Source organism: Bacillus sp. PK3_68 (assembly GCF_003600835.1).
Lineage (GTDB): Bacteria > Bacillota > Bacilli > Bacillales > Domibacillaceae > Pseudobacillus.
In genome coordinates this window covers 3257672-3315342 of record NZ_NQYC01000001.1, presented here as the reverse complement: position 1 = coordinate 3315342, position 57671 = coordinate 3257672, and the positions used below count along the sequence as shown (strand labels likewise).

51 protein-coding genes, 3 pseudogenes and 2 riboswitches (2 of these 56 running past the window's edge) are annotated in these 57671 nt (G+C 41.5%); of the genes and pseudogenes, 13 read left to right on the top strand and 41 right to left on the bottom strand.

The annotated features are described in order from the left end of the window. A protein-coding gene (locus tag CJ483_RS16730) for a NupC/NupG family nucleoside CNT transporter (protein WP_259455698.1) crosses the window boundary here: on the top strand, window positions 1–199 show its 3' portion. The gene continues 791 nt to the left of window position 1, outside the view; only the last 199 of its 990 coding nucleotides appear in the window; the start codon falls outside the window, past its left edge; it ends in the stop codon at window positions 197–199. A 40-nt stretch (window positions 200–239) separates the two neighbouring features. After that, the gene (locus tag CJ483_RS16725; protein ID WP_120036255.1) at window positions 240–752 is read left to right on the top strand and encodes a cupin domain-containing protein; all 513 of its coding nucleotides are present in this window, start codon (window positions 240–242) and stop codon (window positions 750–752) included. 71 nt (window positions 753–823) lie between these two features. Here the strand turns inward: CJ483_RS16725 and CJ483_RS16720 are convergent, their stop codons facing one another. Further along, on the bottom strand, window positions 824–1090 hold the full coding sequence (locus CJ483_RS16720; RefSeq protein ID WP_259455697.1) for a hypothetical protein: 267 nt from the start codon (window positions 1088–1090) through the stop codon (window positions 824–826). 195 nt (window positions 1091–1285) lie between these two features. Between CJ483_RS16720 and CJ483_RS16715 the strand changes: the two genes are divergently transcribed. Beyond that, a complete protein-coding gene (locus tag CJ483_RS16715) occupies window positions 1286–2605 on the top strand; it encodes an Nramp family divalent metal transporter (RefSeq protein ID WP_120036254.1) in 1320 nt (439 codons plus the stop codon). A gap of 47 nt (window positions 2606–2652) precedes the next feature. Here CJ483_RS16715 and CJ483_RS16710 read toward each other — a convergent pair whose 3' ends face one another. Then, the gene (locus CJ483_RS16710) at window positions 2653–2994 is read right to left on the bottom strand and encodes a YusW family protein (RefSeq protein ID WP_120036253.1); all 342 of its coding nucleotides are present in this window, start codon (window positions 2992–2994) and stop codon (window positions 2653–2655) included. Window positions 2995–3069: 75 nt separating this feature from the next. Then, complete coding sequence (locus CJ483_RS16705) at window positions 3070–5013, bottom strand: GTP-binding protein (RefSeq protein WP_120036252.1); 1944 nt, start codon at window positions 5011–5013, stop codon at window positions 3070–3072. Window positions 5014–5200: 187 nt separating this feature from the next. On the opposite strand from CJ483_RS16705, the gene CJ483_RS16700 reads away from it, so the two are divergent. Both CJ483_RS16700 and CJ483_RS16695 read left to right on the top strand, forming a co-directional pair. After that, window positions 5201–6454, top strand: coding sequence for an erythromycin esterase family protein (locus CJ483_RS16700; RefSeq protein ID WP_120036251.1), 1254 nt, complete (start codon window positions 5201–5203; stop codon window positions 6452–6454). A 764-nt stretch (window positions 6455–7218) separates the two neighbouring features. After that, a complete protein-coding gene (locus CJ483_RS16695; protein ID WP_120036250.1) occupies window positions 7219–8157 on the top strand; it encodes an SDR family oxidoreductase in 939 nt (312 codons plus the stop codon). 31 nt (window positions 8158–8188) lie between these two features. Here CJ483_RS16695 and glsA read toward each other — a convergent pair whose 3' ends face one another. The 11 genes from glsA to CJ483_RS16640 form a co-directional block, all read right to left on the bottom strand. Further along, window positions 8189–9118, bottom strand: coding sequence for a glutaminase A (gene glsA / locus CJ483_RS16690; RefSeq protein WP_120036249.1), 930 nt, complete (start codon window positions 9116–9118; stop codon window positions 8189–8191). Between the two features lie 308 nt (window positions 9119–9426). Beyond that, a complete protein-coding gene (gene mtnA / locus CJ483_RS16685) occupies window positions 9427–10494 on the bottom strand; it encodes an S-methyl-5-thioribose-1-phosphate isomerase (protein WP_120036248.1) in 1068 nt (355 codons plus the stop codon). Further along, window positions 10451–11734, bottom strand: a complete 1284-nt coding sequence (gene mtnK, locus CJ483_RS16680) for an S-methyl-5-thioribose kinase (RefSeq protein WP_120036247.1) — start codon at window positions 11732–11734, stop codon at window positions 10451–10453. The genes mtnA and mtnK overlap by 44 nt, the downstream gene beginning before the upstream one ends. A gap of 14 nt (window positions 11735–11748) precedes the next feature. Then, window positions 11749–12753, bottom strand: coding sequence for an ABC transporter permease (locus CJ483_RS16675; RefSeq protein ID WP_120036246.1), 1005 nt, complete (start codon window positions 12751–12753; stop codon window positions 11749–11751). After that, window positions 12754–14250: a sugar ABC transporter ATP-binding protein gene (locus CJ483_RS16670; protein WP_259455696.1), complete on the bottom strand. Its 1497-nt coding sequence runs from the start codon at window positions 14248–14250 to the stop codon at window positions 12754–12756. Window positions 14251–14333: 83 nt separating this feature from the next. After that, on the bottom strand, window positions 14334–15440 hold the full coding sequence (locus tag CJ483_RS16665; RefSeq protein WP_120036245.1) for a sugar ABC transporter substrate-binding protein: 1107 nt from the start codon (window positions 15438–15440) through the stop codon (window positions 14334–14336). Window positions 15441–15469: 29 nt separating this feature from the next. After that, complete coding sequence (locus CJ483_RS16660) at window positions 15470–15853, bottom strand: VOC family protein (protein WP_259455695.1); 384 nt, start codon at window positions 15851–15853, stop codon at window positions 15470–15472. A 25-nt stretch (window positions 15854–15878) separates the two neighbouring features. Continuing rightward, the gene (locus CJ483_RS16655; RefSeq protein WP_120036243.1) at window positions 15879–16511 is read right to left on the bottom strand and encodes a methylthioribulose 1-phosphate dehydratase; all 633 of its coding nucleotides are present in this window, start codon (window positions 16509–16511) and stop codon (window positions 15879–15881) included. A 66-nt stretch (window positions 16512–16577) separates the two neighbouring features. Then, a riboswitch (SAM riboswitch) is annotated at window positions 16578–16680 on the bottom strand. 106 nt (window positions 16681–16786) lie between these two features. Then, window positions 16787–17980, bottom strand: a complete 1194-nt coding sequence (locus CJ483_RS16650; protein ID WP_120036242.1) for a 2,3-diketo-5-methylthiopentyl-1-phosphate enolase — start codon at window positions 17978–17980, stop codon at window positions 16787–16789. Window positions 17981–18024: 44 nt separating this feature from the next. Then, entirely contained in the window at window positions 18025–18537 is a 513-nt protein-coding gene (locus tag CJ483_RS16645; RefSeq protein ID WP_120036241.1) for a 1,2-dihydroxy-3-keto-5-methylthiopentene dioxygenase, read from the bottom strand. A gap of 67 nt (window positions 18538–18604) precedes the next feature. Next, a complete protein-coding gene (locus CJ483_RS16640) occupies window positions 18605–19270 on the bottom strand; it encodes a 2-hydroxy-3-keto-5-methylthiopentenyl-1-phosphate phosphatase (protein ID WP_120036240.1) in 666 nt (221 codons plus the stop codon). A 105-nt stretch (window positions 19271–19375) separates the two neighbouring features. After that, window positions 19376–19479, bottom strand: a riboswitch (SAM riboswitch). Window positions 19480–19755: 276 nt separating this feature from the next. Between CJ483_RS16640 and CJ483_RS16635 the strand changes: the two genes are divergently transcribed. After that, entirely contained in the window at window positions 19756–21801 is a 2046-nt protein-coding gene (locus CJ483_RS16635) for a molybdopterin oxidoreductase family protein (protein WP_120036239.1), read from the top strand. Between the two features lie 76 nt (window positions 21802–21877). Here CJ483_RS16635 and CJ483_RS16630 read toward each other — a convergent pair whose 3' ends face one another. Both CJ483_RS16630 and CJ483_RS16625 read right to left on the bottom strand, forming a co-directional pair. Further along, on the bottom strand, window positions 21878–22585 hold the full coding sequence (locus tag CJ483_RS16630) for an MOSC domain-containing protein (RefSeq protein ID WP_120036238.1): 708 nt from the start codon (window positions 22583–22585) through the stop codon (window positions 21878–21880). A 242-nt stretch (window positions 22586–22827) separates the two neighbouring features. Next, on the bottom strand, window positions 22828–23049 hold the full coding sequence (locus CJ483_RS16625; RefSeq protein WP_142927238.1) for a hypothetical protein: 222 nt from the start codon (window positions 23047–23049) through the stop codon (window positions 22828–22830). Between the two features lie 355 nt (window positions 23050–23404). Between CJ483_RS16625 and CJ483_RS16620 the strand changes: the two genes are divergently transcribed. Then, window positions 23405–24586, top strand: a complete 1182-nt coding sequence (locus tag CJ483_RS16620; RefSeq protein ID WP_120038107.1) for a YeeE/YedE family protein — start codon at window positions 23405–23407, stop codon at window positions 24584–24586. Window positions 24587–24627: 41 nt separating this feature from the next. Here the strand turns inward: CJ483_RS16620 and CJ483_RS16615 are convergent, their stop codons facing one another. From CJ483_RS16615 to CJ483_RS16585, 7 genes are all read right to left on the bottom strand, one after another. Beyond that, a complete protein-coding gene (locus CJ483_RS16615) occupies window positions 24628–26196 on the bottom strand; it encodes an NAD(P)H-hydrate dehydratase (RefSeq protein WP_120036236.1) in 1569 nt (522 codons plus the stop codon). A 75-nt stretch (window positions 26197–26271) separates the two neighbouring features. Then, window positions 26272–27126: an STAS domain-containing protein gene (locus tag CJ483_RS16610; RefSeq protein ID WP_120036235.1), complete on the bottom strand. Its 855-nt coding sequence runs from the start codon at window positions 27124–27126 to the stop codon at window positions 26272–26274. A 265-nt stretch (window positions 27127–27391) separates the two neighbouring features. After that, entirely contained in the window at window positions 27392–27892 is a 501-nt protein-coding gene (locus CJ483_RS16605) for a PTS sugar transporter subunit IIA (protein WP_259455693.1), read from the bottom strand. Between the two features lie 72 nt (window positions 27893–27964). Further along, on the bottom strand, window positions 27965–29368 hold the full coding sequence (locus tag CJ483_RS16600; RefSeq protein WP_342754281.1) for a glycoside hydrolase family 32 protein: 1404 nt from the start codon (window positions 29366–29368) through the stop codon (window positions 27965–27967). Continuing rightward, window positions 29368–30327 carry an aminoimidazole riboside kinase gene (locus tag CJ483_RS16595; RefSeq protein WP_120036234.1) on the bottom strand — a complete coding sequence of 320 codons (960 nt, stop codon included), beginning with the start codon at window positions 30325–30327 and terminating at the stop codon, window positions 29368–29370. Before CJ483_RS16595 ends, CJ483_RS16600 begins: the two co-directional genes overlap by 1 nt. A gap of 34 nt (window positions 30328–30361) precedes the next feature. Beyond that, window positions 30362–31762 (bottom strand): sucrose-specific PTS transporter subunit IIBC, encoded by a 1401-nt coding sequence (locus tag CJ483_RS16590; protein WP_120036233.1) that lies wholly within the window; start codon window positions 31760–31762, stop codon window positions 30362–30364. Window positions 31763–32022: 260 nt separating this feature from the next. Continuing rightward, a complete protein-coding gene (locus tag CJ483_RS16585; protein WP_120036232.1) occupies window positions 32023–33018 on the bottom strand; it encodes a LacI family DNA-binding transcriptional regulator in 996 nt (331 codons plus the stop codon). Between the two features lie 315 nt (window positions 33019–33333). On the opposite strand from CJ483_RS16585, the gene CJ483_RS16580 reads away from it, so the two are divergent. Then, window positions 33334–34923, top strand: a complete 1590-nt coding sequence (locus tag CJ483_RS16580; protein WP_120036231.1) for a histidine kinase N-terminal 7TM domain-containing diguanylate cyclase — start codon at window positions 33334–33336, stop codon at window positions 34921–34923. A 36-nt stretch (window positions 34924–34959) separates the two neighbouring features. Here CJ483_RS16580 and CJ483_RS16575 read toward each other — a convergent pair whose 3' ends face one another. The 7 genes and pseudogenes from CJ483_RS16575 to CJ483_RS16550 all read right to left on the bottom strand — a co-directional run bounded on the left by CJ483_RS16575 (window position 34960) and on the right by CJ483_RS16550 (window position 40344). Beyond that, on the bottom strand, window positions 34960–35250 hold the full coding sequence (locus CJ483_RS16575; protein WP_120036230.1) for a YxcD family protein: 291 nt from the start codon (window positions 35248–35250) through the stop codon (window positions 34960–34962). Next, window positions 35238–35684, bottom strand: coding sequence for a hypothetical protein (locus CJ483_RS16570; protein ID WP_120036229.1), 447 nt, complete (start codon window positions 35682–35684; stop codon window positions 35238–35240). Before CJ483_RS16570 ends, CJ483_RS16575 begins: the two co-directional genes overlap by 13 nt. A 38-nt stretch (window positions 35685–35722) precedes the next feature. Continuing rightward, a complete protein-coding gene (locus CJ483_RS25150; RefSeq protein ID WP_259455692.1) occupies window positions 35723–35851 on the bottom strand; it encodes a hypothetical protein in 129 nt (42 codons plus the stop codon). A 325-nt stretch (window positions 35852–36176) separates the two neighbouring features. Further along, window positions 36177–37148, bottom strand: coding sequence for a cation diffusion facilitator family transporter (locus tag CJ483_RS16565; protein ID WP_120036228.1), 972 nt, complete (start codon window positions 37146–37148; stop codon window positions 36177–36179). A gap of 159 nt (window positions 37149–37307) precedes the next feature. Next, window positions 37308–38123, bottom strand: coding sequence for a cytochrome c oxidase assembly protein (locus tag CJ483_RS16560; RefSeq protein ID WP_120036227.1), 816 nt, complete (start codon window positions 38121–38123; stop codon window positions 37308–37310). Further along, window positions 38116–38619 carry a DUF2243 domain-containing protein gene (locus CJ483_RS16555; protein WP_120036226.1) on the bottom strand — a complete coding sequence of 168 codons (504 nt, stop codon included), beginning with the start codon at window positions 38617–38619 and terminating at the stop codon, window positions 38116–38118. The genes CJ483_RS16560 and CJ483_RS16555 overlap by 8 nt, the downstream gene beginning before the upstream one ends. A gap of 196 nt (window positions 38620–38815) precedes the next feature. Beyond that, a pseudogene (locus CJ483_RS16550) lies at window positions 38816–40344 on the bottom strand (DHA2 family efflux MFS transporter permease subunit). 192 nt (window positions 40345–40536) lie between these two features. On the opposite strand from CJ483_RS16550, the gene CJ483_RS16545 reads away from it, so the two are divergent. Continuing rightward, window positions 40537–41421: a TetR/AcrR family transcriptional regulator gene (locus CJ483_RS16545; protein WP_120036225.1), complete on the top strand. Its 885-nt coding sequence runs from the start codon at window positions 40537–40539 to the stop codon at window positions 41419–41421. Window positions 41422–41569: 148 nt separating this feature from the next. Here CJ483_RS16545 and CJ483_RS16540 read toward each other — a convergent pair whose 3' ends face one another. From CJ483_RS16540 to CJ483_RS16515, 6 genes and pseudogenes are all read right to left on the bottom strand, one after another. After that, entirely contained in the window at window positions 41570–42583 is a 1014-nt protein-coding gene (locus CJ483_RS16540) for a DUF1646 family protein (protein WP_120036224.1), read from the bottom strand. A gap of 275 nt (window positions 42584–42858) precedes the next feature. Further along, window positions 42859–43566 carry an ABC transporter permease gene (locus CJ483_RS16535; RefSeq protein ID WP_120036223.1) on the bottom strand — a complete coding sequence of 236 codons (708 nt, stop codon included), beginning with the start codon at window positions 43564–43566 and terminating at the stop codon, window positions 42859–42861. Next, window positions 43566–44411 (bottom strand): annotated as a pseudogene (locus tag CJ483_RS16530) (ABC transporter ATP-binding protein). The gene CJ483_RS16535 and the pseudogene CJ483_RS16530 overlap by 1 nt, the downstream one beginning before the upstream one ends. A 173-nt stretch (window positions 44412–44584) precedes the next feature. Further along, complete coding sequence (locus CJ483_RS16525; RefSeq protein WP_120036222.1) at window positions 44585–45700, bottom strand: LytTR family transcriptional regulator DNA-binding domain-containing protein; 1116 nt, start codon at window positions 45698–45700, stop codon at window positions 44585–44587. A gap of 324 nt (window positions 45701–46024) precedes the next feature. Continuing rightward, window positions 46025–47380: a right-handed parallel beta-helix repeat-containing protein gene (locus CJ483_RS16520; RefSeq protein ID WP_120036221.1), complete on the bottom strand. Its 1356-nt coding sequence runs from the start codon at window positions 47378–47380 to the stop codon at window positions 46025–46027. 452 nt (window positions 47381–47832) lie between these two features. Then, on the bottom strand, window positions 47833–48894 hold the full coding sequence (locus CJ483_RS16515; RefSeq protein ID WP_120036220.1) for a permease: 1062 nt from the start codon (window positions 48892–48894) through the stop codon (window positions 47833–47835). 669 nt (window positions 48895–49563) lie between these two features. Between CJ483_RS16515 and CJ483_RS16510 the strand changes: the two genes are divergently transcribed. Continuing rightward, complete coding sequence (locus CJ483_RS16510; RefSeq protein ID WP_120036219.1) at window positions 49564–49836, top strand: hypothetical protein; 273 nt, start codon at window positions 49564–49566, stop codon at window positions 49834–49836. A gap of 355 nt (window positions 49837–50191) precedes the next feature. Beyond that, a pseudogene (hpaB, locus tag CJ483_RS16505) lies at window positions 50192–51636 on the top strand (4-hydroxyphenylacetate 3-monooxygenase, oxygenase component). Between the two features lie 49 nt (window positions 51637–51685). Here the strand turns inward: hpaB and CJ483_RS24615 are convergent. The 4 genes from CJ483_RS24615 to CJ483_RS16490 form a co-directional block, all read right to left on the bottom strand. Beyond that, entirely contained in the window at window positions 51686–51853 is a 168-nt protein-coding gene (locus tag CJ483_RS24615) for a hypothetical protein (RefSeq protein WP_182917087.1), read from the bottom strand. 48 nt (window positions 51854–51901) lie between these two features. Beyond that, window positions 51902–52849, bottom strand: coding sequence for an alpha/beta hydrolase family protein (locus CJ483_RS16500; RefSeq protein ID WP_120036218.1), 948 nt, complete (start codon window positions 52847–52849; stop codon window positions 51902–51904). Further along, window positions 52846–53373, bottom strand: coding sequence for a helix-turn-helix domain-containing protein (locus CJ483_RS16495; RefSeq protein WP_120038103.1), 528 nt, complete (start codon window positions 53371–53373; stop codon window positions 52846–52848). Before CJ483_RS16495 ends, CJ483_RS16500 begins: the two co-directional genes overlap by 4 nt. A gap of 182 nt (window positions 53374–53555) precedes the next feature. Beyond that, complete coding sequence (locus CJ483_RS16490; RefSeq protein ID WP_120036217.1) at window positions 53556–54788, bottom strand: MFS transporter; 1233 nt, start codon at window positions 54786–54788, stop codon at window positions 53556–53558. Window positions 54789–55316: 528 nt separating this feature from the next. On the opposite strand from CJ483_RS16490, the gene CJ483_RS16480 reads away from it, so the two are divergent. Beyond that, the gene (locus tag CJ483_RS16480) at window positions 55317–55766 is read left to right on the top strand and encodes a GNAT family N-acetyltransferase (RefSeq protein ID WP_182917086.1); all 450 of its coding nucleotides are present in this window, start codon (window positions 55317–55319) and stop codon (window positions 55764–55766) included. Between the two features lie 370 nt (window positions 55767–56136). Further along, window positions 56137–56670 (top strand): ECF transporter S component, encoded by a 534-nt coding sequence (locus tag CJ483_RS16475; RefSeq protein WP_120036214.1) that lies wholly within the window; start codon window positions 56137–56139, stop codon window positions 56668–56670. Between the two features lie 335 nt (window positions 56671–57005). On the opposite strand, the gene mqo is transcribed toward CJ483_RS16475, so the two are convergent. After that, a protein-coding gene (mqo, locus tag CJ483_RS16470) for a malate dehydrogenase (quinone) (RefSeq protein WP_120036213.1) crosses the window boundary here: on the bottom strand, window positions 57006–57671 show its 3' end. It continues 861 nt past the right edge of the window; only the last 666 of its 1527 coding nucleotides appear in the window; its start codon lies off the right edge, out of view; the stop codon is at window positions 57006–57008.

Here is a 57671-nt window from a genome sequence, read left to right as displayed (position 1 = left end):
CCATACAAAAGCGGTTATCTCCGCCTTTCTTATTTCCTTCTGCAATTTCCCGACCATCGGGATTATTCTCGGAAGCATTCGCTCTTTATTTGGGCAGGAAAGATCCGCTTTTATTGCCGACCATACATGGAGATTGCTATTTAGCGGTATTCTTGTCTCCAGTCTGACAGCTATGATTGTAGGGCTCTTTGTTTGGTAATTAAAAAGGAGTGGAATATATAAGGAGGTTTATCATTCATATGAGTACAATACAATCGTTAATTTCAAAGCTTGGGCTGTCTCCCCATCCTGAGGGAGGGTATTACAAAAGGACATTTGCATCCGAAGAGCAAATATCCGCTAAAGAGCTCCAAGCAGCATTTAGAGGTCAGCGAAAGCTTTATACAAGCATTTATTTTTTATTAACGTCCAATGCCGTTTCCCATTTTCACCGTCTTAAATCGGATGAATTATGGTATTTTCACGCTGGGAGCCCTTTGACGATTCATGTCATTCATGAAGATGGAGAATATGAAGAAATTCAATTAGGCATTGATCTAGAAAAGGGAGAAATCCCCCAGGCACTCGTTCCAAAAAATTCAATTTTTGGCTCTTCTGTTAATCAGAAAGATGCTTTTTCTTTAGTCGGCTGCATGGTTTCTCCGGGTTTCGAATTTGAAGACTTTGAATTATTTACCCAAAATATGCTTTTGCAAAAATATCCTCAGCACCAGGATATTATTATGAAGTTGGCCTACGAGAAAATCCCATAATAAAATATAAGGACGGTTTCCCAATAAAGGTAAAACCGTCCTTTTTATTACCGCTAGATCAGCTTTTTCTATTACTTATTAGACTCTAGCTGTTCCAGCTGCTGCTTATTCCGATTTAGCTGCTCCTGCAGCCTATGAATGGGCTCTAAATGCTCACTTTTTTCAAGAGCATTCGCTAGAGCGCTGCCTGCCTGGTCAATCGTATTGCGCGCTTGCCGGATGGCCTGCTCTGTAGGGTTTGATTGTGCCTGGCCCATTGCCGCTATGACATTGTCTATGGAATTGTGCAATTGAGAAATAACATTTTCATTTTTCCAGCTGGCTTTCGTGTGATCCATCAGAAAGGTCCCCTCCTCTATCAAATAACTGTATGCCTCTACTATGGCAAAGCGGAAGCTGTTTTATTCAGCTAATCATTTAGAAATAAAAATAATTTACATTTCTGCATTTATTGCATAAAATAGACATAATTATTTTTACTTAAGGCAACTTTATTGCTATCCACTTACAATTAGGCAGGGAGGAAAGAAAAATTGGCTTACAAAGAAAGCAATCTAAAGGTAAATAAAACGACCCAATCTGCCGAAGCTGTCCTAAGAGGTGAGGCAAAAGGAATTAATAAAATACTTCCCTTTCTCGGTCCGGCATTTATTGCTGCCGTTGCTTATATTGACCCGGGAAACTTCGCAACAAACATTACAGCAGGCTCAAAATACGGTTATCTGTTATTATGGGTCATCGCTGTTTCCAATTTGATGGCTGTTCTTATCCAATCTCTATCCGCTAAACTCGGAATCGCCACTGGAAAGAACCTGCCTGAAGTGGCACGTGACCGCTTTCCGAAAGGGGTTTCGATTTTTTTATGGATACAAAGTGAACTTGTCATCATTGCAACCGATCTCGCTGAATTCATTGGCGCTGCCTTAGGATTGTATTTGCTTTTTCATATTCCGATGGTGCCAGCCGCCATTATTACAGCGATAGGTTCCTTTGCTATATTAGAATTACAGCGCCGGGGATATCGGCCACTTGAGACAGGGATTGCTGCTATGGTCCTGATCGTTGTGCTTGCTTTTGCTTTTCAGACCTTTTTAGCTAAGCCGGATATCAGTGAAGTGTTGGGCGGCATGCTTATCCCTAAATTTGAAGGAGTAGACTCGATTGTATTGGCTGCTGGCATTCTTGGCGCCACCGTGATGCCACATGCGATTTATCTCCACTCATCACTTACACAAAATCGGGTTGTCGGCAGAGATGAAGCAGAAAAACGCAAAATATTTAAGTTTGAATTTGTTGATATTGTCATTGCTATGATTGTGGCAGGAGCCATTAACATGTGTATGCTAATTGTGGCTGCAGCTTTGTTTTCTAAAAAAGGAATGGTTGTAGAAGACTTAGATGTAGCATTCCAGGGATTCCATGATTATATCGGTCCAGCAGCTGGTATTTCTTTTGGTCTTGGTTTGTTAATTGCCGGCTTGTCCAGCTCGGCAGTTGGCACAATGACTGGAGATGTAGTTATGCAAGGGTTTATCCGCAAGCATATCAATCTCTATTTGCGAAGAATGATTACAATCATTCCCCCGCTTGTCATTATTATCTCAGGCGTAAATCCTACAGGGGCCCTCGTCATGAGCCAGGTTATCCTTTCATTTGGAATTGCGTTTGCCCTCATTCCGCTCATTTTGTTTACCAGTAACCGAAACATCATGGGAGGGCTTGTTAACCATAAGATTACAACTATTGTTGCTTGGGGAATTGCTACACTCGTTATTATTCTCAACCTCTTCTTGTTAGTGGAAACGCTAGGGGATCCTAAGAAACAAAAAGCCCTTTCGGGTGGCAGCAGATAGCCGCGCGAAAGGGCTTTTCATATAGGACTGATGGCAAATAAGCTATTTTATCTCTCATCTTCTATTTCTAATTTGCTCCCATCTTTAAACACAATCTCAATTTCAAATTTTTTATAGCCGGCAGGCAAGCCGAAAGCGCCAAGTGCTTTTCTAATTGCTTGCCGTTTAGGTGTTCTATGCTTAATCTCCAGCTTCTTTAAACATGGATAGAGAAGTCTAAACGCCTCTTCCCCCTCTACCTCCACACCATTTAATTCATCTTCAATTTTCACTTCAAATGTGTGACTCTTTTTATCTTGTTCAATTTCTGCTTCATACTCTTTATTTTTTCCATAGGATACTTCCAATTCAAATTCTTTGTAGCCTAGATCCGCCATTTTTCCTTTCATGCTTTCACTCCTGCTATTGTTTACTTTTTCCCTAACACTCTTTCCTTTTTTTCTTTTTTTAAACGGCAGAATATATTAGAGACCATGCATTTTTGCTTCTGCCTCATCCCAAGCAACCGTGTAACCCTGCCCTTTTGAACAAAAGATGGAGGACGAACTATATTCAGGATCAGCATTCTTATTATACCCGATTCGTTTAATGACCTCTTCTTCGTTATGACAACGGTAATAGCCTCCAACTATCATATTCATCACGCCCTTTCCTTGTGTAAAAGCAGCAAGCTCTGTACTGTAATTCATAAAGGTTGCTACCGGTGCTTTGCCGGTCAAAAGCGCTTTATTCCCCTCTGTTTGTGGCGGATCAAAACTGCCGTGGGCCGTCTGAATATCAGCAAGCACTTTGCCCATCTGATCCATTTCCACTTTAATTTTAAAATGGTAATACGGCTCCAATAGAATGTTTTCTGCCTTTTCTAATCCTTGTCTCAGCGCCCGGTAAGTTGCTTCTCTAAAGTCGCCCCCCGAAGTGTGCTTGTTATGGGCACGTCCGGTAAGAAGGGTAACTTTCATATCCGTTAGCGTAGAGCCCGTTAACAGACCTCTATGTTCTTTCTCAAAAATGTGATGGCGGACTAAGTTCTGGTGTCCTACTGCCAGATCATTCATATGACAAGCATTTTCAAATGCAATCCCGCTATTTCTTTCGGCAGGCTCAAGTTTTAAATGAACCTCTGCATAGTGTCCTAATGGTTCAAAATGGCCATATCCGTTGACGGTCGAATCAATTGTTTCCTTATAAATGATTTCCGGGTCTCCGAAAGCCACGTCCAGTTGAAAACGTTCCTTTACTACTTGCTTTAAAATTTCGAGTTGAATAGCGCCCATTACGTGAATATGGATTTCCTGAACATTCTCCTCCCACGTAACGTTCAAAGCGGGATCCTCAATATCCAGCATGTGAAAGCAACGCAGAGCTTCTTTTACATGAATAGAAGGATCAATGACCACTTTGGACTTTAAAGTCGGGACCATCTCATACACAGCTTTTTCTTGTAAGACACCCATTCCATCGCCGGCACGCGCCTCTGACAATCCAGTAACAGCAAACAGCTCCCCTGCCCCGGCCTGGTCAGCTGTATGAAACTTGCTTCCATTGTATTTTCTTATTTGAGTTACTTTTTCAATTATTCCATTTCCGTAATGTACTTCGTCACGGACATGCAATGTACCACTTAGCAATTTCATGAAAGTAATTCTTGTTCCATTATGATCATGCTTTACTTTATAAACACGGCCGGCAAAAGCCTGATCATTTGAATAATGGGTGACAGTTAGCTCGTCCAGCTTTTCCAAAAAGGAGGATATACCAATGTCTTGAAGTGCTGAGCCGCTGGCGCATGGAAATATTTCTCTTTTCTTAATCAATTTAATCATAGTATGAAGCCATACATCTTTTTCGTAGCTGCCGTTTATATATTGCTCCAACAAAGCTTCATCCCGCTCAGCGATAAATTCAATCATGGCCTCGCTCATTTCACCTTTGTTAAACCCCTCTGTCAGATTAACAATGTCCTTTGACAGCTCCGCTCGAATTTCATCTAACACTCTTTCAACATCGGCTCCGATACGATCTATTTTATTGATAAAGAAAAATACAGGAATGCTATGTTTTTTCAGCAGCTGCCAGATTGTTTCCGTATGACCTTCCACTCCTTCGACAGCACTGATGATAATAATGGCATAGTCCAACACTTGAATCGACCGTTCCATTTCTGGAGAAAAATCGACGTGGCCCGGGTTATCAATCAAATAATAAGTAGAATCGCGATAATCCATAACCCCTTGATCCGCAAACACTGTAATGCCTCGCTGTTTCTCAATTTCATGATTATCCAAAAAAGTATCCTTATGGTCTACTCTCCCTCTTTGTTTAATGCTATTTGTATGGTAAAGAAGCTGTTCAGAAAAGGTCGTCTTGCCAGCATCCACATGTGCAAATATACCGATTGTTTTATTCATCCTAGCACCTCTGTTACATTTCTTCGAAACATACAAAGCATTATATCAAAAATCTTTCCTTCTAACTGTCTTCCTCTGTAATTTTGTAGAACTTGTTCGCTTTCTTTGCATAGTGGGTATTGTCCCTGTAAAGGTGCATAATAAATAGAACATGTCCATCAATTTCTCATGAAAAGGAGCTTTTCTGATGAATCAACCTCTTGTCAGTGCGGTAAAAAAATATGCCTTCCCCTTTGAAACGAATGAAGATTTAACTAGGCTTATTGAGGAAATTGGGGATGCCAAGATTGTTCTTTTAGGAGAGGCGAGCCATGGAACTTCTGAGTTTTATTCCGTGCGGGCTGCTCTGTCAAAACAGCTTATTGAGGAAAAGGGATTTTCAGTGATCACGGTGGAGGGAGACTGGCCATCAGCCCAGCAAGTGAATCGTTATATTAAAGGCTATGAGAAGGAGAAGAAAGAAGCCAAAGAGGTGTTGCACGCCTTTGACCGTTGGCCAACCTGGATGTGGGCAAATCAAGAAATCGTCTCTCTCATCGAATGGCTGCGTGCCCATAATGAACCAAGGCCGACAGAGAAGAAAGTAGGTTTCTACGGGATTGATGTCTATAGCTTATGGGAGTCCATGGAGGAAGTGCTGAGTTATTTATCACGGACAGAAACTGCCGGTGTAGATTTGACGCTGGCAAGAAAAGCTTTTTCTTGCTTTGAGCCTTTCAATCGCCAGCCGGAAAACTACGCAATCTCCACTTTAAATATTTCTGATGTATGTGTAGAGGAAGTATCAAGGCTGCTGGCATCTATACGGACACATGAAAAGCATTATAAGGGGAAAGAAGAAGCAGACCTCAACTTAAAAGTGAATGCACTAGTTGCCAAAAATGCCGAAGAATATTACCGTGCCATGGTACGAGATGATTCTCTTTCCTGGAATATTCGTGATGAACATATGGTAGAAGCGATTAATGAATTACGAAGTTACTACGGAGAAAATACAAAAATTATTGTCTGGGAACATAATACCCATATCGGAGATGCTTCTGCTACAGACATGAAGAATGAAGGAATGATTAACGTCGGTCAGCTCATTCGTGAACAAAATGAACCGGAAGATGTCTACGCCATTGGATTTGGCACTCATCATGGCACTGTGATCGCTGCAGAAGAATGGGGGTTTCCATTTCAAAGGATGGAAGTGCCGCCCGCTCAAAGAAACTCTTGGGAAGATGTCCTTCATCAAGCAGGAGCTTACAATAAATGTTTAATTTTTAATGAGCAAAACCGTCATCTGTTTGACAGCTGGATTGGCCATAGGGCGATCGGTGTTGTCTATCATCCTGAATACGAAGCCTATGGCAATTACGTTCCTTCTAAAATTAGCGACCGTTATAATGCCTTTGTATACATTGATCAAACCCGGGCGCTTGTACCGCTGAAATAGAGAAAATTATCACAAAAAGAACGATCCCCGTAAGACCGTGCAAATAAAAAGGGGGCAAAAAGTTTCTTCCTTGGAGCCCCCTCTCCCCGACTATGAACCGGGAAAAATTGCCCCATTTAACTCTTTTATAAAAAGACTGATATGTGACCTTGTTCTAGAATTGAATGACGATTTTTTGACAATGGCTTTACCTATCCAATGTAACTTCGCTTGTTCCGTCTTGTGAAAAACAACTTTCCCCTATTTAGGCCGCAGTATACTCAGTTGTTGATTGCCTCTGCCGGCGGACGCTTTTCCCTTCGGAGTCACCGCCTATCGCTCCAATCGACTATTAAAAAACAACCTTTCTCTTTAACAGAGCCTTTGTTTAAAAAATAACTATACATGCGAATGGAATCTGCTGTATCTCCTTCCACTGTTTCGAAATGGGAAATCTAATTATAGAACCGGATAATAGGCCTGATATTTCGGATGACAATAATAAGGAGGACGAGGTCCTATCATAGGCATTTGCCAAGCATGTGGATTCGATGCATAGAGGACTTGCACTTTTTCTTGCGATTGGTTCACTAATAATAATCTTACTTGGGGACTAACATAATATCTCATGGTGCCACCTCCTCAGACTGTCTTATCTTCTTTAAATTATTCAACTCCCTTTAAAATAGAACCGTCTTTAGCTGCTGAAAAAACCCTATTAAAGTCATTGAATTGTCCTTTTTAACATAATGTAATTTGATATTATTTGAAGAGGAGGCTTGATCATGACCCATTCAGCTGATGACAAAAAGAAAAGGCAAGCTTCACAGCGATATCCAATGCATCCTAACTATGGAAAAATAACACGTTACGAAGAAATCGCTGTTACCGTTCCAGAACAACGCCAGTTTCACCAGCCTGGCGTAGAAAAATTCATGGTGCCGAGACCTATTATCGAAAATCCTAATTACAAAGGAAGCGGAAAATTAACAGGAAAGGCGGCGCTTATCACAGGCGGTGACAGCGGGATTGGAGCTGCTGTGGCTATTGCTTTCGCTAAAGAAGGCGCCAATGTAGCTATTTCTTACCTAGATGAACATGAGGATGCCAATCGGACGAAACTAAGAGTGGAGGAGCTTGGCAGACGCTGTTTATTGTTGCCTGGAGATGTAAGAAAAAAACAACACTGTGTTAGTATCGTAGAAAAAACGGTTCAAGCCTTTGGAAAAATGGATATTCTCTGTAACCATGTCGGTATTCAGTTTCAACAACTCAGCCTGCTTGACATCACTGATGAACAGTTCGATGATACGTTTAAAGTAAACATCTATTCTCATTTTTACACGACACGAGCGGCGCTGCCCCATCTAAAAGCAGGCAGTTCTATCATTAATACAGCTTCTGTAGTAGCCTATGATGGCAACAAGCAATTGATTGATTATACAGCGACTAAAGCAGCAATCGTTGGTTTCACCCGGGCCTTAGCAAACAGCTTAGTCGAAGAAGGCATACGTGTAAATGCAGTCGCCCCTGGCCGGATATGGACCCCTCTTATTCCATCCAGCTTCTCTGCCGATCAAGTCTCATTAGCGGGTAATCCGATGGACCGCCAAGGCCAGCCGTTTGAACTTGCCCCCACTTACGTGTACCTGGCTTCAGATGACTCCCGCTTTGTAACAGGCCAAACTCTTCATGTGAACGGAGGGCAATGGATGTCTTCTTAAAAAAGAATGAAAAGCTTTGTCGCCTTTTACATTAAAATATACTTAAAGAATACTGTTCAGAAAGCATTTCCAACAATTTCAGTCCCGCTATGCTATTTCCTTTTTCATCAAGGGCGGGACCAAATATCCCAATGCCAAATCGATTAGGCACCGCTCCCATAATTCCACCGGAAACGCCGCTCTTAGCCGGAATGCCGATTCTGACAGCAAATTCTCCAGCCGCATTATACATTCCGCAGGTAACCATAAATGTTTTACATATCCGGACGATGTCTTTAGGGATTAACTGCTCTTTTGTAAGAGGGTCCACCCCGTTCATGGCAAAAATGAGTCCTATTCTCGCGAGGTCCAGGCAGGTCATTTCAATTGCACACTGCTTCGTATAAAGCTCTAAAAGTCCCTCTACTTCTTCCTCAATAATTTGGTGCTCTCTCATAAAGTAGCATAACGCCCGGTTAAGATCCGCCGTATCGAATTCCGACTGTGCCACTTCTTTGGAGTAGCTCATTTCCTGGTCCCCGGTTAATTTTTGAACAAAACTAAGAATACGGGCAAGACGAGCTTCAATCGAGGGCCCCTTGATCATGCTTGTCACAGCTAATGCTCCAGCATTGATCATCGGATTGAGCGGTTTTGAAGGGTTATACAGCTCTAATTTTACTATAGAATTGAATGGGTCCCCTGTGGGCTCATAGCCTACCTTTTCAAACACACGCTCTTCTCCGCAATCCATCAAGGCAAGCGCAAGTGTCAGTACTTTAGAAATGCTTTGCAACGTGATTTTTTGGTCCACATCCCCGGCAGAAATGCACCTTCCGTCGGGATGAAAGATAGCTGCCGACAAATCATTGGGATTTTCTTTCTTTAGTGCTGGGATATAATCGGCTACTTTTCCTTGTGCTGTATACTTCTTTGCTTCCATTACTAGTCCGTTTAATTTCTCGCTTGAGTAGCAAGGCATGTTAATCACCATCTTTTCTTTCGTTTCGTAAAGACAATATTAGTCTCAGCTAAATAAATTCAGTTTATCCACGCGTCTTGATACAGGTGCCTTTTCTCCCTTTACCCTCTTATCATGTCACAACAACTAAAAGCAATCGACTTTTCTGCAATAAAGTTGTTTATCGGGGATGACAAACTATTTATCCGGGATCAGTTATTGTATATTTGGAAAAATGATCTACTTATCTAAAGTAAGCGATCCTTTATTAAGAGCAACGTAAAAAAGCAGGTCTAAAGGCTGTAATTAAGCCTTTGACCTGCTGCTTATTATTCTTTCTCTATCAATTCAGCTAAACTTTTTTCAAAAGGTGCGTAAGCAATGCCTTTTTCTGTAACAATGGCAGTAATCAATTCATGATCAGTAACATCAAAAGCCGGATTGTACACTTTCACATTTTCCGGGGCCATTGGTTTTTCATACCATTGAGCACTCACTTCTTCTGCTTTTCTAAGTTCAATTGGAATATCATCGCCTGATGCACATTTTAAATCCACTGTAGACAGCGGAGCACATACATAAAACGGAATGCCATAATGCTTGGCCAGCACCGCTAATCCTGATGTGCCAATTTTGTTAGCTGCGTCCCCATTGGCAGCCACCCGGTCACAGCCGACTAACACCGCTTGCACCTTGCCCTCTTTCATAACGAGAGAAGCCATGTTATCACAAATTAACGTGACATCTACTCCAGCTTGCTGTAGTTCCCATGCAGTTAAGCGGGCCCCCTGGAGAAGCGGTCTTGTTTCATCCGCATATACGCTGAAATTGTACTCCCGTTCCTGCCCCAAATAGATAGGCGCCAAAGCCGTTCCATATTTAGCTGTTGCAATCGTGCCTGCATTACAATGAGTGAGAAGCCCCCATCCCGGTTCTAATAACGAAAGCGCATGTTCGCCGATGGCCAAGCACACCTGTTCATCTTCCTCACGGATCGTTTCGGCTTCGTCTCTCAACGCCCTCTTAATAACGGCTACATCCTTATCTGCTTCAATGTGCAAGCGGTCTTCCATCCGCTGTAAGGCCCAAAACAAGTTGACAGCTGTTGGACGGGAGGATTCCAGATACTTTTTTACTTTTTCAAATTCAGTTGCCAGCTCGGTAAAGGTTACTGCTTCTAATCGCTTTACGCCCAAATAAACACCATAAGCTGCTGCAATGCCGATAGCAGGTGCTCCTCTCACTTTTAAATGATAGATTGCATCCCAAATCTCTTCTACCTTTGAAAGCTGAAGAAAAACCTTTTCATTTGGCAGCAACGTCTGGTCAAGAAGAACAAGAGCATCGTTATCATCATCTAACCGGACTGATTGAATGGCTGCTACTGGTGTTGTCATCGCTGATTGCCCCTTTACTAAACTGATTTACACTCTGGCGCAGTACCTGCACAAAATCAGTGCCTGCCCGAATACCTGCTCGCTGAAGGATAAATGCTTTTCCGGCCGTTAAGCAAATTTTCTCTGCTGTTGCCCGGTCTTCTGCATAAGAAATCGATGTCAAATCCTTCACGTGAGCAATACCGATTACTCTCCGGCATAGTTCAAGTCCAGCAACCGCAGCGGTATCTTCAAGAATAGAATCCAAATACCACTCTTTAAAGCTTGGTAGAGTTGCTGTCTGCTCTGTCACTGTCTCATCCCACAACTGGATAAACTTCTCTGCAAACAGCTCAATCACTTGAATAATTGTTTCTTCTAAATATTGCAGGTAATCGTTTCTTTCTTCTGTTTCTTCTATTGTATAGCTCGCATGAATATAGGCAAAGATAAGGTTTGCTACTACATTCCCGATATCATAGCCAGCCGGCCCATAAAAAGCAAACTCAGGATCAATCATTTTCGTAGAATCTTCTTTAATAAAAATCGAACCGGTATGAAGGTCGCCATGAAGAAGCGATTGGGCCTTTGTCATAAAATCAAACTTTAGTTTTGCTGTCTCCAGCTTAAGCGTTTCATCATTCCAAATCACTTCACGGGCAAATTCCTTCGTTCCCTCAAATACATCGTTTTGCTCACAGTCATAAAATGGCTCTGTATAAACCAAATCTTCGCTAATTTCACAAAGTTCAGGGTTTGTAAACTGCTGTACCCTCTGCTTCTTTTCTTTATGTCCCATGACGACATCTGAGGTAAGCAGCAAGGTACGGGCAAGAAATGTCGTAATATGATCAGCGAATAACGGGAATTTTTTATGCTTTAAAAGAGCGGAACGCATGATTTCATGATCAGATAAATCATCCATCACACAGCAGTTCATAATAGGATCATAGGAATAAACTTTTGGCACAAAGCCGGGAGCCAATTCGCCTTGCAGCGCCAATATTTCACTTTCAATTCGATTGCGGTCCGGAGAAACCTTAAAGGCATCAGAAATACGAGCTACTGGTCCTGCCTGCTTAATAATGATGGACTGGCCGCTTCGACGGTCAACGACCTTAAAGACATAATTCAAATTGCCATCCCCGATTTCACGGCATTCCAAATCGGCAGCCTCAGCAAAAATATCTAATCTTTTTTGCGCATATTCTACTGCATCTGCTTCATTCATCGTAAAATAAGCTGAAGTAAAATCTTTCAAATAAGTCCCCTCCATTATCTCTGCTTATAGTAAGTCAGCCCTAATGCAAAAGCCAAAACGGCTCCCTTAACAATGTCCATCGCATAATATGGAACAGACATCATCACAAGCCCATTTTGCAAAATTCCAATCAGCACAGCTCCAATAAATGTGCCAATTGCATTCGGCTTGCCGGCCCCGAATACAGCAAATCCAATAAAAGCGGCAGCCACAGCATCCATTAAATATGGAGCACCTGCATTAATTTCCGCAGTCATCACTCGGGCTGCAAGCACCGTCCCTCCAATGGCTGCACAAACAGCGGAAAGCAAGTAAGCAATCATTTTGTACTTATTAACCGGTATCCCTGATAATCTGGCCGCCTCTTGGTTGCCGCCGATCATATACATGTATCTTCCATGCTTTGTGTAAGATAAAAAGATGTGTACAAGAACAACAGCAAGGACCATAACGATGATAATCCAAGGCACCTGCCCTGCTTTTTCAAATAACGGGCTGATCGCTCCTGCGGCGAATGTGCCATCTGGCATGACCATGTTTTGTGTAATCGTTGCCCCTTTTGTGTAGGTGAGGGCTACCCCTTGAATAATAAACATCATAGCCAAAGTCGTAAGCATATCAGGAATCTTAAATTTCACAATCAATAAAGAGTTCAATGCTCCCACGATAAGCGCAGCAGCTAGCACAGCAATCAATGCGATAAAGATGTTCTGGGAATACCAGACAAACATTGAAATTACAATGGCGTTCGCCAGAGATGCAGTCGAACCGACAGAAAGATCAAATCCATTGATCGACAGAGAGATAGTCACACCAATGGCAATGATCGTTACAATGGAGATCGACCGCAAGATATTAATAATGTTTTCCCCTTCAATAAAGGCTGGGTTGGCCCAGGTAAAGATGGCGATCAAAAGCCCGATCGTCACAATCGTGCCATACTTATATAACCAGTCAAACAATTGAAAAGACTGTTTCACGGACTGAGTTTTCACTGCGATGGTTTGTTCAGTGTCCATCTACTTTCCTCCTGTTGAATAATATAGAATTTCTGCTTCGTTTGTAGAACCTGTTTCTATTTCCTTGACCACTTCTCCGTCATAGACTACATATAACCGATCTGTCATTCCAAGAATATCCACCAGTTCACTTGAAGCGTAGATAATCCCTTTTCCTTGCTTCGCCAGCTCGGCAATCAGCCCGAAAATCTCCCGCTTCGCTCCAACATCCACACCCTTCGTGGGCTCATCGAAAATATAGACATCGGCGTCGCCCATCAGCCACTTGCCAATGACCACCTTTTGCTGGTTCCCGCCTGATAGATTTCCGATTGTTGTTTCTATAGATGGAGTGACAACACTAAGCCGTTGGACCATTTTTTCAGCTTCTCTTTTTTCTGCCTTAAAATCAATTAAGCTAAAAAGCTTGGAGAATCGCTTCATGCTAGAAACCGTTAAATTCGTTGTTACAGATTCAGAAACAACCATTCCCGCTTTTCTTCTTTCCTCCGGAACAAGAACCATTCCATGCCGGACTGCATCAGAAGGAGAAGTGATTTTCACTTTCTTTCCTTGGATGAACACATCGCCTGATGTTTGCGGAGAAGCACCAAACAACGCCTGGCAGATCTCCGTTTTGCCTGCGCCGACAAGACCGGCGATTCCAACAATTTCTCCTCTTTTTACTTGGATATTCAAGTTTTTTACCATGCCATTGTCAGACAGGCCTTTCACTTCAAGAATGGTTTCTCCTGTTGTTGGCTGATGAGGAGGATATTGCTCTTCTAATGATTTTCCAAGCATTTGTTCAATGACATGTTTAGGAGAAGTAACAGCCGTTTCCTCTTTCATCACAAGTTCACCATTTCTCATGACAGTTATTTCTTCACAGATAGCAAACAGTTCTGGCAGGCGATGAGAAATAAAAATGATCGCTACTCCGTCTTGCTTTAATAGACGGATTAAACGAAATAACTCTTCTGTCTCTGCCTGGCTTAATGGGGCTGTTGGCTCATCCAGCACCAAACATTTACATTGATCGGAAATCGCTCTGGCGATTAACACCATTTGCTTTTCAGCGAGTGTGAGTTCATCGACTCGTTGGTAGGTGGAAATGGCTACATGCAAACGGGTCAGGATAGCAGCTGCCTGCTTATGGATCGATTTCCAGTTGATGAGCTGCTTTCGGCCCATGCGATGAATCATTTGCTCCAACATGATATTCTCGCCAACCGTTAGATAAGGAATAAGAGCTGTGTCAACTTCTTGATACACCATTTGAACGCCTAATCGTTTGGCGTCTTTTGGAGAGCGAAGTGTCACTTCTTCCCCATGAAAATAAATTTCGCCCCGATAATGGTCGTAAGCTCCGGATAGGACTTTCATCAATGTGGATTTTCCCGCTCCATTGGCACCGATCAAGGCGTGGATTTTTCCTTTTTCCACATGAAAATCCACATTCTTCAAAGCCGCCACCCCTGGGAAATCAATGGAGATGTTTTTCATTTCAATCATCATGTTCGTTCCCTTCTCATGAAATGGGTATGGCAATTAAGAAAAACGGAAGCATCCGCTAAAAACTAAGCGAATGCTCTTTTTTCTTAATAATGTTCTTTCAATGTCTTCATCCACTCTTCTTCAAATTCATCCGATTTTCCCCAGTTCGGAACAACGTTCTTTAAGCTTTCCATATTCACCGGCTCTTTAGAGGAAGATAATTCTTTTTGCGAAATTAAACTGGCATCTAATGCATATTCTTGCGGTGTTTCTTCTCCTGCAAGTTTCTTCGCCAAAATTCTCATATCAATTTTTCCGATCAGCGCCGGATCTACTGCGGCTGTATACTTCCAGGAGCTTCCTTTTTCCTGCATGAGTTGTAAATCGGCATTTGAAACATCAATTCCATAAATTTTCACTTCATCGCGACCTGCTTCTTTAATTGCACGCGCGGCTCCGATGGCGAATGCATCCCATGTGGCATAAATGGCATCCAACTTTCCTTTCGGATATTTCTTCAGCATGGCTTGAACAGCATTTTGTGTTTGAACGGATGTATCGGCAGCCGCTACTCCGAATCTTTCTACCTCTTTAATGCCTGAATTTTTCTTTAAAGTTTCTTCATATACGGCATTCCGGCGAACCATTGGCGGGAAACCGTCTACCCACAGGTAAGCAATTTTTGCTTTGCCATTGAAATCCTTCACCAATTGGTCCAAGCTCAAAGTGGCCAATGCTTTATCATCTTGAGAAGTTAGTGTCACACCGTCTACGCTCTTTAAATCTTCCACAGAATCAAAGGTGACAACACTCTTGCCTTTCTCTCTTAGCTTTTTCACAGCATCTACTGTTGCTGCATCATCTCCATGAGAGATAACTACTCCGTCATAGTCCTGATTGGCAGCTTGTTCAATGGCATCGTGGAACTTCGCTGTGTCACCGTTTGCTGTGAAGACATCCACTTTGAAACCGAGATCCTCCCCCTCTTTTTTTGCGCCTGCTAAAAATTGCGCTGTATGATCATCGCCGCCAATTTTACGGATGACCTTTACCTTTACTTCTTCACCATTTGCAAATCTCTCAGGTACATTTTCAATCTTTCCTGGCTTCTTTTCGTTTGACGAAGCACCTTGTTCGCCCCCTGAACAGCCCGTCAGCAGCAATGTTAAAGTTAAGCCGGATACGGCCAGTTTCTTAAATATCTTTCTCATCCTAAACTCCCCCTGATGTTTTCTGTAAATTAATTAGTTTCGAATAATTCAAGCCACTCGCCATCCGGCCCTTCAAAGAACATATAGCGGGAGCCATTCGGCAGCGTTGTAATTTCCTCATCAATGAAACGGACACCCGCTTCCTTCAATCTTGCAATCTCTTCTTCAATCCCATCCACCTTCAAAGCAAGATGATGAACTTTTCCTTCGGCCGGCAGCGAATCATTATAACCTTCCAACAGCTCAATTTGCGTGCCATCCGTACCTTCTGTTCCAATAAAGGCAATTTTTATTCGGCCGTTTGGATGGTCAAGACGCCCCAAAAGTTGAAAGCCGATTATATCTGTATAAAATGCGATTGATTTTTCCAAATTCTTCACCATGATTCCTGCATGCTCAATTCTCTTAATCAACTTCTTTCCCCACCTTTCTTTACGGTTATTTGACCGCCTGTAGATTTGCCTTTGCTTGAAGAAGGGTGAGCTGATACTGAAATAGAAACTCGCATGCTTCAAGCACTTTCTTTGCTTCAAACCCATCTCTTCCCCAGACAGTAATCCCATGGTTCCGGATAAGCACCGCTCCCTTGTCTTCCTTTATGAATGGAGTCATGGCAGCTGCCAGCGTCGGGATATGAGCATAGTTATAAATAATAGGAATTTCCCACTCCGCGTCTTCCTCCCAGCGGCCAAATGCTTTGATCAGTTCCTGTCCTTTGAAGACGACTTTTCCTTCATCACCATAAATTTCAGAAATCACATTGTTAGCTACCGTATGAACATGAAGGCTGCATCCGGCATTCGATCTTCCATAAATTTCACAATGAAGCAGGGTCTCAGCCGATGGTTTGACATTCGTTTCACCAATCGGATTTCCTTCTTTATCAACGATTAAAAAATCTTCGGCTGTTCTTTTTCGTTTATCTTTTCCACTGGCTGTTACAAGAAATTGCAGCGGCTCATCTTGAACTTTTATTGCTAGGTTTCCGCTGGTCCCCATAAACCAATCGCGTGCCGCTAGTTCATCTTTAATATCTGCCAATTCATGAGCACGAGTGATAAATATACTCAATCTCCATCAACTTCCTCTCTGCAAAAAAACCTCTTCGATAAGAAGAGGTTTTCAAAAAAAAACAACTTCTTATCTTTCAGCATTGCTGCTGTGAGAATTAGCACCGTGCTTAGGTAAGTCGGTTGCCGGGCTTCATAGGGCTCATCCCTCCGCCTGCTCTTGATAAGATAGAATTATTAAATTAATTATTCGCATAAATTTACTAGGATTATGTCACGTTCATCAAAAACTGTCAAGATCTTTTTATAAAGTATCTCCAAAACCGGAAAGGCAACCTAGGAATTAGCTATAACTCCCCATTCTTCAATAGCACGTTTTAGAGGCGCTGATGTTTCAGCAGCTTCGAACAATGAGATATCGTTTACACTTGCATCAATTGCAGCCCGAAATGCTTGTGCACCATTTATCGGGCCATCCGGATGGCCGAATACGCCTCCCCCTGCATTAATAATTAAACTTTCTTTACCGAAATCCCCTAACAGCTGCGGCACCATTCCTGGATGAATGCCGGCTGAAGGCACAGAAAATGTTTGTTCAAAGTGGCTTCCTTCCGTAAGCGCCTTGCCAATCGCCAAGGCGTCAGCTGACGGGATCGCTACATTGCCATACGGGCTTGGAAATAAAGAGAAATCCCCGCCTGTCATACGCGTCAATTTCCCTACCAGCAAGGCATAGGAGTAGCCACCAGGCTGTCCGGCCAACACACCCGATAAAGCCGAGTGAGCCATAATTGGCAAACGAATGTTGTTGTTTTCACGCAAAGTTTGTAGCGTATCTAATCCATAAGCGTGAACGTTAAACAACAGTGCATTCGCTCCCAACTCCTGTGCCCGCTCTGCTTTTTCATGAAGTCTATTTGACCTCCCTGATAAATTCACCGCATATAAAGCACGTTGACCTGTATTCTCGGAATGACGGCCAATAATTTCTTTGGCCGTTGTTATTCTCTTTTCAAAGGGTGTAAGTTCATTGTCAAAAAGAATCTCATCGTCCTTAATCAGGTCAATGCCTCCTGCAAGCAGGTCCTCCAATTGAGAAGAGAAAAAGGACAGATCCCTTCCCATGACTCCCTTAAAAATCGCCATTAATAACGGGCGATCGTATATATTTAACTGCTCTCTCACACCTTTCACTCCAAACCGCGGACCGGGGAATTGAGAGAGCAGTTCATCATCAAATGTTAGGTCAATTAACTCATGGCCTTCAAAGAAAGAAAGCTTCCCATATACGGTAGTTAAAATAGCGGGAAGATCAGCGGAAAAATTGGCGGATGGATAATGAATCTTTACCGTATCCTTTTCCTCTCCTTTTTCTACTGATACAACTTCTCCTTTATTTTTTTGTAATTGCTGCCGCTCAAGATGTGGAATATCTGTCCAAGAACCGACCGTGAGGCCTAAAGCATATTGCTCTGCTTTTTTTTCCTGATCAGAATGTGACGGGAACAGATAAGTAGCTGTTACACCCATGCAATTGTCCTCCTCTGTCATTCTGTGACTTTGTTCATTAGGTTTTAGTAGACTGGCACCCAGCCCTCTTCTGTTACGAAAATGCGGACGGCAACTACTTTACGGTCGTCAGATAAGGTAAAGTAATGACGGACACTTTCAGGGACTGAAATAAGATCTCCTGGATTCAGATGCACTTCAAAGAACCGGCCATCCTTTCCTTGGATAACAAAAACACCGTGTCCGCTTGCAATAAACCGGACTTCATCATCTGTATGATGGTGTTCACGCTGGAAGTTTTTCAATAGCTCCTCTAGATTTGGAGTATGGTCCGCTAATGAGATCACATCCCACGCTTGGTACCCTCGTCTTTCGGAGATGTCTTTAATTTCCGTCTCAAAAGCATCTAAAATCTCCTGTTTCTCTTCATCGCTTAGAATATATTTTTCTTGTAAATGTGCAGGAAGTTTTGAAATGTCCCAATGCTCATAAATAACGTCCTGCTGCTGCAAAAAGGAGACTACCTCTTCTTGTTGTTCAATCACTTCATTTGTTCCCTGAATTTTGATAGTTGTCATGACTATCCCTCCTTATTTTTTATAAATATTCCAAATTTATCTATTAGTCTGTCAAAAGCACAGCTGCTTACTTTATGTTTACTTTTAGTTTCTCTAAAATTTCAATGCAATCATAAAATGTTTCAAATGACTGAAAAGGAATAGAAAGTTCTTTGCACTTTTCCAATAAGTAATCTCTAGCAATAACAGAATCGGCAATTTTTGCTGCTTGTAAGTCTGTCACTGAATCACCAATCACAACGCTGTACATATTCGAATTTGCAGTATGGCGAATGATGGCTGGTTTGCAGCAACCACAATTTTGATTCGGGCATTCTTGATCACAACCGTGCGGCCAGCGAATATGAATATTCTCCCCGCTGAAATCTGCTTCATTACAATACAGTCCAGCAATAGAATCGAACGGCTCAAGCATCGGTTTTACAAAAAAGTCAATGCCCCCGCTGACAATATAAAGGGGAATCCCCTGGCTTTTCGTATATTGCACAAACTCGCCGAACCCTTCTCTAATCTGCGCCGTATTTACAACATACTCAACAATGTCTTTTCGAAGGGAAGATGGGAGAAGCGCAAACATGTTTCCGACGCCTTCCTGAATGCTGACAGATTGGGAAAGCACCCCGTCTTTCCATTTCTCCCACTCAGGCGGAGCAAATTGCTTCATAATGCTAATGATGTTATCTTTTTTAGTCACTGTACCATCAAAGTCACAAAATATGACGGGTTTTCTCAAGGTGCCACCACTTCTTTCCTTTTACTGTACAACTAAAATTTATATTTATGTTTTTGTAACAAACAAAAAACCTCTTCAATAAGAAGAGGTTTTAATAAACACAACTTCTTATCTTCCAGCGTTTATGCTGTAAGAATTAGCACCGTACTTAAAATAAGCCGGTTGCCGGGCTTCATAGGGCTCATCCCTCCGCCTGCTCTTGATAAGAGTTTATTTCGTATTTTTATATTCCTATAACTTCACTAGGATTATGCCACGTTCTCCAAGACGTGTCAATGTTTTTTTAATAAGTAGACTATTCAATCTTTTATGCCGATAGAAGCCTTTACAGAAAAGAAAGCGAACGATGCCATCAAATATAGCTTATTTCAAATAGAGAATAGGAAATAAATCAAAAGAAAGCAATTAACTTTTCATAACATTCTAAATGTTCCATTACTGTGTTATAATCGGAAAAGTAATCTTTATGATGGGGGATACTGAATATGCAATCATATATCGACATAGAAAATGGTGTGGTCCCTTCAGTTTGTTCGCTTGACTGTCCGGACCAATGCGGGCTGTTTATACATAAAAAAGATGGGAAGATCGTAAAAATTGCAGGTGATCCCCAACATCCAATAACGAAGGGGAATATTTGCAATAAAGTAAGGAATATGGGCGAACGCCTCTACGATCACAAGAGAATAAAAACACCGTTAAAGCGCACTGGAAAAAAAGGAGAAGGCAAGTTTGTTCCTATCAGCTGGCAGGAAGCGATTGAAACGATTGCCTCCCAATGGAAGAAACTTATTACCGCGGAAGGCCCTGAGTCGATTCTTCCGTACAGCTTTTATGGAAATATGGGAAAGTTGAGTGCAGAAGGCATGGACCGACGCTTCTTTTATCACCTTGGTTCAAGTCAGCTTGACCGGACGATCTGCTCTATTGCCGGCTCTGTGGGATACAGCTATACAATGGGCGGAAGCTACGGAACGGACCCTGCGGAAATGGAAGAAACCAAATTATTTGTTATCTGGGGCATCAATGCCGTCAGCACAAACATGCATCAAATGGCGATTGCACAAAAAGCACGTAAAAATGGAGCAAAAATTGTTGTCATTGATGTTCACAAAAACCAGACAGGAAGGATGGCTGACTGGTTCATCCCCATCCTTCCCGGCACAGACGGCGCTCTTGCACTCGGCATTATGCATATCCTTTATAAGGAAAATTTAGTTGACCGCTCATTCCTACAAGAATATACCGTTGGATGCGCGGAACTCGAGAAGCATGTAGAACTCTACGAGCCACAGACTGTCTCCGACATCACAGGCGTTCCTGTTGATGATATATATAAACTGGCTCGCATGTATGGCACTGCTTCTCCTTCCATGATCCGTATTGGCAACGGCTTGCAGCACCATGATAATGGTGGAATGATCGTCCGTACGATCGCCTGCCTGCCTGCTTTAACAGGACAGTGGCGAGTAAAAGGTGGCGGTGCCCTTAAATCAAATTCTGGTTACCTAGCTTATAATACGAGAGCACTGCAACGCCCGGACCTTTTAAAACAACCAGCGCGGGTCATCAATATGAACCTTCTGGGAAACGCCCTGCTCGAGCTGGAGAGGCCGATTCGTTCGTTATTTGTCTATAATTCCAATCCAGCCGTTGTAGCACCAGAGGGCAATAAAGTCCGGGCCGGATTAGCACGGGACGACCTGTTCACTGTTGTGCATGATCTATTTTTAACAGAGACAGCCATGTTTGCTGACATTGTGTTGCCAGCGACATCCTCTTTTGAAACCACAGATTTGTATACATCTTATTGGCACAACTATCTTCATTTACAGGAACCGGTCATCCCTCCTTATGGAGAAAGTAAATCGAACCCTGAGGTTTTCCGTTTATTGGCAGAGGCAATGGGATTTGATGAGCAGGCCTTTAAAGACACCGATGAACAGTTAATTGAACAAGCGATAAGTAATGTAGATAATCCTTACTTCCCTGTTATTACCTATGACGAGCTTAAGAACCGGCGCTTTGTGAAGGCAAGAAATATAAGTAAACCGTTAAACAACTTAGGCACACCTAGTGGTAAAATCGAATTGTATTCTGAAAAGATGGAGGCAGATGGCCACCCGGCTCTTCCTACATACACACCGTTAGTACAGGAGCCAGATTTTCCTTTTCTCTTTGTGCCTGGACCGAATCATAACTTTTTAAATTCTACTTTTTCTAATAATGAGAAGCATATAAAACTCGAAAAAACACCTAAGTTATTTATGAACCAGCACGATGCCGACCGATTAGAAATTAAAGATGGCATGATAGTTCGCATATGGAATAATCGAGGAGAATGTGAGTTAACGGCGTCTATAGGCAACCAAGTATTGCCGGGTGTTGTGGTAAGCCAAGGGCTCTGGTCAGACATTTCTGGAAAGAAACACCTTGTCAATTCTTTGACACCGGACCGGATAGCGGATATGGGCGGCGGAGCTGTCTTCTTCTCAGGCCGAGTGAATGTGGAAGCAACAAACGTAAAGTGAACTGATTATTATGAGCAATAAAGACAGCGGGAGTTTCTCAACAGCCTTGGATCACCGGCTTTGCCGGTGATCTTCATTATTCATTCGGTCCAAAAACTCTCTTTCGTATATCGGAAAATTCTCCTTTTTCCACACGCTTATTTAATGTTTTCCTCCAGTTGGGCGCAAGCAAGCCACATTGTGCCAACTCACTTGCTCCTTCTATATTTTGCTTCTCTACATGCATTATTTCATTGCACCTTGCAACGGTCCATTGCGGAAGTGGACGCTCCAATAAAGTAAAGCTCTGGCCTTTTTCTACATAGCCTTCCTTTAGCACACGAAAATACCAGCCGGTCTTTCCGGTATTTTGCAGCAATAATGCCAAATTCTTTATTCCAAAGCGGCGTGCCGGCTTCCAGCAGGGCTGCCTTGGCTGTGATACTTGCACAACGGCCTCCCCAATTTGGAACGTATCCCCAATTGCAATTCCCTCTTCTGTTCGATGTTCCATTAAGAAATTTTCGCCCATGCCGCCCGGAACTAGCCGATGTGTTCCAAGCTCCTTCTCCCAATAAGAATAATGTTCAACAGGATAAGCAAATATAGCTTTTTCAAGGCCGCCGTGATTTTTTAAATCGGCTTGTCCATCTCCCGTTAATTTTGTTTTTCCAAGCCAAATGGGACCTTGCACGGGCTCTTTAAAAATTCCGCTTCTCCACTCTCGTTCCATTGGGTTCTCGGCCTCTTTTTCTCCGATTGTTTTCGGCAAGCCAACAAAGACCTTCTTTAAAAAGGGCTCCATTTCCTCTCCTCCTTTAGCCTTTAAGAAACAGCAGTAATTACTCATTTTTAGAAAGCCTTTCTTTGCATTCTCTCTTTATTCATCCTCTTTTCTCTTATACACTATGAATATACAAGAGTTCGCGAAATTTTGGAAGACAATTGCCAATCACATTACCTAGCAGCTTCTTTAAAACGACTAACAATCAAGAAGAAGCTGAATAAAAGACTTTATATATTCGTTTAAACTTTAAACTTCCCAACTCATCCGTTCGTTACCTCAGCTAATATTGCCAGCTGTCTTGATCCTGCCGCCACCTCTTCCATCGTGGCGCTCGACTGTTGGGTTGAATCGGCTGTCTCCTTTCCCCCTGCCATCGCTTCTTCCCCAACCAATGCTATTTCTTCTACACAATCAGTCATGCTCCAGGCGCTTACTGTACTATCGGATAAATTGTTCGAAACGGTTTTAATACTGTTAACCATCTCCGTTACAGCTGAATTAACTTTATCGATCATCTCGCCGGATGTCTGTATTTGCCCGCTTCCTTGTTCTACTTCTGCATCACCATTTTTTAATGATTCGGCTATAATCGCTGATTACCATTCCTGCCTATAGCTAATTAAGCTTTTATAGATCATTCAAGTAGCTTCCAACTGAGTAACGAAAAGGAATCTCACACTCTATTTACATTTCGTCAAAAAAGAGTTATTATAATTAACGTTAATCCCAACTATTTAAATAGGATAAGAGGTGGAATAATTGACACAAACAACTTTACCTACACCGCCGCCAAATTGGGATCATCAATCAACGACGGTCGTTACCCGGCTAAATCCGATGCAAAAGCCGTTGGCATTAGTCGGTATTCTTATAGCAATCATTCTTTTGGCTTCTATTGTAAGTATGACAAGCTGGACACAGGGAACCTTATTTATCATCGGCATTGCCTTAGGGGTTACCCTATTATATGCCCGCTTCGGTTTCACTTCTGCTTTCCGCCGGTTAATGTCGGTTGGAAACGTTCAAGGACTGCAGGCGCATATGATTATGCTGGCGATTGCTTCCGCCCTGTTCGCCATTATACTAGGAACGGGTTTTAGCTTTACCGGTGTCACACCTGCGGGCTATGTGTCGCCGGTTGGTACAAGCTTAATCTTCGGTTCATTTATTTTCGGAATTGGCATGCAGCTCGGAAACGGCTGTGCCTCTGGAACATTGTATCAAGTAGGTGGCGGAGCCTCTTCAATGTTGTTAACACTTCTTGCTTTTATTGCAGGCTCTGTTCTAGGCGCTTACCATTTTACTTTTTGGATGGAGGACACGCCTTCACTGCCGCCTATTTCCTTAGCTGAATCAACTGGACTAGGTTACTTTGGAGCTTTGGCCATTCAATTAATTCTTTTTGCAGCGATCTATTGGATCACCGTGCAAATCGCCAAGAAGAAAAACCCACCAATGATGAAGCCTCTGCCAACTACTACCGGATGGAAAAAAGTGTTTCGTGGCTCTTGGCCATTGATCACAGCCGCCGTTGTATTGGCTTTGCTAAATGCACTAACCTTGACTGTTAGAGGAACTCCATGGGGCATTACTTCTGCTTTCGCTCTTTGGGGCGGCAAAGCGCTTATGGCTATGGGAGTGGATGTATCAAGCTGGGGCTTTTTCTCAGGCCCTAATGGTGAGGCGCTTAAACAAACCGTTCTAGCCGATTCTACAAGCGTGATGAATTTCGGGATTATTTTAGGCGCTTTTATTTCAGCCGCTTTCCAGGGAACGTTCAAGCCGAAAAAAATTCAGCCGAAAGTCGCTGCAGCTGCCATCGTAGGCGGACTGTTAATGGGTTACGGCTCCCGTCTCGCCTTCGGATGTAATATCGGAGCTTATTTCGGCGGGATTGCCTCCTTTAGCCTTCATGGCTGGGTGTGGATGGTTATGGCTATGCTGGGTACGTGTGCAGCCTTATTTATCCGGCCGCTTTTTGGATTAAAGAACCCAAAATCAACAGATACATTTTGTTAATAAAAAGGAGTACTAAAGTTTCTCACTTTAGTACTCCTTTTTTATGGCTGCGATTCTCGTTGCTCTATTTCCCTAAGCTGCTCACACACCCCATCGATCATATCGAAAGGCATCACTCCATAATGAGATAGAGCTTTAGCTTTTTCCTCCCCTGATCTTGCATGCAAATAACTGGCCGAAATGAGCGCCTCTAAAGGCTGGGCTCCTTGGGCAAGAAAGGAGGCAATCATTCCGGTCAGCACATCACCGCTCCCGCCCTTTCCAAGTGCACTGTTGCCAATTGGATTAATATATACTTCCCCGTTCGGTGTAGCAATAACGGAACGGTGCCCTTTCAGCAATAAATAAAGCTGGTGCTCTTCAGCAAAAGCGCTGGCTATCCCAAGGCGGTCAGCCTCAATTTCTTTAACCGTTGTATTTAATAATCTAGCCATTTCTCCTGGATGAGGTGTAAAAATGACATGGCCCTCATACTCACGTACAATATCCCATTCATTCCGAATTAAATATAAAGCATCTGCATCCACGACAACGGGCTGGGAAGGCAGGGACTTTATTAATTTCCGAATCCATTTTTCACCGTCAGAAAACCGGCTCATTCCAGGGCCAACGGCTATACTGTCAAATTCATGAAGGCGTGGGGCCATTTCACTAATCGCTTCTATTGAAAAATGACCATTCTTTTCTGGCAACGGCAAAAATAATAGTTCTGGATGCTTGGCTGCAACCATTGGATAAATGTTTTCGGGTACAGCCATCGTGGTTAACCCGGCCCCGCTGCGCAGCGATGCTATAGCTGAAAAAACAGGTGCCCCTATGTACTGGCGGGAGCCCCCTGCTACAAGAACATGACCGAACGTTCCCTTATGGCCAGTTGCCGGCCGTCTCGGCAGGCTGGCCCTGACGAGCGATTCGGTAATTAACCGTGGCATCGAGAGGCCTAGAATGGGTGCCGCTGAAGGTGGAACAGAAATATCCACTGCCTTCCATTCTCCAATGCAATCCGGACCATCATTCAAAAAGAATCCTTTTTTCGGGAATACAAAGCTGATCGTCTTAGAAGCTTGCACAGCTGCCCCCTCTACTTTTCCGTTATCACTATTTAGACCTGATGGGAGATCAATAGAGATAATGCAGCGCTTTCCAGCATGCTCGTTGACCATGGAAATCACTTGAAGAAAAGGCTCTCTGACCGGGCCATTTATCCCCGTTCCTAACATCGCATCTACAATAATATCAGCCTCGTTTAAATGATTTTGAAGCCTGTCCAATCCTTGCTCATGAAGATAAAAAATGGGCAGTCCCCGGTTAACATAGGCTTCCAGATGGATTTTGGCATCACCTTTTACACGTTCAGGGTTGACCAACAGGCAAAGAAGAGGCTTCAGCCCTTGATCAAATAGCTTGCGGGTAACGACAAAACCATCTCCGCCATTGTTTCCTCCCCCGGCGAGCACAATTACTTTCGAATGCTCGTAGCAAGAAGCTGAAAGAACCTCTTCAGCTATCTTCGCTCCCGCGTTTTCCATCAAGACAACACCGGGAAGCCCAATCTTTCCTATTGTATACTCATCCATCTGCTGCATATCCTTTTGTCCAGCGATAAACATGCACAGCCCTCCTGAGTTCGTGATTATTCATTCTTGCTTCCGACTCGTTACTTAGCTCTTTCTGCCATCAGCTGATCACTCACCTAACTTTTCGGATGAGTGCTTTCCTAATGCTTGCTGCAAGGAGCTAAATGAGTCTACTCCAGAAAAATCGATACCCAGCTGTACGGCCGTTTGAGCAATTTCTGGCCGGATTCCTGTCATGGTTGACTTAATGCCCAATAAGCTTAGAACCTGGATGATTTGAAAAATCTGATGGGCAACCATCGTGTCAATAATCGATACGCCAGATAAGTCAATGAATAGATGAGAAATTTTTGCTTCTACACACTTTTCAGGTATTTGTTCTAAAATGCTCTTGGCACGCACCGTATCGATATCACCAACTAACGGCAGTATTCCTTTAGAAGCCGCAATCGGAATAACAGGGGAGCCCAATTCTTCAATTAAACTCTGCTGAGCCGAGAGTCTTCTCATCATCAATCTAAAATACATTTCAGAGAATTTAATATTCAGATCATCAAACGCCGCATGCAGAACCGTTCCCCACCTTACAATATCCTCATGAGTCACTTCGTTCTTATTTAACTCTACAAACTTCTTCACAAAATGCCAATACACGGTTCTTGCTGAACGAAGCGCAGCCTGCACTTCATGAATCGGCGTATTGCTGTCCACTCTGCTTTCTGCTACTTCCCGGGCCCATTGATCTTTTTGCTTCTTAAATGTCTCTTTTTCTTCAAGAAGAGTGCTAGCTACCGTTAAATTAGTTAACCGATTTTGTTTTCGCAGTAATTCTTCTATCGACTCATCAACATCAGCCGAATAAACTGAGCCTTTCTTTTCTTCTCTTGCAGCTAGCCACTTATCTGTAATATCGTTCGAGTGATCAACCAAATAGTCGTAAAGCCGAGAATCTATCTTGCTCATTGTCCTTCCACCTCTATGGCTAAGATTTAGTCTGTATACATTTTCCACGTGTGTTTGCTCTTATAAATCATATCACTTTTTTGAGAATGACCCCATTATCAGGATTTCTGCTACTTTTTAATTAAAAAAACAACTACCTTCTTTCAGCAGTTGTTTTAGAATATAGGCAGGGCCTAATGGATATATCTTCCCTCGATCAATGACAGTAACTGACAATGAAGGAGACGAGCTGTTTGTCAGCAGTCTGAACCGGTGGATTTATTCCTTAAGAGCAAGTCACTGTCATAATCTCGCTTTGACTATTAGTGACTTCATTGAAATTTCCTTTCTCAATCGCTTCCATATCATCTGCATTCGTTACAACGATCGGCGTGACAATGCTTTTTGCTTTTTCCTTAACGAGCGGCAAATCAAATGTGACTAATGTATCTCCAGGTTCAACTTTGTCTCCTTCTGATACATAGGTTGTAAAGCCTTCACCGTTCATTGAAACAGTTTCCAACCCAATGTGAACGAGGAGCTCTGCGCCGTTCTCTGCTTTAATGCCAATAGCATGCTTCGTAGGGAACACTAAAACAACCTCTCCTTTGACAGGTGAGACAATTTTCCCTTCAGAAGGTTCAATAGCCATGCCGTCCCCCATCATTTTTCTCGAAAAAACAGGATCGGGTACTTCCTTTAGAGAAAGCAGCCGGCCATTTACTGGCGCGAGTATAGTAACAGTCTTTGGTGGTTCCTGCTTCTTGCCAAACATTTTCTTGAACACTTTTTTTCCTCCTTTTACCTATACAGTGCTGGATGACTCATTCTCCTAGCTCCCATTTCTCAACAAACATCTCTACCTGTCCACTTGCTTTAAACACAATGGATTGATTGTCAGGATTGGCAAAAATCTAGCTGTAAACACTTCCTCTCCTCCGTTAAGAAAAACTTCAATAGAGCTTCTATCTAAAAAAATATGCATGTCTTTTAATTGCAAGAGTTCACAGGTCCGACTCTCGAACGCTCCCCCTTTGAACACTTCCCTTTCCAACGTAAAGATGCCCTGACCGGGATAAAAATAAAGATGGACGTTGTTGCGAATAACTATCTCTACCTTTTCCGCATGGACATAGTCAAATCTTACTTTGACTTCGCTAACCTCCCCGCGAATCTCCTCGTATGTGTTTACGCCATCTCTTAAAGAAACTGTACCGTGAAAATCTTTTTTTCTACGTAACTTTACCAGTTCTTCAACTGGTTTTTGATAAAGCTTTTCTCCTTCTAAGATTAATTGGCGCGGGATTGTTAAGGCGTGGATCCATCCCTGTTCAATTGTGGGCTGGAAAGATTCATTTTCATCGGTTATTCCCATCCATCCAAACATAATCCTTCTTCTCTTTTCATCCTCAAACGTCTGCGGTGCATAAAAATCAAATCCGCGATCTAGCTCCAAAAAATCTCCATGATTAAACTCTGTGGTACCCACCTTCCATTCCCCAATGAAATAACCAGACTGAAACAAATTTTGATAGTGGTACCCACTCGGCTCCAGCCCTTGAGGTGAGACTAGTAAAATATCTTTCGAACCTATTTGAAAAAAATCCGGACACTCCCACATATACCCGAAAGCATTCAAACCATTCATATAGCTTCCCGCAATTGGTCCTCTATACTCCCAATGCTGCAAATCTATCGATGAAAAAAGCACTACTGCTCCTTCCTTCTCACAGGTTTGTGCGCCAACCACCATGTACCAGCTATCATTTCTTCTCCACACCTTCGGGTCACGAAAGTGGGGAGTAAAGCCATCAGGAAGAAAAATAACCGGTCCTTCCTTTGCAAAATCCATTCCGTTATCGGAGACAGCTACGCATTGGTATGTTTCTCGCTTTGCTTCATCTTTTACATTCCCAGTGTAAAATAAGAGTAACTTCCCCCCGACTTCAATGGCACTTCCAGAATAACAGCCGTTTCGCTCATACCATTCTGTCGGTATCAGTGCTGGAGGATGATCCTCCCAATGAACTAAATCATCAGAGGTATAATGCCCCCAAAACTTTGGTCCATGTGATGTTTCAAATGGATTCCATTGATAGAAAACATGATATTTATCTTTATACTGAATGAGCCCATTCGGATCATTTAGCAACCCGATCGGCGGCATAAGATGAAATTGAAGACGATAGGGATCATTTTTTCTCTGCTTCTCGTTTTCTTTTATCTTCTCAGATAAACGACCAAGTAACTCTTGTTGATTCATTATAAACTCCTATTTTTTGTTAAAGTTTTTCGAACTTCTTTCAGTGTAGGCAGCGCAGTCATCGCACCTTTTTGTGAAGCGGCGAGCCCTCCGGATACAGAAGCGAAACGGGCGAGATCTGCTGCCTCCTCCAATGAAATCGAATGGATTCCCTCCGTCCGTTCGTTAAGACCATAAAGCAAGCCGGAGACGAAGGCATCCCCAGCGCCCGTTGTATCAACGGCATTCACCGGCAGCGCCCCTATTTCAGCCCATCCATTTTTTGTGAATACAATACTCCCTTGTGCCCCCTTCGTTAAACAAACAAGTGAAAGATCATATTCTTTGATCCAGCTTTTAACCGTGTTTATATCTGTGTCCCCTGTTAAAAACAATAGCTCCTCCTCAGACAGCTTTAACACGTTTGCTTCTGCCATCATCTTAAAGATCATATGTCTAAGCCGCTCCTCATTCTCCCATAAAGCCAAGCGGACATTTGGATCGAATGAAACAATCAATCCGTGCTTCTTTGCATAGGAAAGTGCCTGCAGTGTAGCCATGCTCGCTGGCTCTTTTAAAAGAGAGATCGTTCCGAAGTGGAAAATTTTTTTATCAATAAACCACTTTTCTTTTATTTCCGATTTTTCCAGAAAGAAATCAGCGCTTTCTTTTATATAAAAACTAAAACTGCGCTCTCCTATTTCATCTAACGTGACAAATACAAGTCCTGTACGATAGCGTTCTGTCAGGATGACAGCGGAAATATCTACTCCATATTTTTTGAGCGTTTCCTTCAAAAAAACGCCTAACACGTCCTTGCCTACTTTTCCGATAAAGGTTGCTCTCATCCCTAGACGAGCAGCTCCAACCGCTACATTGGCTGGAGCGCCGCCAGGGCTTTTTATATATGCCATGTTCTCAGAGTCCATCGGGATAAAATCGACCAAAGCTTCGCCAAGCGTGAGCAGTCCTTTTTTCACAGGATATTCCCCTTTTCAATCAAAATAGATAGAGTTATTTTTGGCTTTTCAACATCTTATCATTGAATCCAAACATCCAAGTTAATATAAAGGCAACAGCAATGGCTGCAACATTAACAAGTAAGTAAAGAACAATTTGCCCATTTAGATAGAGTAGGGTGCCTGGAATAACAGTGATGGCCATTCCCGTGCCTTTCAAGCCAAAGAGCGAGGCAAGAAACCCGCCTACACCGCCTCCAATCAGCCCCATGACGAATGGTTTAAAATAGCGCAAGTTGACACCAAAAATAGCCGGTTCTGTAATGCCTAATAGTGCAGATAATGAGGATGGAAGAGCCAATGCTTTCAGTTTTTTAGACTTTGTTTTCAATCCTACTGCTAATGCAGCTCCTCCTTGTGCAGCAACTGAACAAGTAACAATAGCGTTATATGGATTGTTTCCGAATTTCTCAAGCAGCTGAATTTCTAGCATATTGAATACATGGTGGACTCCCGTGACAACAATAATTTGATTTAGGAAGCCAATGATAAAACCACTAATTCCAAATGGCCATTTTAAAACAGCCACGGTCGCATTTAAAATAATTTCTTCTACACTATGAAAAATAGGGCCAATAACGAACAAAGCTAACATAATCATTATGAGCAATGTTAAAAAGGGTGTCACAATTAGATCAAACGTATCAGGAACACGTTTGCGAATTTGTTGTTCAAGCTTTGCCCCTATAATTCCTGCGATAAACGCCGGCAGCACAGATCCCTGATAACCTACAACAGGGATAAAACCAAAAAATTTAATCGCTTCTGCCTGCTCGCCAGCCACTTCCCAGGCATTTGGCAAGGATGGACTGACAAGCATCAGACCTAAAACTAAACCGATGATCGGTGAACCGCCAAATACTCTAAATGTGGACCAGGCAACTAATGCTGGTAAAAAGATAAAAGCAGTATCTGTTAACACTTGTGTAAATAAAATAAAGTTTTCTGGAACATGATCAGGTGTTATACCAAACAAAGAAAGAATTTGTTCCTGCATAATCAGACCGCGGACTCCCATAAATAGCCCTGTTGCTACAAGGGCAGGGATAATCGGAACAAACACATCGCCGAATAACCGAATAGCTCTTTGGAAAGCATTTCCGCTTTTAGCGGCTTCTTTCGCTTGCTCCCCTTTAGATGAACTTTCAACACCCAACCGGATCACTTCTTCATAAATTTTGTTGACTGTTCCTGTACCGAGGATAACCTGGTATTGACCTGAATTAAAAAAGGCTCCTTTAACCCTTTCGATATTCTCTACTTTTTCTTGATCAACTTTTTCTACGTCTTTTAACATCATTCTTAAGCGTGTAGCACAATGAGCAGCTGACACTATATTTTCCTGTCCACCAACGGCCTCAATAATTTCTGCAGCTATCTGGCGATTATCAGCCATACTTTCACACCCCTTTTTTAGTCATCCATGCCCTCAATAATTAGAAGTTAGCCACCTTGTGGAATCGATCCCACAAGGTAAAAAAATACAAGGAATCGATTTTGCTCTGTAAAAAGATAAAGCCGATTCCTCTAAAAAGAAAACAATCACGATAAAACAACGACTCAATGATAGCTTATTAAACCGGGCACCGCCTTCGGTACCTTCAAACCATTAAAAATAACGGTTGGTATTAGTCTATGAAATCGATTTCATAATTATTATACACTATTGCCTTCAATTACTCTATAGTTCAAAATTAATTTTTTTTGGCCTTCACTGTTTTTTTCAATTTGTTCTAATAGAATAACAGCTGCCTCCTGTCCCGCCCGTTCATTTCCAAAATCTATTGTCATTAAAGCAGGCTGGACATACTTAGAAATATCAGCAGCTCCCATACCAGCAATGGCTATTTCTTTAGGGATGCTATACCCTGCTTCCTTTAAGTATTGCATAGCGCCGATCGCTATCCGGTCCGTCACCGCAAAAACTGCATCAGGGCGGCTATCTTCTGTAGACCTGCCCATAATTTCTTTCATTGCTTCAAAACCAGAAGAAATATTAAAATCTGCTTGCTCCATCCATTCTGGATAAACAGGAAGCTTATGCTCTTTCAGTGCCTCTGTAAATCCTCGCTTACGCTGGATACCTACAGAGGGGTCTGATTCATCCACACCGATAAATGCGATATTTTTATACCCTTTCAGAATAAGACGCTTTGCTATTTCTTTGGCTGCATGACAATCGTCAAATATCACACTAGAGGCATGCGGGATGTCCTGGCCGATCGCTACAAATGGAATGTTCAGCTGACTGATCTCTGCCACTAGCTCTGAATTGACATTAGTAGCAATTAAAACAATTCCGTCTACTTGTCTGCTCTTTAATAGACGCAAGTATTCAATCTCTTTTTGAGGATCGAGATTTGTTGTTGTTAAAAGAATTTGATACCCTTGCTCTTGAAACACTTCATTCAGTCCGTTTACTACACGCCCTGAAGTTTCCGTGCTAATTTTCGGGAGGATCACTCCAATTACCTTCGTTCTTTTTGTCCGAAGTGCCTTTGCATGCTGACTCGGCATGTACCCAGTCTCCTCAATTACTGCTAAAACACGATTGCGTGCCTCTTCACTCACATAGCCTGAATCATTTAATACACGCGAAACAGTTGATCTTGAGACTTTTGCCATTTCAGCAATTTCCTTAATCGTCAACATTCCAAACCCTCCACTACACATAATAAACATAAAAATATCATAGCATCAACTTCCATAGCCATCTACTTCTTACTATCTAAAACAAAAATATAACGGCCGGATCATGAATCAGCCCTTTCTCTTTAGATAGGGGTGGTTGTCTGTTTCCCTCTCCTCCATTCTTATAAAGAGGCAATGGTGAAAAGCATATGTCAATAAATGAACTGTAAACTATCTTAATGTTTCTAAGTTTTTAATATAATTGACAAAAACTTTGTTATAATACTTCAATAATAGAGAGAAACAATCTATTTATTCTACTTTCGGAGTTGGACGATGAATTCAGAAATCTTCCGTTATATTGTTATTGTCTCTGTATCAGGTGTTTTATCCATTATTCTGACAATCTATGCCTATGTTAAACGGCACTTATCTTCCAGCAGTACAACGTTTATTTGGATGTCATTTTTTTCAGCCATCTACACATTTGGACATGCTTTTGAACTGGCAAGCAGCACTCTGACAGAAATTTCTTTTTGGTTGAAGTTCCAGTACCTAGGATTGCCCTTTATCTCTCCATGCTGTCTCATTCTAGTTTTGCAGTATGCAGGATTAGATAAATTTCTCAAGTTAAAACAACTTTTAGTTCTCTTTTTAATTCCATTCATTACTTCTTTTATGTGTTTAACAAATAATTTTCACCATCTATTTTACCGCTCTGTCTATTTACGTCCAAACGAAAACTATGCACTGGCTGATATGGTTGCTGGACCTTGGTATATCGTGCATGGCAGCTATACATTTGGTTGTCTCCTGCTCGGTGTATGTATTTTATTATGGTATTGGAAGCGGACAAAAGCCGTTTATTGGAAGCAAATTTCTCCCTTGCTATTGGGTCTTGTTATTCCAATGATTTCTTCCTTTTTATACTTAGTTGGCCTTTCTCCCCATGGAATGGACCCAGTACCTGTCGTCATGTGCTTTACCTCTGCTTTATATCTCTGGGCGATCTTTTCCTTTAAGCTGCTCTCCCTATCGCCGATAGCAAGAGACCGAGTTTTTGAAAGCATGCGGGATGGCGTACTTGTTGTAAATACAGCCTATCAAATCGTAGACTATAACGAAGCCGCTGAAAGCATTCTCTTTAGGCTTAATGCTTCATCTGTCGGGAAAAACGTTGAATTACTCTGGAGAGATGAGGGAAGCGAGCTCACTTTTTATGAGAATGATATCCCGGAAAGAGAACGGTCATTTGAGTGGTTGAACGAAGAAAACGATAAATATTATTACGTTCGAATCACACCTATATTCAAAGCCGGAAAAACGGTGGTCGGCAGCATCATCGTTTTAAGTGATATTACTGCTCAAAAAATGCTGGAAAAACAATTAAAAAGACTGGCCTATACCGATGGGCTAACCCAAATTTATAACCGTTCCTATTTCATCAAGAGAAGCGAGCAGTATTTAGAGCAATCGATTAAAGCAAATAAACCACTGTCTGTTCTTCTCTTTGATATTGATTATTTTAAAAAAATCAACGACCGCTATGGTCACAGCATTGGTGATTCAGCCATTCGCCACGTCGTATCAATCTGTCAAAAGCATCTGCAGCCAACAGACATTTTTGGCCGGTATGGCGGGGAAGAATTTGTCATTTGTTTGCCTGATATAGATATTAATGAGGCGAGCAAAAGAGCAGAAAGCATCCGTGCCCATCTTGCTGCTTCTCCTTTGGAAACAAGCAAAGAATCTCTTTCTGTTACTGCAAGCTTTGGAGTTGCTGCTGTGCAGGCCCGTACAGATACACTTGATACCCTCTTGGAGGCGGCTGACCAAGCGTTATACACTTCTAAAGAAAACGGCCGTAACTGTGTGCATATAGCTGATAAATATTCTCCTCCACTCCCTGTCCAAAGCGAAAAATAACCCCTGCTGCTAAAAACAGCAAGGGGCATTTTTTTATTATCTAACCCAGGCAATAATTCCTTCATGATCATCAAGTACTAATTCAATTCCTGCCGCGAATGGGTCCACATGCAATTCGGTGTCGAGCCAAAAGCGAATAGCTTCAATTATACTGACAGTCGCTAAAATTTGCTTCCGGCCTGCCACATGGGATTCAGCCGAAAATCCATATTCGTCATCAAACATCAGTTCCATATCAACCTCATAAGGAGACACTTCCTTCTTGTCTGATATATATAAGCAAAGAGCATTAATGATATCTTGCTCAGAAATCTTTATCTGTTCCATGAATCATGGCCCCTCTGCTTGTTTTTAAACAAGGAAACAACAATTTTCCGGATCACCATCACAATGGCAATAAGAACAATCATGTTGACCAAAAACCCGAGCATGGAACCTAAAAAGCCTAGGTTACCAAGCAGACTTCCAAATAATAAACCAGCTACCCCTCCAAGAAACAGACCTTTTAGAAAACCGCCTCTATTTGATTTGGAAGCCGTTGATTTCTTTGAATAATTAGTAGTTGATTTCTGTTTGTTGACTTGCTGATCTTGATTTTTCTTAAAAAGTGACGGGCTATTGCTGGCAGGCGGACTGTAGGATCTTTTTCCGGATTTGTATGATTTAGCGCTTGCCACCTGAGAGTTATGATCCATCACATGTCCGACGGGAGCTAAACACAAACCGAACACTAACATTGCTGCCATTATTTTTTTAAACATATAAAAACCCTCCATGTACGTTTATTTTTGTAGGCGAGTCAGCCAGCTTGCTGGCCGTTTACAGTGTCTGCATATTTCTCTTCCAATTTCTTCTCAATTTTTTTATAGAAGACTGATCTTTTAGCTATTCTTCGTTCTTTTCCACCGCTCGTTGGAATAATAAACATCTTTCTTCATGTTTTCCCTCCTCACTTAATAGACTGGTTAGTTACACACACTTAGCAGGTAAACTAAAAAGGCCTGTACCACCATCGGTACAGGCCTTATACAACAAAAAAGACCTCTACCGTTTGGTAAGGTCTTGCTAACAACGTTCATCGCTGCCAACAAAGCCGAGAGCGGTCTGCTCTGTAATGACGACTTTGCTGTAAAAGCTACTCCCCTTAAAAGGAATATTGAGTTTATACTAATATAATAATTCAGTACATAACTTGTGTCAAGCGCTAATTCGAAACATGATCCCCTCTTCCCGCAAGTAAACAGAAAAGCCGCTTACTTCACTGGACCAGGCCACGTAGTGACACGATCATCTTCATCAAATTCAATAATCACATCTGTCACATTGGCTACGTTTTTCTTAATATTTTCTTCAATATGATCTCGAATATCATCTGCTACTTTAATTGTCATTTCTGGATCTACTTCCAGCCGGAGCTCCACATGAAAGTCGTCCCCTTCTTTAATCACATCTAAGTCTTGAATATCTTTCACTTGTGGATGCTGAAGAACCCGAGCGCCAATTTTTGCTTGCAGTTTAACATCTGCGACGCCAAGCGCTCCTGCCGCATTATCCAAAAATATCCGACCGACAACTAAGATCAGCATCACTCCAATAATAATGGAGGCATATCCTGTAGCGCTGTGAAAGGGTGTATAAGTAGCGATAATAATAGCAATCAAAGCAAGCAGCGCACCGCCAACAGCCACATTATCTTCTAAAAAGACTAGCTTTGTGGCTGGCTTGGCACTTTTTACATGCTTATAGCTCTCAGGGATCATTCTAAAACCTTTGACTTTTTCTGGAGGGAGATGCTCTGTAATTTCTTTCATTGCCTTATAAAGAACGGTGGCTTCTAAGACGGCAGCCGCTCCAAGCACAGCAATATTTAACCAGAGCCAGTCTTCAGAATGGGCTGCCTCTGAAATATGATGAACACCTTCCTTAATAGTTTCATAAGCCAATACACCTACAACTAACACAGCACCTAAAAGCACAAGATTGACTAACCGGCCAAACCCTCCTGGAAATCTTTCCGTCGGGGCTTTTTTACTTAATGAGGAACCGATAAAAACGAACAACTGATTCGCTGCATCTCCAAAGCTATGCATCATTTCAGCAAACATAGCGACATTTCCTGTAATGAGGTAAGCTGCCGTTTTAATAAGAGCAACAATCGTATTAACAATTGTTGCCCATAAAGCCGATTTACTTCCGGATTTCAACAATCGTAAGAATTCATTCACACTGTCCTCCCCTTTCTTATTCTCGAATCTTTTTCCGCTTTCTTTACCTATTTCATTTCCCATAGTATGTACGTTAAAAACGCAAATTTATTAGTAAGCCCTAAGAAAAAGAAGGTGAGCCAAAGTTAACGATCCCCTTGTCCACCTTCTTGAGACTATTTAGGTAGCTTCCGGTATCCTTCCCTCTACATACTCTCTAGGACGAGCCGATCTGTACCATTGCAGACAAAGAATAAAAACAAGTATCAGATCAATTGCATCGCCGCCATAGTACATTAAGATCCCTCCAGCTTTTGCTTGCCCTTCGGCAACACCAATCGGAGGATGCGCATAAATATACTTAGATAAGATGCCATGACCAGCTAGAGCGATAATCAGCACAATCGCTCTATATATAAAACTTTTTCTATGGGGCATTGGATCAATATAAATCATGGCGGCAGTAAAAAGATAGCCAGCCAAAAATACGTGTATGTGAACAAATAAGTGAAGGAGAATGTTCTGATGCATCGCCGTATATAAGTCAGTGGTGTAAAGAACCCACAACCCTCCAACATTAAGCAAAGAGGCGACTACCGGATTGCTAAGGAGCTGAATCGGCCAACTTTTTAACAAACGTACGAACCTTCTCGCTAAATGTACCGGCAGTGTCCGCAGCATCAGGGTCATCGGTGCAGCGAGCACAAGAAAAAGCGGAGCGGCCATGCCGAGAAACAAATGCCCCGTCATATGCGCTGTAAAGTCGATATGAGCCCGTTCTGCAAGTGGACCAGCTACAGAACAAACCGCCAGCAGGACACCTACAATACAAGAACATGTACGAAATAATGGCCATTTCCTGTGCCGGCGGTTAGAAACTAGGGCAGCTAAAAGATAGAGAAATAGAACGAGTAGAAAGGGGAGCATCAGAAGCACTTGTGGAACAATCCCCGCCAGTTGCCCGCCAGTATAACAAATATCTGTATAACTACTCATGTTGAGCTCTCTCTTCTAATGATTGTTTGGGTCGCGTGCGAAAAAGAAGAACAACACCAATTACAATCATAGCAATGGCTGTAACATTCCAAATCGCATCATAAACTAGCACATTTTCCACATAGCGAATTTGATGAATGCGCATAACCTTATGCTGGATCGTCCCATCGTAAAGCTGAAAAACTCCAGCTCCAAGCAAGACGCCACCCCACCACCTTGTAAGCCATAAAGCCTTCCTTCGGCGAAGATCAGCGAATAAAAACAAACCGCCAATCGTGGCAAACCAGCTAAACGCGTGGAACAAACCGTCAGAAACTAGGCCAATATCTGTAGTCGATTTATCGTAAAAATGGTGCCAGTGAAGCAGCTGGTGAAAAACAGCTTCATCAAAAAAAGCAATGAAGCCCACCCCAAACAAAAAGCCGGACCACAAATTTTTTGATGAATAAATATCACGGTTTCGATGAATGTTTTGAGTATTCATTTCAGCAGCCATAGGAGCCCCCTCTATCCTTTTGATTCTAATTTATATTTACTCTCATCTTTCCACGAATAAACAAGTTATAATCAAAATTTCGAGGTTTATATACCACCTTTTATAATCCTGTTTCTCCATAAATAAAGAGCTATCTTGAAAAAGATAGCTCTCAATCTTCTCTTACACACCTGCTGCTTGGAATGAAGCGAACGACTTATCCTTCTGCCAGCTCTTGTCTAGTTCTTTTGCTTTGCGGGCTTCCCTTCAATGGATCTTCTGCCTGCTTAGAACGCTTAATAAAGAGGGCCAGAACAAGTGCAACAGCAGCAATTAAAGCTGATACAAAGAAGGCATCATTAATGCCTTCCAGCATGGCTTTCATCGCAATTTGCTGTTTCATTCCAGCAATAGCCGCTTCTGATGGCTGGACAGTTGCATGCTTCATTGCATTAGCAGCCAGTTCCTCCGCATGTGTTTCTGTACGGGTAGACATCACCGTGACCAGCAGCGCTGTACCGATGGCACCTGCCACCTGATTCAACGTATTGTTCATTGCAGTACCGTGTGGATAGAAACGTGTTGGCAATTGATTTAAACCATTTGTTGAAACAGGCATCATCACCATCGACATACCAAACATTCGGATAGCATTTAATATAACTAAGTGGGTGTATGTTGTATCCAGCGCCAATTTGCTGAAATAATAAGTCGTAATGGTTGTAATGGTTAATCCGGTAACGGCTAAAATGCGACCGCCGAACTTATCAAATAACCTTCCTGTAACAGGAGACATAAGAGCCATGACAAGCGCTCCAGGCAGCATCATCAAACCGGCATCCATCGGAGAAATTCCCCGAATGGTCTGCACGTAAATAGGAATCAACAGCATACCAGAAAACATCGCCATGTTAACAACCATTGTGATAGACGATGATAAGGCAAACATCGGGTACTTAAAGATTTTAAAGTTAAGCATTGGCCGTTCCATCTTTAATTGCCGCAAAATAAACCATATTAGCGAAATAGCCCCTATAAGGATTGTTCCATACACTTGTGGACTACCCCATCCTTTGCTTCCCGCAGAACTGAAGCCATACAACAGACCACCGAATCCTACGCTAGATAGGAGCAAAGAAAATAAATCAAGGCGAATGTCCACTTTATCTTTTTTATCTTTAAGCAAAAAGAAGCCAATCAAGAGAACAACAATTCCGATCGGTGTCACAAAGTGGAAAAGCATTCTCCAATGATAGTGTTCAATAATCCAGCCTGACAAAGTTGGGCCAATCGCTGGTGCAGCCATTAAAATTAAGCCAAACACCCCCATTGCAGCCCCCTTTTTTCTATTGGAAAGCTAACGAGCATCACGTTCATCAGAAGCGGCATCATAATTGCTGAACCAGAGGCTTGAACCATGCGTGCCATCAGTAAAAGCGGGAACACATGAGCTACTCCAGCAATGATCGTTCCGATGGTAAATAAGCCCATAGCGATCAAGAATAGCCGGCGCACAGAATATTTTTGAATCAAAAAGGCAGTGGTTGGAATCATAATTCCATTCACTAACATGAACCCTGTCGTCAGCCACTGAACCGTTGAGGCTCCTACGTCTAAATCCTTCATGATTGAAGGCAGTGCAATATTGAGAAGTGTGTTATTTAAAAATGCAATAAAAGCTCCAATCATCAAAACAGCAAGAATTCCGTAATTTGGACGATTAGTCTTTTTTATCGATTGATCCATTCATTTCCCTCCATAGATGATAGACATTCGGTCCATAATTTTGTACCATCGTTTCACACAAAAGATATCATATACTATAAGTCCAAATACCGCAACATATAAACCGCCTTTTTTACAGAGTTTGTACTAGTCTGAAAAATGATGTACTATAATATTTGGACAGTGAGTCCAACTAACTATAAAGGTGATTAAATGAACGATAGAAAGCAGCATGTTATAAAAATGGCCCATCAGTTATTTGTTGAGAAAGGCTTTCAAGCTACATCTATCCAAGACATATTAGACTATAGCGGGATTTCCAAAGGAACGTTTTATAATTACTTTTCCTCCAAAAATGAGCTGCTCATGGCTCTTTTCAAGACCATTTATAAGCAGCTTGAAAAAGAACGAAATGAGCTACTTATTGGCCAGGACCCTTCTGACATTGACATTTTCATTAAACAAATTGAATTACATATGAAAACGAATAGGACCACTAAGTTAATCTCTCTTTTTGAGGAAGTAATCGTTACAAATGACACAGACCTCAAACAATTTATGAAGAGAGGACAGTTACTCACTATCCGCTGGATGTACAAACGGTTAGTAGACATTTTTGATGAAAGCAAGCACCCTTATTTGTTTGATTGTGCAATTATGCTTATCGGAATTTTGCATCAAACTCTCAAATATTATACTTTGGTGCAGGAATCAGGCACCGGCATTCACCAAGCAGTGCGTTACAGTGTATTGCGGGTAGTAAACATGGTGAATGAAGTAGCGGAATCAAAAGATCAGTTAATTCCTCCTGAGTTTCTAGACAGGTGGCTACCGGACTGCGAGAAGACCGACCAAACTTTTCAACAGAAGCTGTGCGACGCCATCTTAACACTGAAAAAGGACGTAAAGCGGAAGGAAGAGAAGCACAAGTATATGGAGTTGCTGGACTTTATCCAGGACGAGATTCTTCACTCTAAGAACCCGCGAAAATTTCTTGTGGAAAGTGCCCTCTCTTCATTGAAAAAAAGTAGTGACTGCTTGGAGGATGAACCTCTCCGAGCCCTTGATCAACTCATTACTAGTTACTTTACCCAATAAAAAAAGAAAAAGCCCTCAATCTAGATAAAGTCTGTTTTCCACATTGGTAGGCTGACGGAAATTCCTCTTCTTAAAGGCATAATTAAAATACAATGTTGATCAATAAAAAAAGCTTAAGAAAATTTTCTTAAGCTTTCTCTCATCAGTCTTATAAAAAGGTCAGAGCAACAAAGAAAATAACCATGAACGAGAGCCCAACAGGCAGTCCAAATTTTGCCCATTCCTTGCTGGTGATTCCTAGTTTTCCAGCTGAAATGATATTTGGAATATTGCCGGGCACAAGCATCCCTCCGCTGATAAGAAGGCCGAGTAGAATAGCTTTTACTGTTTCCCCTTCCATGGAAGGGCTAATTTCAGCAGCGCTGAGAGTGGCATTATCAAGGATAGCTGAGATCATGTTGATCCAATATAAGATGCCTGTATGAACGTCTAGCAGATAACGATTAATTAACGGTTCAAATCCTGCACCAAGAAGGGTCAGCCCCATGACAAACAAATAAATTTTAATCGTTCGGACGATGATTTCTTCATATGATTCACTCTTTTGATTATCATTTAGACCTTGCTGGTTCCTTTTTGGATGCACAACGAACATAGAAAGAAGCCCCAACAGCCAAACGGCTGCTAACACTTCAGGTCCCATCAACCGCAGAAGATAAAAGAAATCCTCTCCCAGCTTGCTGATGGCAATGGTTGAAAGCGGTTCTCCAATCGGTGTTAAAGCGGCTCCGAGCCCAATCGAAAAGCAGGCTAAGACGACAAGCCGAACCTCCGACTGGCGATCAAGGTTCAAAACGCTAACAATTAAAACTAAAATAAGGGCGGCAATGATTGCAGTAATCACACTTGACAGCAAGCCCAATATAATAATGATCATCGCAATAAACAATCGAAAAGGCATCATCCTGCTAATCCGGTGAATTCCGATTTCTAAAGGCGTCCGCAGCCATTTAAACAACAGTCCTGCTGCCAAAACGGCTATAGTGATGTTGATCGGATCTTCCAATGCCTTAGCCAGCAGAGGCCTGTCCAACACTTGGCCAATAATAGCCGCTAAAAAACCCGTAAGAAACAAAAATACTTCTAAATTCTCTTCCACCTGTTTCACGAAGAAAGGCAGAAGCAACACAAGCAGCAGTACAATAGATAGCCCAATAACCATAGATTCCCACCTTTCCGCCTAGCTTTTTCTCATAGCAACCTATTTATATGTGGAAAGTCCAAAAAATATTTAACTCGATATCATTAGTTTATAAAGTCTTGCTCTTTTTTAGAAAAGCGAAAGCAGTAAAAACAAAAAGCAGGCACTTTTATCAAGTGACCTGCTTACGAGTTATCATTTATCTCTTCCCATCAAGAGCAGCTTTCACCTTTCTCTTGACAGCCCAAAGCTTTACTTCAGCTTGTCGCACTCCCTTTCATCGCCCAGCCTATTCCTTAATCAATCCTTCTCTTTTTGTAGATAAGAACGGTAATAAAAAATGAGACGATGGCCCATACCAGCAGTATCATCATGTTCTCAAGGACGACTCTTAAGCCGGCTCCATTGCTTAAATGAGACCAAATCGTATTTAATTGCTCATTTGGCAAATAACTAATCATACGCAAGAGCATGTCATTTTCAATCATTGATTTAAGCATCGAACTCATGCCAAAGATTAACAATACCGGCATTCCAATAATGCTCGTTTCCATAACTGTTCTTGAAAGCAAACCAAGAATTGTTCCGATAGCCAAATAGATCATTAATCCCAATAATATACTAAATGAAAACAGTGGCAATGAAGGGGTTTTATAGTCGGACAGAAAGATGGATCCAATAATAACAATAATCGTCATAACAGCGGATAATGCACTTTTTCCTATGAGGATTTCTACTGTACTGGCCGGTGATAATAATAGCCCTCTCAATGTATTTTTTTCTTTTTCCTCAGCCACCATAGCTGCTTGAATAAAGGCACCTGCAATAACGAGAGATAGGTTGATTGGGTAGGTCGCCAAAAGAGCGTTGTCTTCCCCTATCCGTCCGAGCCATGCAGCAAAAACTAAAGGCAAGGCTAAGGTAAATAAAACATAGGAATTTCTTTGCAAGTCCTTCCAGTCCTTTACAAATATTGCATTTACTCGCTTCAATGAAAATATCATCATAAGTTCCTCCCTGTTAAACGTACAAAAATATCTCCAAGTGTCGGCTCATTGGAATGAATCGTTAAAAGTTGCTCCGTTTTCATATATTCATAGGTTTCCTTTGCGCCCTCACCATCTTTATTAACGACGACTGCACGGCCTCCCTTTAACAACAATAATATGGATGTATTTTTCTGCTGTGCTCTTACATTTTGTGGCGTATCAAGCAGCCTTATTTCACCATTATTTAAGAAAGCCACCCGATCGCAAAGCCCTTCTGCTTCTTGCATATCGTGAGTTGTTAAGAAAATAGTGGTTCCTTCTTGGTTCAATTTTTTTAACCCTTCATGAATATGCCTGGTATTGACTGGGTCTAAAGCCGAAGTTGGTTCATCGAGAAAAAGCAGGTCCGGTTTATGTAAGATGGCCCGTGCCAATGTGACTCGCTGCTTCATCCCGTTGGACAGCTTTTAAATTAACTTTCTCTTCTCTTCCAATAGATTGACAGATTCAAGCACTTCATTAATTCTGCTTTTCTTTACTTCGTACAAATCACAATACAACGAAAGGTTATCGTAGATGCTAAGCCGCTCGTAAAGTCCGCTATTATCCGTTAAGATGCCAATTCTCTTCATATAGGCGGGATCTTTTAATTTATGTATCGGTTCTCCAAACACTGTGACTTCTCCGGCAGTCGGGTTCAACTGTGCTGTTAAAATTTTTATCGTTGTCGTTTTTCCGGAACCACTCGGGCCTAAAAAGCCAATCGTTTCTCCTTTTTTTACTTTAAAGTTTACGTTTTTTAAGGCGATTTTATTTTCAAATGATTTAACAAGTTCTTTTACTTCGATAACATTTCCCATTCCATTTACCCCTTTTCTCATTTCCGTTTTCCTGACTCAATCTTATCTGCAACAATGGATAGATGCAGTAACATCAAGGTGAAAAGAGTATAGGAGTAGTTAAATGGCGTTATTTTTCAGCTGAATGGAGCAGATTTCTCACCCAAAATTCACTCTTTTATGTGTGTGTAAAGTTAGATTCCGATAATATCCTTCAGCTCATTCAACTTTCCTTTAGATAGGGGAATAGAGCTTTTCTGTGAATCTTCAAGAATCAAGCTATAGCTGTTTCTAGTCCACGTGATTACCTCACGGACTCTTTGTAAATTAACAATATACGATCGATGACACCGAAAAAAACCAAATGGCTGTAGGCGATCAGATAGCTCATTTAGTGTAATAGAACAAGGAAAGACTTCCCCATTTACATGAAGCTGAGACATTCCTTCATTGCTCTCAACAAAGACAATTTCTGTTGGATCAAACAGAACAATTTTTTCGTTCATTTTTGCTGGAATCTTTTCAATCCTCAGCTGCTTACGGACTGAAGTTTTTTCTTCTTCACTTTGTTCTGTGTCGTTAGGAAGTGACAGCGCCGTCTCTTCATCCATTTTTTGAAGGTCCATAGAATCATCTTCTTGCAAAGATGAAGGGGCCTCTTTATTTTCTTCCTCTATCACTTCAATTTTCTTTAAGCCTTGTTCATTTAAACGATACAAGTGATTGGTTATAGATATGGCACTTTCAAAATTATTTGTTGTTATTAAAACGGATTTGCCCTGTTCTGTAAAATCTTCTATCACTCTTTGCAGAATAATCTTGCTCTCAATATCAATATTTTGGTCAGGCTCTTCCATGAGCAGCAAATCCGGCTGATGTAAGATAGCTCTGGCAAGCTGTAGCCTTTTCTTTTCTGAATAAGACAGGTTGATAATTTTAATTTTTTCTTTCTTAATTAAGCTAACTTTATGAAGGAGCCCACCTATCTCCACCTCCACGTTATATAGCTTTTTAAAGAAATTCAGATATTCCTTCGGTGTCAATCGATCGTACAATGCCTCATCCAGCAGGAAAATTCCGATACGCTTCGCTATGCTTTTAAAATCATGGGTTAAAGGCAATCCCTCCAATAAAATTTCCCCATTCGAAAGCGGCGCCTGTCCAATAATCATGTTGATTAATTGTTTTCCTACTTCGCTATTACATTGGATGGCGACTGCCTCCCCCTTTTGCACAACTAAATGAATCTTCGGAAAAATAATTGTATTTCCTTTATTCATCTCTATCTCACTTATTTGTAAAATACTCATGTAACCGCACACCCCATGTAGAAAATTTATATGATTGGAATAGATATCCCGCCTGCTATACAACAAATGCAAAGAACACTTACGCGTGCTATATAGTAACTTCATCAGAAATAATCTTCCATTTTTATTATATAGCTGTCATGTAAAAATTCCCATATGCACTTTCCATCTCTTACTCTACTGGTGCAGAATCCATACGTCATAAAGTAAAAAAACCGAATTCTCTTTTTAATCACTGAGAATTCGGGTTCTTTAACTACACACTTCTTTTCTTTGTAATTCTATATTTCCTCCTATTATTTCACACTTAAAATATAAAGTGCTCTATAAAGGAGCAGCAAGCGTCACATGTCTGCCGTCCCCTCCGGCTATTGGAATTACACAAGTATTTGTATTCTTTCCAATCCATAGCTTCATGTTTGTTTTTACACTTATATTAATACCCCGAGCCGCCACATACTTGTTTAGTGACTTGTTTTTCCTGCTAAGAATATTTTCTGAAATCGTCCCTTCATTGTAATTGGAACGAAAAGCAATAGCAGACGTCGCTACATATGAGCGGTCTTGCACATCCTGTATCGTGTTCTTAGTCACCATAAATTGTTTATTACGAATATATAGATGGATACCATTGGCATAGCAATTTATCAAAGAGTTTCCTTTTATTATCAAATTCTGTGTATAGGAAGCTTGGATGGCACCTGAAATCGTGTTTCCCTGCTGTCCTGCATTTTTTATTTGGTTGTTCTCAATTGTACAATCCCTGGCATGATTAGAAGCTGCACCTGCCACAACGATCCCATATCCCTTGCCAATCCCATCAATTTTATTGCCTTTTGCCGTGCATTTCTGGGAGCCGAACACTTCTTTCCCCCCGTTGCCTTTTGCATTAACGAATGCTATGCCGACTTTTGTATTCTTGATGGTATTGTAGTTAAAAGTAATATTTTCTCCACCATGAGTATCTAGCGCCTCCCATAGAGGAATGTCTTCGATAATAGTGTTAGTTACCGAGCTGTTCATGCTTCGGGGATAGTCCCGCAAATTACTGTTGTTAGCACCTGCCCTTGAAAAAAACACGCCATAAGCATTTCCCTTTACTCCCGGAGAAACTCTTTTAATATGACTTTTGTTGATATGCGTATTCTTTACAGATAATCCACCGATACCAGCATAGCCAACATCCTCGATCACTGTGTTTTTTACAGATACTCCCTCGGCAAATTGGGCTTCAATGCCGTAAAAGCCAATATCATGAATAAAACAATCCTCGATGACAACATTTCTAACATAGCTTGTTGCTTTGGCTCCTTTAATCTTTATGCCGACCCCTGCCGTATCAGCGGCTTTATTGCCTGCTCCCTGGAGTTCCAAACCGTATATTTTTACCCCATTGCCTACTGTTAAAAGAGTCCTATGCTTTGTATCGTTATAGATTTTGGCACCATAGCCAATAACAGTTGTATTATCTGGTATTGTTAAGCCACTAACCTTAAACGAACTTCCTGCGGGCAATACTACTACCTTGCCCGCAGAATGGATTAATTCATTCTGCAATTCCGTTGTCTTATCAGCTATTCCATAACTTTTACTTTCTTCTGCCTCTACAGCGGAACATCCAAAAACGGATACAAGTATAACCGTTAAGAAACTTATCATGTATATTTTCAAAAGCTGCATCTCGTTCTCCCTTTACAAACCCAGCCCCTTAAAAACAATTAACGATTGCTTATCAGTTCTTTAGGTTTATATATTATTTTTATTTAGTTCATTAGACTTGATCGATAGCTATTTTTTACAAAATACACTATATATTTCGTTCTTTTTATCTAATATTTTATAGGGATTAAGACTCAATATATTCACCCATAGTCTCTAACTTTACGCATAAAGCTGAAAATGATTTGTTGTAATGAGTGCATGTTTTAATTAAATCTTGCAAACAAGGACTGAAGTTATTCATAAATCAAGAGAACATTCAAAGAAAAATACACAACAAAAAAGCAGCCGATGATTATCGGCTGCTTTTTCTCTTTTCCATCCTTTATTTGATTCAAATTGGAAGCTAAGACTGTTTAAGTAATCTTGATCTATTATTCTTCGAGGTTGTTAGCAGTGGTCTACTCCTGAATTTATAAAAGCCATTTCCCTGCTATGCCGCCTGCTATGCCAAGGATAACGACTGACATGATGACAAAAACCAATACTTTTTTTGGAAACGATTTAGCTACCATTAATAGAGACGGCAGACTAACAGCTGGCAATGTAATCAACAGGGCCGCCGCTGGACCGCTGCCAATCCCGACAGAGAGAAATGTTTGAATGATTGGAATCTCGGCAGCCGTTGGAATGACAAACAGCATTCCGGCAACCGCAAACAGAATGATAGCCATGAGGCTGTCCGCTGCTCCTTCATTTAATTGCGGAAATAGCCACACACGCCCGGCTCCTAAAAGCAGCACGGACAGTATATATGCTGGTACCACATAAAGAAGCATGCTTCCTGCGCTCTTCAGCCATCTTGCTAAAAAACTTCCTTCTGCTTTCTCTTCTACCATCATTTGTTCTATATCAACCGGCTCGACATCTTTCACAAATCGGTTCGCCAAGTAACTAACACCAAACGTTAAAATTAAACCGAACACAAGACGCAACAATGTAAATTTCCATGATAAGACAAATGTCATGAAAATAAGTGTAGCTGGATTAATCATCGGATTGCCGATCCAGAAAGCAAGCGCTGCTCCAACAGAAACATTTTTTTTACGAAGGCCAACGGCGATCGGAGCTGCACAGCAGCTGCACATCATACCTGGGACAGCAGCCATTCCCGCAATGGCAGTGCTGCCAAATGATGATTTTCCAAGAAATTTAAGAAGCCATTGTGCCGGAAGTAATACTTGCAGCAAAGATCCTAGCAGGATGCCGAGAACCGCCGCTTTCCATACGGATGAAAAATAAACAATTGCGTAATCCACAGCAGACTTCCACGAAGGCGTGGCATCCGATAGATTCCCTAAAATAGAAGAGCCGATGGAATGTGTATGAGCGGATAAAATAGATTTATTATAATAAGGCCACCATTTTACATAAAGTAACCCAGCAGCTGCAATGAGTATAAACGCAACCACAAACCACAGTGTTTTCCGCTGTTCTGATTGTTGATGTTGAGATGTAGTGTCTAACTGTGACATGGGACCCTCCTGTATATATTATTTTCTAGACATAATATTATATCACAAAAGCGGTAATTGATTATTCTTCCCTTCCTGTGATTATTGCAGGAGCCAACCGGAATCCATTCATTATCTTTTTTAAAGGTGTGTAAGCTGTCTATCCTCTTAGTCCTCTAAGTTATTCCCCCCTCTCGTTTCCAATTGATTCTTATATTTTATTCAATGATCTTATGTAATTTAAACGCGAATAGAAAAGACATAGAATTTTACTAAATTGCTTGATAGGTACCACAATAGACTCTGAAGTACTAACTGAAGAAGTGCAGCCACTTCCTTTCTGTTGATAGCCCTCCCGCCAGTATTTAACTGTCATCAAAGTGAATTTCTAATAAGTCTTTAAAAGCATTTGGGATAAACAGGTCATTACCTATTCTCTTGTTTTTCTCCTTCTTTTATCCACCTTGCTTTTCACTCTTGAACAAGTAAAAATCTCCTTCCATTATTGAAAGGCCTTTCATTTTCAGTGTTAAAAGAATATTCAATTTTATTTCAAAAAAGGTGTTGACCCCACTATATAATTTGTTTAAACTTATAAAAAATTAACGGTTGATTAGGGAATTTAAACAAATAAAATAAAAATCCAGTTAATTGAAAGACACATCTTGATAGGGAAAGACACAAAAGAATTTGCAAAAAGAAGAAGTTTTCCGTTGCGCAGCTAATCAGACAAAAGAGAAAAAGCCAAATCTTCATGTAGCGATGCAGAGTCTACAGGAGGAACTTTATTATGTATGGAGGAAACTTGCTATGTGGATCATCACTGTTCATTCTAAAAGCAATTTAACTGTATTTGAATTTGATACTCAAAAAGAAGCAAAAGAAGCTTTTAAAAGAATTCAAGGTTATAAAATACTTACAGAAGTTATTTACTTTAATGATCACTCCTTAGTAGAAGCGTAGAGCTTGACGACACGTTGCACAATAGCTCTTTATCCATCCGCTGTCGAATTTTTATCGACGGCGGATTTGCTTTTATCCTAAAAACACGTTAGCCCTTATATAAATAAACCAATTGATTGATTCTCCCCCCAACAGCAAGCTGATGCTCTCCTGTAACTTAAATGTCTATTCACTATATTCCTTCCTCCCGGCTGCCTAATTTGGACATTCACCCTAACTATTCATATTTGCTGGCTATTTAAAACAAAGCTTTTCACTTTTAAAAAATACGGAACAGACTAGCATGTTAGCTAATAAAATGAAACAATAGCTGAATGCATTTTGGGAATTCTCAATAAATTGAGGGAGTGATGACGTGGGAGCTATTAACGGAAAAGACTTTATTAGCCGCTTGGATCAACTGAATACTGAAATTTGGTTTGACGGTGAAAAAATCGAGGGAAAGATCTCTGAGCACCCTGCCTTTAAAGGACTTCTTCAGACAAAAGCTTCCCTCTATGATTTACAATGTGATCCCCATTTAAAAGAAGAGATGACTTTTCTTTCCCCAGAAACCAAGGAATCGATCGGGCTGTCCTACCTGCAGCCTAAAACAAAAGAAGACTTAATGAAACGGCGGAAAATGACGGAACGTTGGGCAAGGCACACTGGAGGTATGATGGGAAGAAGCCCTGACTACTTGAACACTGTTTTGATGAGCTTTGCCTCTTCTTCAGAATTGTTAACAGGCAAAGCCAATTGTTTTCCAGAGAATATTCAATCATTATATAAATTGGCACGAGAAAAAGATCTTTCGTTTACACATACGTTTATTACACCTCAGGTCAACCGTTCCCAAGTCTATATCGAATGCTCCGATGAGCCCATCTCCGCTAAAGTGATTGATAGAAATAAAGAAGGCCTAGTCATTAAAGGGGCTCGTCTCTTGGCTACTCAAGGAGGATTAACTGATGAAGTATTGGTGTTCAATGCCCCAGGTTTTTCTGTGATGAAGCCTTTGCTTTTTCCATCCCTTCTGACACAAAAGGATTGAAATTTATTTGCCGTGACACCCTGGTGGGAGGGGAATCTCTTTTTAATCATCCACTCAGTTCTCGTTATGAAGAGATGGATTCTATCCTTGTCTTTGACGACGTATTGGTTCCCTGGGATCGGGTATTCTTTTACGATAATATGGAAGCCGCCAACACCTTCTTTGCTCACAGCTCTTTCTCTCCCTTTGCTATACATCAAGTAGTCACTAGACAGATCGTTAAAACTGAATTTATTTTAGGCATGGCTGAGCTGCTTATTGAAACAATTAATGTTAGTGAATATCAACATATTCAAGAAAAGCTGTCAGAGATCATTATCGGTCTTGAGACAATGAAGGCATTATTAGAGAAGTCAGAGAATGATGCAAAGCTCGATGAATGGGGCTCTATGCGGCCTAGCTTTATTCCACTTCAGGTGGCTAGTAATGTTTTTCCTAAGATTTATCCTCGCTTTAGTGAGATTATCCAGTTAATCGGAGCCAGCGGGATGGTTTCTTTGCCAACAGAAAAAGCCTTTCATTCAGCTATTAGAGCCGATCTCGACCAGTACCTGCAAGGAGCCAGTAAAACAGCGGAGGACCGGATCAAAATATTTCGTTTGGCCTGGGATCTTACCATGAGTTCGTTTGGTACAAGACAAACCCAATATGAAAGATATTTTTTTGGCGATCCTATTCGATTATCAAGCACTTTATATAAAGACTATCCAAAGGATGACTATGTTCAAGTGATTAACGAATTTCTGCACTTGAAAGCTCAGGGCTAATATACCTTTCTATGTTTATCGCCAGTTTAGAAACTTTGGGAATCAGCTCTCATAACATTAAAGAGCCTTCTTCATGTAAAGGCTCTTGTTCATTCTTATTTCTGTTATTTATTTTTCTTGATAACTTATCAATATCTTCTATTGGGAGCAGTACGCCTGAATCCTCATGTAAAGAAACGGAAAATCTCAAGGCCGCATCTGCTTCCTTTCCTGCCATTCATTTTCTGATCTTTTAAGCTTTACATTTCAACACAGCTCTAGTAACTCAGACAGATTTATGGCCACTTGTAACATATCTCTCCAACCATGCAGCCATTAGCTGTAATCCTGCTTTATGAAGCGGCCGCTCTAAAATTGTTTTCATCAACTTTTTCATTTGCAAAATGTTCTTCGGCTCCTTTTGCTCTCGCAGGCCATGCTCCATGCCTTTAACAATATGATACTCGCTCTCTCCTTGTACAAGCCCGGCCAATTCCTCCAATACAGAACTTTCCACAAGCGGATCCTTGTCACCATGCAACGCAAAAACGGGACAGGTCACTTTCTGCAAAGCTGCTCTTGTATTATAGGCCTCGTGCTCACGGAACCATTTCGCCGGCTGCCGCACCCCCTGAATTCGAATCGTATCACGGCTTGATTGCTTTATTTTTTGAAATATTTTTTCCGTCTTTTTTTCATTTTTTTCATCTACTTTCAGTTTCCGGTTCAACCAGCCTTTCCATCCCGGCATGGCAAACAGTTCCCGATAGGCCTGCTGACGTTGATGATAAAGTGCCTCCATTAAGTTATCAACACCTCCAGAGAGAAGCATGCAGCCATCCACGGTCATCTCTGCAGCAATGTCTGTTGCCAAAATAGTGCCTTCACTGTGACCGCACACAATCACAGCTGACACGTTTGGCTGTGTCTGCAAAAAAGTGACGGCTGCTTTAGCATCATGCAAAAGATCAGACAAGCCCGAGTTTATCAAGCTTCCACTCCGCTTTCCTGTTCCACGCTTGTCGTAGCGCAGCGTGATAAAGCCGAGTTCTGTGAAAAAGTGGGCTAATTCTTGATACAAATAAGTTTGATACTTCCCTTTGGGTCCGTTTCCATTGCGGTCAATCGGACCAGAGCCAGCAATCAATAAAATAGACGGGAATGCTCCTTCTTGTTCCGGGCATGCGAGCGTCGCAAAAATGTCCTTTTCAAGAATAACCTCTGTTTCAATCATGACTTCTCCCCCTCGGGAATAATGATGGTTGCTAATTGTTTTACCTTCCGTTCTGGTGATGGTTCATTCTGAACAGCCTCCATAATTAACGTACCAATTTTGACAGCCAGTTCTCTGAACTCCTCGTCGGTAACATGCAGCTCCGCCACACGGTAGCTCACGCCGTCTTTTTGCAAATCGACATTATCCCCGCTTAAATACTGGTCGTACATGCTAATTAACTGGGCTACGAACGTAGTAAATAAATCCAAATGCTCTGCTTTCGATAAATTCAGAAAATCATTAGGCGTCTGTTGTTTTAACGCAAACACCTTTTCAATTGTTCCGCGAACCGGGTTTTCTTGCACTACTTCAATAAAACCAGCATCAAGGAGCGTATTGATATGGCGATACAACGAAGGGATCGGTACATCTGTAATCCGCTCTGCTAGCTGCTGAACCGTCTGTTCTTTGTTGCGGACAAATGATTGAATAATTTTCATCCGGACGGGGTGCAAAATTACTTTTAAATTTGATTTACTCATTCTATTCACCTCTTTATTATTAATTATGATAATAATATCCTTTTTAATATAAATCAATAAATAAGGAATCTGATTTTTTCGAGAGTAACCAAATAAGCGGTCCTTATTGAGCCAACAAAAAACCACCAGCCAAAGATGCCATCGCCTCTTAGCTGGTGGTTATATGAACACGTTTTTTCAGTTTACAATTCGTATTTCTCCATAGGCTGTATAGCCGTGAGTGTATTTCTAAATGTCCTTTTTCTAAGTGTAAGCATAACCATAAAGGAAATGCAGTATAAAGCGGCCAGATAAATCATCGCCACGGTCATATCATAGCTTTGTAAGATGTAGCCAACGAGAATAGGTGAAAGTCCTCCGACCGCTCTGCCGAAATTAAAAATCGTGTTCGTCGCTGTACTGCGAATTTGAACCGGATAATAACTGCTTATTAATGCCCCGTATCCGGCAAACATTCCATTTGAGAAGAAGCCGACAATAGCACCGCCTATTAATACACCTGCGCTCCCAGTAGCATAGGAGTATAAAAACACCGCGCAAGCAGAAGCAAGAAGGAAAATTCCAAAGGCACGCTTTGATCCAAACCGATCCATAAACTGTCCAAAGGTCAACATACCGACTATCATCCCAACTGCTGTGCTAATTGTCCAAAGAGCCGAGCTTGAAACAGACAACCCTTGTGACTGCTGCAGCATGGACGGCAGCCAGATCATTAACCCATTGTAGCCAGCAATCTGAACAGTTGCCATAATGCTTAATGCGATAGTTGTCATCGTTGTCCGAGGAGACTCAAACAACTGAATTAACTTTCCTTTTGCCTCTTTACTACCTGCTTTTTTATCCTTTTGGGCAGCCAGCCATTCTGGGGATTCTGCCAAGTTTCTTCTTACAATCACAGCAAAAATAACAGGCACCACTCCAACGAAGAACAGGGCTCTCCATCCCAACACAGGGAGAATCACCGCACTCAAAAGCGCTGCCAGAATTACACCGTATTGAGCGCCTACACTGACATAAGAAGAAGCTCTCCCTTGTTTATCCTTTGGCCAGGCCTCTGCAACTAGCGCCATACCAATCCCATATTCTCCGCCAGCACCTAATCCTGCAATAAATCTAAATAGGTAGACTTGTTCCATATTTGTTGCCAACCCTGTTAAAGCTGTGCCGACAGCAAATAATAGAACAGTATAAGTAAACACCTTCACCCGGCCAAACTTATCCGCTAACACGCCGAAAATCATGCCGCCTAAGAGCATGCCGATATTGGTGATGGAAGAGATCAGCCCGCCCGTTGCCAAATCAATATGAAACTCGGCAATAATCATAGACATCGCAAAAGAAATAAACATGATATCCATGCCTTCTAAAGTTAAACCAGCTACTGATGCTACCACTGTTTTTTTACGGTAATCCATTTTGTAACACCCTCTCATGTTTTTCATGATGAAACATATCTCTTTTGTCTTTTGAGGGAATGGATGTATAAATTTCCATTCTCTTTTCAAGCCTCACAGGACTTTGTTTAAAAGAGGTATTGATAATTTTAGACAAAATAAATACCCTTTCGTCTGAGAGGACAAAAGGGCATAAATAGGCATAGTTAAATAAAATATCCAATATTCATTCGCCCTTTTCAGCCTCTCAGGACCGTATTAAAGGTAATATGATGTCGATATTTATACTAGCACACTAAAAGACTCGCTTCAATACATATATTATGGAAGAAGGTTTTATTTGTACAGCATGATAAAGTCCTCCATTCGTTTCTATAATCAAGAGAGAACTCACTAATCATTAGATAATAAATGACACGGGGATAGTCAAAGTATCCTACTTATTAAGTTTCTAGATATCGATAATGACCGTGCTTACAGTTTAAGTCATTTGCTGCTCGGTTCATCTATATATTATTCACCCATCATTCTTTTTACTGAGGTGCTATGATGACTATAAGAAAAGCCAACCAGCTAGAAACCCACTATATTCTTCATCTTACTGGGAATGTATTGCAGGAGAGTTCCATGGGGCACATAGCCAACAGTCCCCACGTTGCTTACCAGATGTTTATGCCCTATATTCAAAATGGTGCTTACTATTTAATCGAGGAAGACAAACATCGGCTAAAGGGCTGGCTTTTGCTAGGAGTAGATAGAAATGTCATGACGGGTCATGACATGGGGCACCTTCTCCAATTATATGTTTTTCCTAGATACAGAAAAGCGGGTATCGGAAGAGAATTATTGAAAGAAGCTATCAAACAACTGCAGCTCCACGGAGCAAAAACCATCCAGCTTAATGTCTACGCCGGTAACCCGGCAAAAGCTATGTACGAACAATTTGGCTTTACTGATGTTTCTACCATTATGGAATTAAAGGTCGATGAAAAGTATTAAATAAGAATGAAGTTCTCTTTCCTTTATGTTTAGAACACAGAAATGGATGTGTTCCCTTTTTTGGTGGCAGAATGCTGCCTGGCAATTAAAGTCCTATAATGGCAAGCCCCATAAAAGCAGGTCATCCTTTTTCGGATACCTGCTTTTTTATAATGGGAAAGACGCACTTTGCCTAATTATTCTTTTCAAAGCCCTTCTTATTTTACATACAGGAGAAGCAATCATGGTGACGCTAAATATTCTCACCTTACAGCTAATTGAATGGCCATGCACTTTTTTAATATGGTTATTACTAGAAAAATAGTATTAGGTATTTATTAAGTAGTCGATTAGGAGTATGATAATATTTAAAAAAGAAAGAGGTCATCATATGGATTCGACATTCTCACCGGCCAGCGCAGCCAAAACTAAAACAAGAACCATCGTCATTAATGCGCTGTTTATTACGCTTACCCTTGTAGCCACTATGTTTATTAACATAAGGCTCCCAATCATGGGCAACGGAGGCCTCATTCATTTGGGGAACGTGCCTCTTTTTATAGCAGCCCTCGTTTACGGCCGAAAAACAGGAGCTGTAGCAGGTGCCTTCGGAATGGCATTATTTGATCTTTTCTCCGGCTGGACCATATGGGCGCCGTTTACATTCGTTATCGTAGGTGCAATGGGATTTGTAGCTGGTCTTATCTCTGAAAAGATGCCCGGCAAAAGAGCGGTTGTCAATACCCTGGCAATTGTCGCTGCCTTATTGATAAAAATTGTAGGCTACTATTTTGCTGAAGTTATCCTTTATGCTAACTGGGTACAGCCATTCGGCTCTATTCCGGGAAATGTAATGCAGGTTGTCATCGCTGGTCTTATTGTTGTTCCAATTGCAGGACGTCTAAAGAAAATTGCTAGAAAATAATAAATAATGAAGAAAATCCTCTTAGCTGGCCTTCACTAAGGGGGTTTTCTTCTTTTTATGCTAACAAAGCCTAAAGATTTCACTCACTTATGTCAAATATTTGATTGCACTTTAAATTTTTTACTGTTTGCCCAGTTTTAAAGATGATATGACTGAAGTGATCTTCTTAAGAAGTCAGGAAATGCCGCTTTTGACCGCATCTTTTCTCTCTTACATAGGAAAAAGACTCCCCACCAAAAGTGAGAAGTCCTTTTCCATAGAGTCGTAAAACTCGTATACTATCATTATATTATATGCTTGATCTTTCGGTCACAGCCCTTTATTCGACCTGCTTATTAGGATACAGACACACTTTCGCCGGCTGCCTCTAGTGCTTTACTGTCGCTTAAACCAAGTGCTTGCGCTGTTGAAGTGTGAACTTCATGCAAAAGCTCTGGATTTTTCATGAGTGACATGCCGTAAGAAGGAATCATTTCTTTGATCTTCTGTTCCCATTCTTTCATATGTTGCGGGAAGCACTTTTGAATGACCGCAAGCATAACCTGAACGGCAGTAGAAGCTCCTGGGGAAGCACCTAACAATGCTGCGATCGAACCATCAGCTGCACTTACCACTTCCGTACCAAACTGAAGCGTTCCTTTGCCGCCTGCCTCTGTATCTTTAATAACTTGCACGCGCTGGCCGGCAACAACAATATCCCATTCCTCGCTCTTCGCATTCGGAATAAACTCACGCAACTCTTTCATCCGCTGTTCTTTTGACAACATAAGTTGCTGGATCAGATACTTTGTCAACGCCATCTCTTTCACTCCTGCCGCCAATAACGTTGTAATATTGTGCGGTTTTACAGAGGAAATCAGATCCATGTTTGAGCCATTCTTTAGAAACTTAGGCGAGAAGCCAGCGAACGGACCAAACAGCAATGATTTTTTATTATCGATATATCGTGTATCAAGATGCGGAACAGACATTGGCGGAGCCCCAACTTTGGCTTTTCCGTA

Excerpts from the sequence above, each read along its gene's own strand:
- CJ483_RS16575 (WP_120036230.1), bottom strand. The coding sequence starts at position 35,250 with ATGGAACAGATAAAGATTTCTGAGCAAGATATCATTAATGCTCTTTGC.
- CJ483_RS16610 (WP_120036235.1), bottom strand. The coding sequence starts at position 27,126 with ATGAGCAAGATAGATTCTCGGCTTTACGACTATTTGGTTGATCACTCG.
- CJ483_RS16630 (WP_120036238.1), bottom strand. The coding sequence starts at position 22,585 with ATGGAGCCCTTTTTAAAGAAGGTCTTTGTTGGCTTGCCGAAAACAATC.
- CJ483_RS16515 (WP_120036220.1), bottom strand. The coding sequence starts at position 48,894 with ATGTCACAGTTAGACACTACATCTCAACATCAACAATCAGAACAGCGG.
- CJ483_RS16585 (WP_120036232.1), bottom strand. The coding sequence starts at position 33,018 with ATGTTGACGATTAAGGAAATTGCTGAAATGGCAAAAGTCTCAAGATCA.
- glsA (WP_120036249.1), bottom strand. The coding sequence starts at position 9,118 with ATGCCTTGCTACTCAAGCGAGAAATTAAACGGACTAGTAATGGAAGCA.
- CJ483_RS16695 (WP_120036250.1), top strand. The coding sequence starts at position 7,219 with ATGACCCATTCAGCTGATGACAAAAAGAAAAGGCAAGCTTCACAGCGA.
- CJ483_RS16620 (WP_120038107.1), top strand. The coding sequence starts at position 23,405 with ATGCAAAAGCCGTTGGCATTAGTCGGTATTCTTATAGCAATCATTCTT.
- CJ483_RS16625 (WP_142927238.1), bottom strand. The coding sequence starts at position 23,049 with ATGGTTAACAGTATTAAAACCGTTTCGAACAATTTATCCGATAGTACA.
- CJ483_RS16590 (WP_120036233.1), bottom strand. The coding sequence starts at position 31,762 with ATGGCTGATAATCGCCAGATAGCTGCAGAAATTATTGAGGCCGTTGGT.
- CJ483_RS25150 (WP_259455692.1), bottom strand. The coding sequence starts at position 35,851 with ATGTTTATTATTCCAACGAGCGGTGGAAAAGAACGAAGAATAGCTAAA.
- CJ483_RS16580 (WP_120036231.1), top strand. The coding sequence starts at position 33,334 with ATGAATTCAGAAATCTTCCGTTATATTGTTATTGTCTCTGTATCAGGT.
- CJ483_RS16535 (WP_120036223.1), bottom strand. The coding sequence starts at position 43,566 with ATGATATTTTCATTGAAGCGAGTAAATGCAATATTTGTAAAGGACTGG.
- mtnA (WP_120036248.1), bottom strand. The coding sequence starts at position 10,494 with ATGACAACACCAGTAGCAGCCATTCAATCAGTCCGGTTAGATGATGAT.
- CJ483_RS16600 (WP_342754281.1), bottom strand. The coding sequence starts at position 29,368 with ATGAATCAACAAGAGTTACTTGGTCGTTTATCTGAGAAGATAAAAGAA.
- CJ483_RS16490 (WP_120036217.1), bottom strand. The coding sequence starts at position 54,788 with ATGGATTACCGTAAAAAAACAGTGGTAGCATCAGTAGCTGGTTTAACT.
- CJ483_RS16645 (WP_120036241.1), bottom strand. The coding sequence starts at position 18,537 with ATGACAACTATCAAAATTCAGGGAACAAATGAAGTGATTGAACAACAA.
- CJ483_RS16720 (WP_259455697.1), bottom strand. The coding sequence starts at position 1,090 with ATGGATCACACGAAAGCCAGCTGGAAAAATGAAAATGTTATTTCTCAA.
- CJ483_RS16545 (WP_120036225.1), top strand. The coding sequence starts at position 40,537 with ATGAACGATAGAAAGCAGCATGTTATAAAAATGGCCCATCAGTTATTT.
- CJ483_RS16500 (WP_120036218.1), bottom strand. The coding sequence starts at position 52,849 with ATGATTGAAACAGAGGTTATTCTTGAAAAGGACATTTTTGCGACGCTC.
- CJ483_RS16670 (WP_259455696.1), bottom strand. The coding sequence starts at position 14,250 with ATGATGATTGAAATGAAAAACATCTCCATTGATTTCCCAGGGGTGGCG.
- CJ483_RS16525 (WP_120036222.1), bottom strand. The coding sequence starts at position 45,700 with ATGAGTATTTTACAAATAAGTGAGATAGAGATGAATAAAGGAAATACA.
- CJ483_RS16725 (WP_120036255.1), top strand. The coding sequence starts at position 240 with ATGAGTACAATACAATCGTTAATTTCAAAGCTTGGGCTGTCTCCCCAT.
- CJ483_RS16480 (WP_182917086.1), top strand. The coding sequence starts at position 55,317 with ATGACTATAAGAAAAGCCAACCAGCTAGAAACCCACTATATTCTTCAT.
- CJ483_RS16710 (WP_120036253.1), bottom strand. The coding sequence starts at position 2,994 with ATGAAAGGAAAAATGGCGGATCTAGGCTACAAAGAATTTGAATTGGAA.
- CJ483_RS16705 (WP_120036252.1), bottom strand. The coding sequence starts at position 5,013 with ATGAATAAAACAATCGGTATATTTGCACATGTGGATGCTGGCAAGACG.
- CJ483_RS16675 (WP_120036246.1), bottom strand. The coding sequence starts at position 12,753 with ATGGACACTGAACAAACCATCGCAGTGAAAACTCAGTCCGTGAAACAG.
- CJ483_RS16555 (WP_120036226.1), bottom strand. The coding sequence starts at position 38,619 with ATGGCTGCTGAAATGAATACTCAAAACATTCATCGAAACCGTGATATT.
- CJ483_RS16615 (WP_120036236.1), bottom strand. The coding sequence starts at position 26,196 with ATGTTTATCGCTGGACAAAAGGATATGCAGCAGATGGATGAGTATACA.
- CJ483_RS16665 (WP_120036245.1), bottom strand. The coding sequence starts at position 15,440 with ATGAGAAAGATATTTAAGAAACTGGCCGTATCCGGCTTAACTTTAACA.
- CJ483_RS16520 (WP_120036221.1), bottom strand. The coding sequence starts at position 47,380 with ATGCAGCTTTTGAAAATATACATGATAAGTTTCTTAACGGTTATACTT.
- CJ483_RS16495 (WP_120038103.1), bottom strand. The coding sequence starts at position 53,373 with ATGAGTAAATCAAATTTAAAAGTAATTTTGCACCCCGTCCGGATGAAA.
- CJ483_RS16700 (WP_120036251.1), top strand. The coding sequence starts at position 5,201 with ATGAATCAACCTCTTGTCAGTGCGGTAAAAAAATATGCCTTCCCCTTT.
- CJ483_RS16560 (WP_120036227.1), bottom strand. The coding sequence starts at position 38,123 with ATGAGTAGTTATACAGATATTTGTTATACTGGCGGGCAACTGGCGGGG.
- CJ483_RS16475 (WP_120036214.1), top strand. The coding sequence starts at position 56,137 with ATGGATTCGACATTCTCACCGGCCAGCGCAGCCAAAACTAAAACAAGA.
- CJ483_RS16650 (WP_120036242.1), bottom strand. The coding sequence starts at position 17,980 with ATGGGTGTAACAGCTACTTATCTGTTCCCGTCACATTCTGATCAGGAA.
- CJ483_RS16570 (WP_120036229.1), bottom strand. The coding sequence starts at position 35,684 with ATGTTTAAAAAAATAATGGCAGCAATGTTAGTGTTCGGTTTGTGTTTA.
- CJ483_RS16635 (WP_120036239.1), top strand. The coding sequence starts at position 19,756 with ATGCAATCATATATCGACATAGAAAATGGTGTGGTCCCTTCAGTTTGT.
- CJ483_RS24615 (WP_182917087.1), bottom strand. The coding sequence starts at position 51,853 with ATGGCAGGAAAGGAAGCAGATGCGGCCTTGAGATTTTCCGTTTCTTTA.
- CJ483_RS16540 (WP_120036224.1), bottom strand. The coding sequence starts at position 42,583 with ATGGTTATTGGGCTATCTATTGTACTGCTGCTTGTGTTGCTTCTGCCT.